The sequence below is a fragment of the Butyricicoccus sp. AM27-36 genome (assembly GCF_003480945.1).
Classification (GTDB): Bacteria; Bacillota; Clostridia; order Oscillospirales; family Butyricicoccaceae; genus Agathobaculum; species Agathobaculum butyriciproducens.
The window spans coordinates 114,341-170,515 of sequence record NZ_QUJR01000006.1 but is presented as its reverse complement, the minus strand read 5'-3'; the positions used below and the strand labels follow the sequence as shown (position 1 = coordinate 170,515).

The 56,175-nt window shown below is 56.0% G+C and carries 61 protein-coding genes, 2 tRNA genes and 2 pseudogenes (2 of these 65 only partly in view); 15 read left to right on the top strand and 50 right to left on the bottom strand.

Annotated features, from left to right (window positions below):
- Together iolD and DW724_RS09970 are read right to left on the bottom strand one after the other, a co-directional pair.
- Positions 1–14 carry the beginning of a 3D-(3,5/4)-trihydroxycyclohexane-1,2-dione acylhydrolase (decyclizing) gene (gene iolD / locus DW724_RS09975; protein WP_118761351.1) on the bottom strand. Its footprint begins 1,939 nt before the window's first position, so only the first 14 of its 1,953 coding nucleotides appear in the window; the start codon lies at positions 12–14; its stop codon lies beyond the left edge, outside the window.
- Between the two features lie 862 nt (positions 15–876).
- Positions 877–1,752 (bottom strand): AraC family transcriptional regulator, encoded by an 876-nt coding sequence (locus DW724_RS09970; RefSeq protein WP_118729048.1) that lies wholly within the window; start codon positions 1,750–1,752, stop codon positions 877–879.
- A 317-nt stretch (positions 1,753–2,069) separates the two neighbouring features.
- Between DW724_RS09970 and iolG the strand changes: the two genes are divergently transcribed.
- The 3 genes from iolG (at position 2,070) to DW724_RS09955 (ending at position 5,430) form a co-directional block, all read left to right on the top strand.
- Positions 2,070–3,089 (top strand): inositol 2-dehydrogenase, encoded by a 1,020-nt coding sequence (gene iolG, locus DW724_RS09965; RefSeq protein ID WP_118761350.1) that lies wholly within the window; start codon positions 2,070–2,072, stop codon positions 3,087–3,089.
- A 108-nt stretch (positions 3,090–3,197) separates the two neighbouring features.
- Positions 3,198–4,583, top strand: coding sequence for an MFS transporter (locus tag DW724_RS09960; RefSeq protein WP_118761349.1), 1,386 nt, complete (start codon positions 3,198–3,200; stop codon positions 4,581–4,583).
- A gap of 13 nt (positions 4,584–4,596) precedes the next feature.
- Positions 4,597–5,430 (top strand): sugar phosphate isomerase/epimerase family protein, encoded by an 834-nt coding sequence (locus DW724_RS09955; RefSeq protein ID WP_243105730.1) that lies wholly within the window; start codon positions 4,597–4,599, stop codon positions 5,428–5,430.
- A 239-nt stretch (positions 5,431–5,669) separates the two neighbouring features.
- Here DW724_RS09955 and DW724_RS09950 read toward each other — a convergent pair whose 3' ends face one another.
- The 7 genes from DW724_RS09950 to DW724_RS09920 all read right to left on the bottom strand — a co-directional run bounded on the left by DW724_RS09950 (position 5,670) and on the right by DW724_RS09920 (position 10,530).
- On the bottom strand, positions 5,670–6,077 hold the full coding sequence (locus tag DW724_RS09950) for a TRASH domain-containing protein (protein WP_118761348.1): 408 nt from the start codon (positions 6,075–6,077) through the stop codon (positions 5,670–5,672).
- 21 nt (positions 6,078–6,098) lie between these two features.
- Entirely contained in the window at positions 6,099–6,743 is a 645-nt protein-coding gene (locus DW724_RS09945; RefSeq protein WP_118479018.1) for an L-fuculose-phosphate aldolase, read from the bottom strand.
- 12 nt (positions 6,744–6,755) lie between these two features.
- Positions 6,756–7,841, bottom strand: a complete 1,086-nt coding sequence (locus tag DW724_RS09940) for a 2-hydroxyacid dehydrogenase (RefSeq protein WP_118761347.1) — start codon at positions 7,839–7,841, stop codon at positions 6,756–6,758.
- 90 nt (positions 7,842–7,931) lie between these two features.
- Positions 7,932–9,344: a PTS galactitol transporter subunit IIC gene (locus tag DW724_RS09935; protein ID WP_118729053.1), complete on the bottom strand. Its 1,413-nt coding sequence runs from the start codon at positions 9,342–9,344 to the stop codon at positions 7,932–7,934.
- A gap of 78 nt (positions 9,345–9,422) precedes the next feature.
- Positions 9,423–9,722, bottom strand: coding sequence for a PTS sugar transporter subunit IIB (locus DW724_RS09930; RefSeq protein ID WP_199667385.1), 300 nt, complete (start codon positions 9,720–9,722; stop codon positions 9,423–9,425).
- Between the two features lie 57 nt (positions 9,723–9,779).
- Positions 9,780–10,238 carry a PTS sugar transporter subunit IIA gene (locus tag DW724_RS09925; protein ID WP_118479014.1) on the bottom strand — a complete coding sequence of 153 codons (459 nt, stop codon included), beginning with the start codon at positions 10,236–10,238 and terminating at the stop codon, positions 9,780–9,782.
- Positions 10,239–10,269: 31 nt separating this feature from the next.
- Positions 10,270–10,530, bottom strand: coding sequence for an HPr family phosphocarrier protein (locus tag DW724_RS09920; protein WP_118479012.1), 261 nt, complete (start codon positions 10,528–10,530; stop codon positions 10,270–10,272).
- A 180-nt stretch (positions 10,531–10,710) separates the two neighbouring features.
- Between DW724_RS09920 and DW724_RS09915 the strand changes: the two genes are divergently transcribed.
- Entirely contained in the window at positions 10,711–11,676 is a 966-nt protein-coding gene (locus DW724_RS09915; RefSeq protein WP_118761346.1) for a sugar-binding transcriptional regulator, read from the top strand.
- Positions 11,677–11,783: 107 nt separating this feature from the next.
- Here the strand turns inward: DW724_RS09915 and DW724_RS09910 are convergent, their stop codons facing one another.
- Complete coding sequence (locus DW724_RS09910; RefSeq protein WP_118729055.1) at positions 11,784–12,830, bottom strand: zinc-binding dehydrogenase; 1,047 nt, start codon at positions 12,828–12,830, stop codon at positions 11,784–11,786.
- A gap of 308 nt (positions 12,831–13,138) precedes the next feature.
- Between DW724_RS09910 and DW724_RS09905 the strand changes: the two genes are divergently transcribed.
- Genes DW724_RS09905 through DW724_RS09890 form a run of 4 tightly spaced genes read left to right on the top strand, consistent with a single transcriptional unit; the run spans position 13,139 to position 16,410 of the window.
- Positions 13,139–14,041 carry a 1-deoxy-D-xylulose-5-phosphate synthase N-terminal domain-containing protein gene (locus DW724_RS09905; protein ID WP_118284910.1) on the top strand — a complete coding sequence of 301 codons (903 nt, stop codon included), beginning with the start codon at positions 13,139–13,141 and terminating at the stop codon, positions 14,039–14,041.
- Between the two features lie 17 nt (positions 14,042–14,058).
- The gene (locus DW724_RS09900; protein WP_118479004.1) at positions 14,059–15,045 is read left to right on the top strand and encodes a transketolase family protein; all 987 of its coding nucleotides are present in this window, start codon (positions 14,059–14,061) and stop codon (positions 15,043–15,045) included.
- On the top strand, positions 15,046–15,705 hold the full coding sequence (locus DW724_RS09895) for an HAD family hydrolase (protein WP_118761345.1): 660 nt from the start codon (positions 15,046–15,048) through the stop codon (positions 15,703–15,705). It abuts the gene before it with no gap.
- 12 nt (positions 15,706–15,717) lie between these two features.
- The gene (locus DW724_RS09890; RefSeq protein WP_110436230.1) at positions 15,718–16,410 is read left to right on the top strand and encodes a class II aldolase/adducin family protein; all 693 of its coding nucleotides are present in this window, start codon (positions 15,718–15,720) and stop codon (positions 16,408–16,410) included.
- Between the two features lie 203 nt (positions 16,411–16,613).
- Here DW724_RS09890 and DW724_RS09885 read toward each other — a convergent pair whose 3' ends face one another.
- Positions 16,614–17,468: a helix-turn-helix domain-containing protein gene (locus DW724_RS09885; RefSeq protein ID WP_158580261.1), complete on the bottom strand. Its 855-nt coding sequence runs from the start codon at positions 17,466–17,468 to the stop codon at positions 16,614–16,616.
- 223 nt (positions 17,469–17,691) lie between these two features.
- Here DW724_RS09885 and DW724_RS09880 point away from each other — a divergent pair, with 223 nt between their 5' ends.
- From DW724_RS09880 to DW724_RS09865, 4 genes are all read left to right on the top strand, one after another.
- A complete protein-coding gene (locus tag DW724_RS09880; RefSeq protein ID WP_118761343.1) occupies positions 17,692–18,624 on the top strand; it encodes a sugar phosphate isomerase/epimerase family protein in 933 nt (310 codons plus the stop codon).
- Between the two features lie 111 nt (positions 18,625–18,735).
- Positions 18,736–19,914: a Gfo/Idh/MocA family protein gene (locus DW724_RS09875; RefSeq protein ID WP_118761342.1), complete on the top strand. Its 1,179-nt coding sequence runs from the start codon at positions 18,736–18,738 to the stop codon at positions 19,912–19,914.
- A gap of 96 nt (positions 19,915–20,010) precedes the next feature.
- Positions 20,011–21,021 carry a sugar ABC transporter substrate-binding protein gene (locus tag DW724_RS09870; RefSeq protein ID WP_118761341.1) on the top strand — a complete coding sequence of 337 codons (1,011 nt, stop codon included), beginning with the start codon at positions 20,011–20,013 and terminating at the stop codon, positions 21,019–21,021.
- Between the two features lie 120 nt (positions 21,022–21,141).
- Positions 21,142–22,773 carry a solute:sodium symporter family transporter gene (locus DW724_RS09865; RefSeq protein WP_118761340.1) on the top strand — a complete coding sequence of 544 codons (1,632 nt, stop codon included), beginning with the start codon at positions 21,142–21,144 and terminating at the stop codon, positions 22,771–22,773.
- Positions 22,774–22,879: 106 nt separating this feature from the next.
- On the opposite strand, the gene DW724_RS09860 is transcribed toward DW724_RS09865, so the two are convergent.
- The 17 genes and pseudogenes from DW724_RS09860 to DW724_RS09785 form a co-directional block, all read right to left on the bottom strand.
- Positions 22,880–23,494 carry an urease accessory protein UreD gene (locus DW724_RS09860; protein ID WP_158580260.1) on the bottom strand — a complete coding sequence of 205 codons (615 nt, stop codon included), beginning with the start codon at positions 23,492–23,494 and terminating at the stop codon, positions 22,880–22,882.
- A 139-nt stretch (positions 23,495–23,633) separates the two neighbouring features.
- Complete coding sequence (gene ureG / locus DW724_RS09855) at positions 23,634–24,179, bottom strand: urease accessory protein UreG (protein ID WP_118761338.1); 546 nt, start codon at positions 24,177–24,179, stop codon at positions 23,634–23,636.
- A gap of 12 nt (positions 24,180–24,191) precedes the next feature.
- On the bottom strand, positions 24,192–24,767 hold the full coding sequence (locus DW724_RS09850) for an urease accessory protein UreE (RefSeq protein ID WP_118761337.1): 576 nt from the start codon (positions 24,765–24,767) through the stop codon (positions 24,192–24,194).
- Between the two features lie 14 nt (positions 24,768–24,781).
- Positions 24,782–26,494, bottom strand: a complete 1,713-nt coding sequence (gene ureC / locus DW724_RS09845) for an urease subunit alpha (RefSeq protein ID WP_118761336.1) — start codon at positions 26,492–26,494, stop codon at positions 24,782–24,784.
- Positions 26,491–27,186, bottom strand: a complete 696-nt coding sequence (gene ureA, locus DW724_RS09840) for an urease subunit gamma (RefSeq protein WP_118761335.1) — start codon at positions 27,184–27,186, stop codon at positions 26,491–26,493. The genes ureC and ureA overlap by 4 nt, the downstream gene beginning before the upstream one ends.
- Positions 27,187–27,204: 18 nt before the next feature.
- Entirely contained in the window at positions 27,205–27,372 is a 168-nt protein-coding gene (locus DW724_RS16430; RefSeq protein WP_442861277.1) for a PDGLE domain-containing protein, read from the bottom strand.
- Positions 27,373–27,410: 38 nt separating this feature from the next.
- A complete protein-coding gene (locus DW724_RS09830; protein ID WP_118761334.1) occupies positions 27,411–28,217 on the bottom strand; it encodes a response regulator in 807 nt (268 codons plus the stop codon).
- Positions 28,214–29,623, bottom strand: a complete 1,410-nt coding sequence (locus DW724_RS16310) for an ATP-binding cassette domain-containing protein (RefSeq protein ID WP_118761333.1) — start codon at positions 29,621–29,623, stop codon at positions 28,214–28,216. Before DW724_RS16310 ends, DW724_RS09830 begins: the two co-directional genes overlap by 4 nt.
- A 3-nt stretch (positions 29,624–29,626) precedes the next feature.
- Positions 29,627–29,752, bottom strand: coding sequence for a hypothetical protein (locus tag DW724_RS16240; protein ID WP_256372141.1), 126 nt, complete (start codon positions 29,750–29,752; stop codon positions 29,627–29,629).
- Positions 29,753–29,813: 61 nt separating this feature from the next.
- A pseudogene (gene urtC / locus DW724_RS16045) lies at positions 29,814–30,659 on the bottom strand (urea ABC transporter permease subunit UrtC).
- Positions 30,660–30,739: 80 nt separating this feature from the next.
- A complete protein-coding gene (locus DW724_RS09810) occupies positions 30,740–31,063 on the bottom strand; it encodes an ABC transporter permease subunit (RefSeq protein ID WP_243105729.1) in 324 nt (107 codons plus the stop codon).
- Positions 31,035–31,982: a transporter substrate-binding protein gene (locus DW724_RS09805; protein ID WP_243105728.1), complete on the bottom strand. Its 948-nt coding sequence runs from the start codon at positions 31,980–31,982 to the stop codon at positions 31,035–31,037. Before DW724_RS09805 ends, DW724_RS09810 begins: the two co-directional genes overlap by 29 nt.
- Before the next feature lie 307 nt (positions 31,983–32,289).
- Positions 32,290–33,486: a cytidylate kinase family protein gene (locus DW724_RS09800; protein ID WP_158580258.1), complete on the bottom strand. Its 1,197-nt coding sequence runs from the start codon at positions 33,484–33,486 to the stop codon at positions 32,290–32,292.
- Positions 33,487–33,490: 4 nt separating this feature from the next.
- Positions 33,491–33,919: a hypothetical protein gene (locus DW724_RS15450; protein ID WP_147358653.1), complete on the bottom strand. Its 429-nt coding sequence runs from the start codon at positions 33,917–33,919 to the stop codon at positions 33,491–33,493.
- Positions 33,864–34,568: an ATP-binding protein gene (locus tag DW724_RS09795; protein WP_147358652.1), complete on the bottom strand. Its 705-nt coding sequence runs from the start codon at positions 34,566–34,568 to the stop codon at positions 33,864–33,866. The genes DW724_RS15450 and DW724_RS09795 overlap by 56 nt, the downstream gene beginning before the upstream one ends.
- A complete protein-coding gene (locus DW724_RS09790) occupies positions 34,454–34,999 on the bottom strand; it encodes a hypothetical protein (protein WP_118761327.1) in 546 nt (181 codons plus the stop codon). The genes DW724_RS09795 and DW724_RS09790 overlap by 115 nt, the downstream gene beginning before the upstream one ends.
- A 67-nt stretch (positions 35,000–35,066) precedes the next feature.
- Positions 35,067–35,327 (bottom strand): hypothetical protein, encoded by a 261-nt coding sequence (locus tag DW724_RS09785; protein WP_147358651.1) that lies wholly within the window; start codon positions 35,325–35,327, stop codon positions 35,067–35,069.
- Positions 35,328–35,609: 282 nt separating this feature from the next.
- On the opposite strand from DW724_RS09785, the gene DW724_RS15620 reads away from it, so the two are divergent.
- On the top strand, positions 35,610–35,759 hold the full coding sequence (locus tag DW724_RS15620; protein ID WP_158574371.1) for a hypothetical protein: 150 nt from the start codon (positions 35,610–35,612) through the stop codon (positions 35,757–35,759).
- Between the two features lie 11 nt (positions 35,760–35,770).
- Positions 35,771–37,468, top strand: a complete 1,698-nt coding sequence (locus tag DW724_RS09780) for a recombinase family protein (protein ID WP_118761325.1) — start codon at positions 35,771–35,773, stop codon at positions 37,466–37,468.
- A gap of 52 nt (positions 37,469–37,520) precedes the next feature.
- Here DW724_RS09780 and ptsP read toward each other — a convergent pair whose 3' ends face one another.
- The 17 genes and pseudogenes from ptsP to DW724_RS09695 all read right to left on the bottom strand — a co-directional run bounded on the left by ptsP (position 37,521) and on the right by DW724_RS09695 (position 52,352).
- Positions 37,521–39,170, bottom strand: coding sequence for a phosphoenolpyruvate--protein phosphotransferase (ptsP, locus tag DW724_RS09775; protein WP_118761324.1), 1,650 nt, complete (start codon positions 39,168–39,170; stop codon positions 37,521–37,523).
- Between the two features lie 12 nt (positions 39,171–39,182).
- Entirely contained in the window at positions 39,183–39,440 is a 258-nt protein-coding gene (locus tag DW724_RS09770) for an HPr family phosphocarrier protein (protein ID WP_117489539.1), read from the bottom strand.
- Positions 39,427–40,074 carry a PHP domain-containing protein gene (locus DW724_RS09765; protein ID WP_118761323.1) on the bottom strand — a complete coding sequence of 216 codons (648 nt, stop codon included), beginning with the start codon at positions 40,072–40,074 and terminating at the stop codon, positions 39,427–39,429. Before DW724_RS09765 ends, DW724_RS09770 begins: the two co-directional genes overlap by 14 nt.
- Before the next feature lie 20 nt (positions 40,075–40,094).
- Positions 40,095–40,262 (bottom strand): DNA-binding protein, encoded by a 168-nt coding sequence (locus DW724_RS09760; protein WP_118761322.1) that lies wholly within the window; start codon positions 40,260–40,262, stop codon positions 40,095–40,097.
- Positions 40,263–40,281: 19 nt separating this feature from the next.
- A complete protein-coding gene (locus tag DW724_RS09755) occupies positions 40,282–41,901 on the bottom strand; it encodes a Cof-type HAD-IIB family hydrolase (RefSeq protein ID WP_158580257.1) in 1,620 nt (539 codons plus the stop codon).
- Positions 41,902–41,914: 13 nt separating this feature from the next.
- Positions 41,915–42,187: a hypothetical protein gene (locus tag DW724_RS09750; RefSeq protein WP_117489531.1), complete on the bottom strand. Its 273-nt coding sequence runs from the start codon at positions 42,185–42,187 to the stop codon at positions 41,915–41,917.
- Positions 42,188–42,279: 92 nt separating this feature from the next.
- On the bottom strand, positions 42,280–43,101 hold the full coding sequence (locus DW724_RS09745; RefSeq protein ID WP_117489529.1) for a PTS system mannose/fructose/sorbose family transporter subunit IID: 822 nt from the start codon (positions 43,099–43,101) through the stop codon (positions 42,280–42,282).
- Between the two features lie 2 nt (positions 43,102–43,103).
- Positions 43,104–43,958 carry a PTS mannose/fructose/sorbose/N-acetylgalactosamine transporter subunit IIC gene (locus DW724_RS09740; protein ID WP_118761320.1) on the bottom strand — a complete coding sequence of 285 codons (855 nt, stop codon included), beginning with the start codon at positions 43,956–43,958 and terminating at the stop codon, positions 43,104–43,106.
- A gap of 40 nt (positions 43,959–43,998) precedes the next feature.
- A complete protein-coding gene (locus DW724_RS09735) occupies positions 43,999–44,493 on the bottom strand; it encodes a PTS system mannose/fructose/N-acetylgalactosamine-transporter subunit IIB (protein WP_117489526.1) in 495 nt (164 codons plus the stop codon).
- Between the two features lie 270 nt (positions 44,494–44,763).
- Complete coding sequence (locus DW724_RS09730) at positions 44,764–45,189, bottom strand: PTS sugar transporter subunit IIA (RefSeq protein ID WP_118761319.1); 426 nt, start codon at positions 45,187–45,189, stop codon at positions 44,764–44,766.
- A gap of 201 nt (positions 45,190–45,390) precedes the next feature.
- The gene (locus DW724_RS09725) at positions 45,391–46,698 is read right to left on the bottom strand and encodes an extracellular solute-binding protein (protein WP_118761318.1); all 1,308 of its coding nucleotides are present in this window, start codon (positions 46,696–46,698) and stop codon (positions 45,391–45,393) included.
- Complete coding sequence (locus DW724_RS09720) at positions 46,695–47,372, bottom strand: response regulator transcription factor (protein WP_118761317.1); 678 nt, start codon at positions 47,370–47,372, stop codon at positions 46,695–46,697. Before DW724_RS09720 ends, DW724_RS09725 begins: the two co-directional genes overlap by 4 nt.
- Positions 47,365–48,657, bottom strand: coding sequence for a sensor histidine kinase (locus tag DW724_RS16040; protein WP_243105727.1), 1,293 nt, complete (start codon positions 48,655–48,657; stop codon positions 47,365–47,367). The genes DW724_RS09720 and DW724_RS16040 overlap by 8 nt, the downstream gene beginning before the upstream one ends.
- A gap of 10 nt (positions 48,658–48,667) precedes the next feature.
- Positions 48,668–49,612, bottom strand: coding sequence for a sugar ABC transporter substrate-binding protein (locus DW724_RS09710; protein WP_243105726.1), 945 nt, complete (start codon positions 49,610–49,612; stop codon positions 48,668–48,670).
- Between the two features lie 449 nt (positions 49,613–50,061).
- A pseudogene (locus DW724_RS09705) lies at positions 50,062–50,739 on the bottom strand (DNA/RNA non-specific endonuclease); the annotation flags it as partial.
- Positions 50,727–51,143: a hypothetical protein gene (locus tag DW724_RS09700; RefSeq protein ID WP_118761314.1), complete on the bottom strand. Its 417-nt coding sequence runs from the start codon at positions 51,141–51,143 to the stop codon at positions 50,727–50,729. The gene DW724_RS09700 and the pseudogene DW724_RS09705, both read right to left, overlap by 13 nt.
- 12 nt (positions 51,144–51,155) lie before the next feature.
- Positions 51,156–52,352 carry a hypothetical protein gene (locus tag DW724_RS09695; RefSeq protein ID WP_118761313.1) on the bottom strand — a complete coding sequence of 399 codons (1,197 nt, stop codon included), beginning with the start codon at positions 52,350–52,352 and terminating at the stop codon, positions 51,156–51,158.
- 146 nt (positions 52,353–52,498) lie between these two features.
- Between DW724_RS09695 and DW724_RS09690 the strand changes: the two genes are divergently transcribed.
- On the top strand, positions 52,499–53,566 hold the full coding sequence (locus tag DW724_RS09690; protein ID WP_118729083.1) for a branched-chain amino acid aminotransferase: 1,068 nt from the start codon (positions 52,499–52,501) through the stop codon (positions 53,564–53,566).
- A 98-nt stretch (positions 53,567–53,664) separates the two neighbouring features.
- Here DW724_RS09690 and yfcE read toward each other — a convergent pair whose 3' ends face one another.
- From yfcE to DW724_RS09665, 5 genes are all read right to left on the bottom strand, one after another.
- Positions 53,665–54,210, bottom strand: coding sequence for a phosphodiesterase (gene yfcE, locus DW724_RS09685; RefSeq protein ID WP_118761312.1), 546 nt, complete (start codon positions 54,208–54,210; stop codon positions 53,665–53,667).
- Between the two features lie 8 nt (positions 54,211–54,218).
- Positions 54,219–55,328, bottom strand: coding sequence for a tRNA 2-thiouridine(34) synthase MnmA (gene mnmA, locus DW724_RS09680; RefSeq protein WP_243105725.1), 1,110 nt, complete (start codon positions 55,326–55,328; stop codon positions 54,219–54,221).
- Positions 55,329–55,423: 95 nt separating this feature from the next.
- A tRNA-Pro gene (locus DW724_RS09675) sits at positions 55,424–55,500 on the bottom strand.
- A gap of 27 nt (positions 55,501–55,527) precedes the next feature.
- Positions 55,528–55,604, bottom strand: a tRNA-Pro gene (locus DW724_RS09670).
- Positions 55,605–55,690: 86 nt separating this feature from the next.
- Positions 55,691–56,175, bottom strand: partial view of a purine-nucleoside phosphorylase gene (locus DW724_RS09665; protein WP_118761311.1) — the 3' portion only. The gene runs 334 nt beyond the window's last position; only the last 485 of its 819 coding nucleotides appear in the window; its start codon lies beyond the right edge, outside the window; the stop codon is at positions 55,691–55,693.

Sequence of the window (56,175 nt, the reverse complement as noted above, 5' to 3'; positions counted from 1 at the left end):
CTGGTTTTGCTCATTGTGTTTTCCTCCTCAAATGCTTTACTCTTTTTCCCTGCCGAGGCTCTTTCTTTTCGCTCCCGGCGGTGTTCTCTTTTGATGATTTAAGTTTAGCATTTGAGCGTTTGCTTTTCTTCTAACATCTTGAGAAATCGCCTTTTTTCTTATATTTTTACGTTACATACGAACATTTTCACATTTTATTATAGAATCCAGAACTTTTCTCTCCCCTACCGCATTGTTTTCCGTGTCTGTCGCTCCCGCCTGCGGCCTGCGTTTTGCACCTGTTTTTTTAATATCTCGCTATCATGCAGAAAACGCGGCATACTGTCATTACAGAATTTCGCATTTTCCGTCCTAAACAACAAGTAAAAAAGCATATATCTCAATATTTTATAAAAATACGCAATCTTTCTCCCGCCTTTATTTTTCACTCACAGGCTGCATTTTCACCACTTTTTATAGGTAGTTGCTGCCGTTTTCCGCGTATGCTGACCGTTTGTGCCGGTCAAATTATAGATTCTTGCGCAACTCTATGAAATACAAGAAGTTAGAAGAAAAACCGCGTCCAAGGGACTACAATAGAATCATCAAAGGAAAGCCGAACGCAAACGGCGAAAGAACGGATAACGGAGGAATAAATATGTTATTCACCATTTTTCTGTAGTAGTTATCCTTGCAAACATGGTCTTTACGCAGACCGTGCTGTATAAATAAGATAATTATGCTCCGGCAAACGATCATCACACACACTCTCTAATTTCACACACATCCCCATTTCACCGGCGCAGCCGCTCTCTCTCGGCTGCGCCATTCTTCTATTTGTAAGTAGATAGAAAAACACCGTGCCAAGCGTTACTGCTCTGCACGGTGTTTTCCGTTTTACGATTCCTCTTCTTCACTTTTTCCTTTTTCGCTGTGCGTGATGCTCTGCTTGAACGACTGCCGGAACTTACCGGGCGGTGTGCCGGTGTACTTCTTAAACATGGTGTTGAAGTGACAGATACTGCTGAAGCCGAGTGTGTCCGCAATCTCGGCGATCGGGATGCCGGTATTCATCAGAAATCCCTGCGCCTCACCAATCCGGCGCTTCATCACATACTGCATAGGCGGCACGCCGAACTCCTGCTTAAACACATGCGCCAGATAATACTCGCTCACGCGCAGTCGCTCCGCCACCATACGCAGCGTGATCGGCTCACAGTGGTGTGCATCCAGATAGCGCCGCACGCGGTGCGCCAGCACAGACGGCATTTCACGCTGCTGCTCCTGCTGGTGGATACGACTGCGGAGCAGGGAATCGGTCAGATTCAGCATTGCCTCTGCCAGACTGCAGCACACGGCATGCAGGTTTCCCGCATCGGCGCTGAGCAGATACAGCAGGTGCATGGTCTCGCCTACCTGCCTGGCAAGCTGTCCGCACGATACGACCGGACACTCCCCTTCTGCGATCAGACAGTTGGGCGGCAGACCTTCTACATTGACATCGGTAATTGCGACGCTGTACGACCGGATCTGCCGCACCTGATCGGGTTCCTCGCCGTGCAGCACACCCTGATTGCAGATAACAATGTCGCCCTCTCCAATCGGATAATACCGGTTATCCACCATGTACTGTCCTTGTCCGCTGCACACATAGAACAGCTCCAGACGGTTGTCGTGCATATGCGGAAGTATAGACTGCTGGTTGTTGTAATTGCGATCGATCGAAATGCAGTTGAAGAATGTTCCGCTCAGTTTACAAGGCTTGTTTCCCATGTATGCTCCCTCCCAAGAATCACAAGATTACGAAATCCTTCCCTCGATTTTCTTTCTTTCCCTCGGAAAATCCTGCTGTTTTTTCCACAAGAACACGATAACGCTCTCACGGACTTTGTTTGTATAATAATCACAAGAAAAGCGCAAATAATTCAAAAACAGCAGTTTATATCGTTGTTATATTCGATATTTTAACATTGTTTTTCTCTGTGCGCAATTATTATATCATAGAAGCACAGAAAAAAACTTCTAACATACTGCTTTTTGAGCAAACGCGTCAATTCAGGTTTCAGAGTAAAAAAGGAGTGCAAGAAAAAATGGCAAACAAGGTAAGAATCGGTCTGCTGGGTGCAGGCAGAATCGGCAAGCTGCACGGCGAAAATCTGGCACATGCAGTGCCGAACGCAGACCTCTACGCAGTGGCTGATCCGTTCATGAACGATGCGACCCGTGCATGGGCAGCGGACATGGGTATCGAGAAGTGCTACGATGATCCCGAGATGATCTTTGGCGATCCGACCATCGAGGCCGTGTTCATCTGCTCCTCCACCGCAACGCATGCAGACTTCATCATGCGCGCTGCGCAGACCGGCAAGCACATCTTCTGCGAGAAGCCGATCGACACCAAGCTGGCAAAGATCGAGGAAGCACTCGCTGCGGTGAAGAAGGCAGGCGTTAAGCTGCAGGTCGGCTTCGTGCGCCGCTTTGACCACAACCACAAGGCCGTCCGCGATACGGTCGCTTCCGGCAAGCTGGGCAAGCCCAATCTCATCAAGGTCACCTCCCGTGATCCCGATCACCAGCCGATGAGCTATATCAAGGTTTCCGGCGGCATCTTCATGGATATGACCATTCACGATTTCGACATGGTCCGCTATCTGGCAGGCAGCGAGGTTACCGAGGTTACCGCTTACGGTGCAGCGCTCTCCGGTGCAGGCTACGAGGAGTACGGCGATGTGGACACCGCCATTGTAATGATGAAGTTCGAGAACGGCGCACTCGGCGTGATCGACAACTCCCGTGCCGCTCACTACGGCTACGACCAGCGCACCGAGGTTCACTGCGACCAGGGCTGCGTGCAGGTTGCAAACGATCTGAACAACACCGCCATGATCTCCTCCGCCGCAGGCGTCGAGGTTGCAAAGCCGACCTGGTTCTTCCTCGAGCGCTACAACAACGCATTCATCGCAGAGGCAAAGGCGTTCACCGATGCCGTTCTGAACGACACCGACACGCTGGTTACCGGCTTTGACGGTCTGCAGCCGGTCAAGATCGCAATGGCAGCAAACCTGTCCATGAAGGAAGGCCGTCCGGTCAAGCTGGGCGAAATCGAGTAATTTATTCCCGCATATCACAGGAAAAGAGAAGAAAAAGAGTTATTCGGCAAGCCGCCGCACTCGGCGGCGGCTTCCGTTTTTTGAGAAAAGAAAGAGGGGTTGCTCCTTATGAGTGAAAAGAACAACACTGCCTCCCTTGGCTGGGGAACCCGTATCTCCTATGGTTTAGGCGATACCGCCTGCAACATTGTGTTCGGTATGATCACCGCGCTGCTCACCCTGTTCTATACGGATTACTGCGGTATTCCGGTCGTTACCGTCGGTCTGGTCATGCTGATCTCGCGTATTTTTGATGGCTCGTCCGACGTTATCATGGGCATCATCGTAAGCAAGACCAAATCCAAATGGGGCAAGGCCCGTCCGTGGATCTTGTGGATGAGCGTACCGTATGTTCTGTGCGCGGTTGCGATGTTCTGTGTGCCGCACAGCAGCAGCACGACCGTTCAATTCTGGTACATTTTTGTTACTTATAACCTGTGCACCACCGTATGCTACACCGCAATCAACGTGCCCTACGGCACCCTGTCCACCATGATGACCCGCTCCTCGCACGAGCGCGACCTGCTGTCCGTTGTGCGTATGTCACTGTCTCCGATTGGCAAGATCATTGCCGTAACCTTCACCATGCCGGTCATCAAGCTGTTCGGCAACGATCAGGCCGCCTGGATCAAGACCATGAGCATCTGGTGCGCCATCGCACTTGCTCTGCTTGTCATCTGCTTTGTTCGCTGCAAGGAAACCGTCAATTTCGAGGCCGCGCAGCAGGAGCAGCCCAAGGTTCCCGCTTCCCGTGCGCTGAAAGCCCTGCTGGGCAACCCGTATTTCTGGGCAACGCTCGTTCTGTGGACCGTCACCTGCGTACATACCACCATCATCGGCACCGATCTGCCGTATTACTGCAAATATGTTCTCGGCAACGATGAATGGTATTACAGCGTCATTTACACCTCTGAGATCGTCGCACTGATCGTTGGCGCGCTGCTGTGTCCAATGCTGCTGCAGAAATTCAACAAGCGCAACCTGTCGCTCGCCGGCTGTATCGTAGTTGTTATCGCCCATGCACTCATTATGGTAAACCCGATGAGCTTCCGGTGGATTCTGGTAATGACCATCATCCGCTCGCTCGGTCAGGCTCCGCTGACCTCTCTGGTATTCGGCATGATGGGCGATGTTGTAGAGTACGGTCAGTGGAAGAGCCATCTGCGTCAGGAAAGCCTGATCTTCGGCGGCGGTTCGCTCGGCTTTAAGATCGGCACCGGTATCACCAGTGCGGTTATGACTGCCATGCTCGAGGGCGCAGGCTTCCTCAGCTCGGTTACCGGCGGTGCTATGCAGCCGACTTCCGCCCAGCAAATGATTTCCTCTATCTTTAAGTTCGGTCCGATTCTGGTCTGGATCGTTGCCATCATCGTCCTGCTGTTCTACAAGCTGGATAAGATTTACCCCACTATTATGAAGGAACTCACCGAGCGTGAAGCACGCGGTGAAATGTAAAGGAGACTGTCTTATGCTGAAACTCGGATATAACGAAGCAACCTGCAAGGAAAATTCCACAGTTGAAAACGACCTGCTGCTGTGTGAAAAGTACGGCTATGACTATATCGAGCTGCGTCTCGATATGCTGCAGGAGTATCTCAAGACCCACACCACAGACGATCTCAAGGCGTTTTTTTCAAAGAGCCATATCAAGCCGTTTGCATTCAACTCCATTGAGAACATCAACTTCTGCACGCCGGAGGAGTGGGAAAAGCTTGTAGAGCTGTTCACCTTCGGCTGCAAGGTGGCTCAGCAGATCGGCAATCCGTACATTATTGTTGTGCCGACTGTTACCAACGAGATCTGCACCAAGAACGAGAAGGAGATCTTCGACGACTCGGTGAAGGTGCTGAACGAACTCGCTGACATTGCTGAACCGTACGGCGTCAAGCTGTCCTTCGAGCCGATCGGTGACAAGAAATGGTGCGTCAACAGCGTTCGTCAGGCGCTCGAGATCGTCAACGCCGTCAACCGCGACAGTGTTGGTCTGACCGTGGACTGCATCAATGTTTACCTGCACGACAAGTGCGCGGACGTTGATTTCATCCGCAAAATTCCCAAGGAGAAGCTGTTCGTGTTCCACATCAACGACTGCGAGGACCTGCCGCTCGGCATCCTCGACCACTGCCACCGTCTGATGCCCGGTCTGGGTGCAATTCCGGTGCAGGAGGTTGCTGATGCGGTACAGGCAGTCGGCTACGACGGCCCTGCGTGCCTCGAACTGTTCCGTCCGGAATACTGGAGAATGCCTGCTGAGGATGTGATCCGCATGGGTGCGGAAACCACCCGTCCGTTCCTCGGCTAATTTTCCCGAATCGCAGATCAAATTCCACATTCAATTTATTCTCTCTTATTTATATTCAAGTCTCCAAACAGAATACAAATATAATTTTCTCCTCAAAAGGACGGAAGGTACTTGGACCCTTCCGTCCTTTTGCTTTCCATCACATCAGACAATCCTGCAAAACCCCAAAGGGCGCTCCTTCGAGCGCCCTTTGGGGTTATGGAAAGACCTGACTTTCGCCAGACCGATCGCACTTGTCTTTACCGCAGCGTGAGCACCACCAGCACAACTGCCGACACGCTCAGCACAAGGCCGATAATGCGCGTTAGCCGCGTTACGCCGCGGAAGCTCATCGCGTGAAAGCTCTCAAACGAGGTGACCGGATACGGAAACGCGATAAACGCCAGTCCCGCAACAAGCTGACCGGCATACGCACCGATCATGCGCAGCGGACTGTCACCGCCGAAAAATGCACTGATAACAAATCCGATGCCGCCCAGAAAGACCAGAAGATACAGTGCGGTCTTGAATCGCTTATCCAGCTTGATATACTGCTCGGTCTTTGCCGCACAATCCGCGCAGCACACATCAAACGAGCGCGTGCGCACCTTTACCTTAGTCGGCTTTTCCGGCAGATCACCGCCGCAGTATACGCATTTTTCCTCCATAATGGTCCCCTCCTGCAAAATTTATTTCTGTCGGTAGGTCTGGAATGCCTCCAGAACCGAGCTGATCTGCTCGTCATTCAACAGTTTCGGCTCCTGACCGGCTGCCTTACAATTATAATAGAGCTGTGCGCAGAATTCGATCTGCTCGGACACATCCAGCGTGTAGCTGATATTGCCGCCGACGCACAGCAGACCGTGATTTCCGAGAATGCAGGCGTAATTATCGCCCATGCCGTCCAGCGCCGCCTGTGCCAGTTCATAGGTGCCAAACGGCACATACGGAATGCACGGCACCTCTCTGCCCGAATACGCCACCAGATAGTGCAGCGGCGGAATGCTCCAGCCGAGACACGCCAGTGTAGTAGCGTAGCGCGGATGCGTGTGCACGACCGACTTGATGCCCGGGCGCTTCTGGTAGAAAATACGGTGCATGTCCACCTCGGAAGATGGCTTGCGGTCGCCGTCCGCCTTTTCGCCGTCGAGCGTCATAACGACCACATCGCTTGCGTCGGTCTTAAAATAGTCCATGCCGCTCGGACTGATGGCAAACAGGTTCTCCTTTTCGTTGTAAATGCTCAGGTTGCCGAAGGTGCCTGCGGTCAGACCGCGCTTGAGCATTTCCTGTCCGTATACAACGATTTTCTCTCTTTCTTCCTGCAAAAGCATTGCGTTTCCTCCTTACTCCAGTGTGATGGACACATGATTTACCACCCGATCGGTCACGCCGTCAGCCAGGAACCGATCGACCTCACGCATAAGCAAAAACGGCGCCCGTGGGATCGCGTCTACCGTGGTGCCCGCAATGTGCGGTGTGAGCAGCACGTTGTCCATCTGCAGCAGCGGATCGTCCACGGCGAGCGGCTCGCTGTCGTACACATCCAGCGCCGCGCCTGCCATGCAGCCCTGCTGCAGCGCCTCGACCAGTGCCGGCTGATCGACCAGACCGCCGCGCGCGGTGTTGATAAAGTACGCCGTTTTTTTCATGCGGGAAAAATACTGCATGCCGATCATATGCTCGGTATCCGGTGTCAGCCGCAGGTGCAGCGATACAATATCGCCCTGTTCAAACAGGGTTTCAAGTGAATCGACCAGCTTGATTGCACCGAGACCGGCCTTTTCCAGCTTTTCCGGACTGGTGTATGCGTCATACGCGATCACCGGCACGCCGAGTGCCAGCAGACGGCGCGCCAGCGCGCTGCCGACGTTGCCGATACCGGCCAGCGCCACCGTATGGCTGGAAAGCGTCATCAAATGGTCCGAGTTGTAAAAGCTCTTCATCCATACGCCTTCGCGCATTTTGCGGTGCGATAGCGCGATATCGCGCGTCAGATCAAGCATCATGCCGAGGGCAAAGTCCGCGACCGGCTCTGCATTGCGGATAACGTTGAGCACCGGAATATTGCGCTCACTTGCAGCTGCAAGGTCAATGTGCTCCATGCCGCCGCGGCAGGTCAGGATGACCTTGAGGTTAGGCGCTTTCTCTATCAGCGCACGCGGCACCGGATTGAAATGCACGAGCAGAACCTCTGCCTCGCCGATCACCTCGTCCAGACCCTCCGCATACGGTACGGCTTCCGGACCGTTCCGCTCGAGTTTGAGCTGCCGCGAGGTGAATTCCTGCTTGTCGGAGCCGCCCCACATCAGCTTGGTGATCCTGCCGCAGCAGAGTGCGCTTTGCCGCACCGCCTGCTCCATCGTGTCCGGCGAAACAAAAGCATCACCGACCAGTACGATATTCTGCGGCTTTTGTGTCAATTCCTTCATCTTTTCCTCCTCTTCGGAATAAAACAACAGCCGGCTGCGCTGCATTTGTTTGCAGCAGCAGCCGGCTGTTTTCAGTTTAGAAGCAATCGCTTAGTATGCCGAGTAAGCAGCAGCAGCGTTCTCCAGATAGCCAACGAAACGCTCCTTGTTCTTCTTGAACAGGAAGTACAGCACGAAGTATGCAATGACAACCGCACCGATGATGATCGGATTCTGAGACCAGAATGCGTAGAACAGACCGGCGATCAGCGGGTGGCACATAATACCGAAGCTGATGATGAATACGCCTTCTTGTGCCAGCTGGAAGCCTGCGTCAACAGCGACCTGCGTAAAGGTCGGCGCGAGAACGGACGCAACAACCAGGCCCAGAGAGAACCAGATCGCACCGGAAACAACGCTCTTTGCGATATTGCCGTTGGATACGCAAACAAATACCTCAACCATGTACGGCAGAGCGCACAGGTCAGCCATCGGCAGGATGGTGTTGCCCGGAAGAACAAATGCTACAACCAGCATGATCGGGATCAGCAGGATGCCGGTAACCAGTGTATTCGGCTCGCCGTAACCGCATGCATCGTTAACAGAAAGATACCACTCACGGCCTTCGCCGGACTTGGCAGCCTTGGACTTGTACGCATCAGTCAGAGTGGTAAATGCGCTTGCGAAGATACCGGCTACCTTCGGGAATACTGCCATGATCGCTGCGGTGGAAACGGCTGCAGAGGATACCGTACCCCAAGCCGTCAGCGCACCCTCGCCGACCAAAGCGTTGAAGTTGCCGATGATGCCGATCAGAGCGCCGACAACCAGACCGATGAACATAGGCTCACCGAGGATGCCGAGCTTCTTCTGCAAGGTCTGTGCATTCAGCTTGATCTTGTCAAAGCCGATCTTGCCGAGGAACCAGTTCATGAATACCGCAAACGGCAGGCTCTCCAGATGATGAGGAGCGGTCATGCAGCAGTTATCGTAATCATAATAGGTAGACCAGCGCTTTGCGCAAGCCTCAGAGAACAGCAGGATGTAAAGCAGCTGAACGACCATCAGAGCCATGGAGAGCATCATGTTGTCGGTCAGAGCATACAGCATGGAGCCCCAAACCATGAAAGAGTAGTTGTTCCACAGATCGGATGCCATAAATACGTTCGTCCACTTGGTGAAGAACAGCACAAGCTGCAGAATGATTGCAACACCGATGAAGATCAGGCCGACCTTGGTCGAATACGCGATAACCGACGTGGACTGCCAGCCGGTATCGAGCGTCGGCAGGTTTACGCCTGCGTTCGTAACCATCTGGTTAACAACCGGTGCGATAATCGCGGAATAGCTGTTGATAACGAGGTTGAAGCCCGTCAAGCCGACTGCACACAGCAGTGCCGTGTTAAATGCCTTCTTACCGGTAACACCCATACACTTTGCAATGATAAACAGAATAACCGGTACGAATACTGCAGCACCGAATGCACTGAATACATCACTTAATGTTTGAAAGAAACTTGCCATGCTTGGAACCACCTTTCTTTTTACCCTTTTGCCTTTACTCTTTGCTATGGATGACTATGAGAAAATGCGCCTTACCCTTTACGCATTTGCCTCCAGGATCTTCAGGCAGTCATCGACTACCTTGTCCTCGGACAGACCGGTCAGCATGCCGACTGCCTTTACCTTCGGGATGCCGAAGTCCTCGTAAACCGGGCTTACACATGCAATCAGATCAAACTTCTTGCCGGTGATCTCGGTCGAAATGCTGTTCGGACTTGCTTCCACCATGGCAGCGTCCCAACCCTTTTCCTTCAGGCGCTCCTTGAGCTTTCCTGCTACCATTGCGGAGCTTACCGTACCCGAACCGCATACACACAGAATGTTACAAGTTTTCATCATTTGACCCTCCAATAAATTAGATTTAACCGTGTTTTGAACAGAACCGCAGTCCTGTAATCAACCAATGTACTTCTGAGCCGCCTCGAACAGCTCGTCCTCATTTTTTGCTGCGCGGAATGCCGCAACGACCTCCGGCTGCTGGAATACGCCGAGCACCTTCTGCAGCAGCTCGACCTGCTCATCCGGATTCTTGATGGCCATCATGAACAGCATTTCCGCCTGCACCTTGGTATCCGGATCGCCCATATGTTCAAACTCGACCGGGTGCTTAAGCTGTGCGATGCACACGCCCGGGCGGTTAACATGCTGCGGATCGGTGTGCGGCATAGCTACCGCGATATCCGCCAGCTGCAGACCGGTCGCGTAATTCTTCTCACGCGCAACAACTGCATCAATATAGGTGTCCTTTACGAAGCCTTCATCGTAAAAACGCTGACCGACCTTGCGGATTGCCTCCTCGGCGTTTGCCGCTTCCACATCCCGCAGGATCAGATTGCGAAAGGTTGCCTGTTCCATCTTTGCTCTCCTTTTCTCTTAGCTGCTGTTCTTAGTCGGTCAAGCCTTCCAGAAACTCCATAATCTTTGCACCGGATTCCTGCTCACTGGCGCCTTCTACCTCGATCTTGATCGCTGAACCTTTTTTCAGACCTGCGGTCAAAATTCCAATTACATTTTTGGGGTTAATCGTGCCTTTTTCGCAGATCAGACGAATATCATCCGGAATATCCTTGCACAGCTTGGCCAGCTGGCTGGCCGGACGTGCGTGCAGACCGGTCGGATTTTTTACAACAAATTCACTGGTGAACATGGATGTTCCTCCTATTTCCTACTATTCCTATGGAATATTATTACAATTCCTATGAGCAATATCATATTGGATTTTTCGCTTTTTGTCAATACGTTTATTGACATTCTATACGAAAAACGCTATACTTTGTGTTGTGAACAAATGTTCATCTAACTTTTCAAATTTTTAAGGAGGCCTATTATGAGCAGCCGTACCGATTTGCTCGTACGAATCTCCGAGCTTTATTATCAGCAGAATCTCAGCCAGCAGGATATCAGCAAAATCACCGGCATTTCCCGTCCCACAATCTCCCGACTTCTCGATGAAGCGAAGGAGATCGGCGTGGTTGAAATCATCGTTCATAGTCCGATCAACAAAAATCCGCAGCTTTCGCACCTTGTTCGTACAACCTTCGGTTTACGCGATGCGGTCATCGTTGCCGGAGATTATGAATTCGACCAGTCCCTGACACGTTGTGCACACTGTGCAGTAGATTTTCTTTCGACCGTACTGGAAAACAACATGTCTATCGGCATTTCGTGGGGCCGTGCACTGGAAGCACTGTGCGATGTCCTCGAACCGACCGATTATTCCGACTACTATAATGTAACTGTTGTGCAGATGGTCGGCTGCCTCGGCACCGGCAATCCGCGTGTGGACGGCCTCGAGCTTGCGCTCCGGCTTTCCAAAAAGGTGCACGGCACCTATTCCAACATCTATGCACCGGTCTATGTGGACAGCGAGCTGGTTTACTCCTATCTCACCGCCGAGCCGCAGATTGAAGCAACACTCAAGAAGGCAGGTTCGGTAGATATCATCCTCACCGGCATCGGTTCGCTGAATGACGCCAACGGCTCACTTTATAAATCCGGCTGCTACAACGCCGAGGAACGCAAGGAGCTGATGCGTCGCGGTGCGGTTTCCAGTCTGCTCGGCCGCATGTTTGACATCAACGGTAACGAGGTTCAGCTGGACAGCCGCTACGTCATCTCCGCTCCGTTGGAGGCAATGCGCACTCCGGCGTGGTCGATCGGCATCAACGCCAGTGCCGAAAAGGCAGAATGCACGCTTGCCGCCGTGCGCGGAAAGTACATCAACGTACTGGTCGCGGACGAGGCACTCGCCCGCCGCATGCTGGAAATGGAAGGCGTTGCCGTTCCCGAATAAGCACCCCTTTTTTAGAATCAACCAATACCGTACAAGCGGTATTGGTTTTTTCTTTTCTCTCATTTCTTTATCATAATCAGTTCATTCTTTATCCGTCGCGGGATTGCTTATTGCAGACTGTCATCGAGCACGATAACACCCTTGGCGCCTTCGCCTCGAATCATCTTGTCAAAGCCGTCGCGCCATTTCTCCAGCGGATCGATTGAGGTGACGATCTTTTCCGGTACAACTGTGCCTGCCGCCAAAAGCTCCAGAGCCTTGACCCACGAGGACGGCTTCTGGCTGCGGGAGCCAACATAGTTGATCTCGTGATGCAGGATCAGGTCGGTCCAGATACTCTCATGCGATTGCGGGAACACGCCCATCTGTACAACTGTGCCCTTGCGGCGTACCAGCTCAAGCGCCTTGTTGGCTGCCGGAACCGCACCCGAGCACTCAAAGCACTTGTCCGCACCGACACCGTTCGTCATCTCCATCACGATATCCTTGATGTTCTCGGTCTGCTGATCAACACAGCGGTCCGCGCCTGCACTCTTTGCAATCTCAAAGCGTTCCGCATCGTGGCTCAGTCCGGCAACGATAACGGTCGCGCCCTGACTCTTTGCCACCTGCATAACCATCTGGCCGATTGCGCCGACACCGAATACCACGCAGATATCGCCAGGCTGTACATTGCCCTTCTCGATAGCAGCATGTACGCCGCACGCAAGCGGTTCAGTGAGCGCGGCACTCAGCAGCGATACGTTATCCGGCAGGACGTGAACGCTTTCCTCTCTGCTGACCAGATACTCAGCCATCGAGCCGTTAATCTGGGTGCCAATGCCCTGCCGGTTGCCGCACAGATTGTAATCCTTGGATTTGCACATCGGGCATACGCCGCAGGTCTTGAAGGTGGTCTCGCTGGTAACGCGATCTCCCACCTTAACATTCTTTACGTCCGGACCGATCTCGGTGACTACACCAGAGAACTCATGGCCGAGTACAACCGGCGGCTTAGTGCTCGCGTAGGTGCCCTTGAACGCATGAAGATCAGTGCCGCAGATACCGGAGTACGCGATCTTGATCTTTACCAGATCTCCGGTCGCTTTGGGTTCCGGAATATCTGTATACTGCATATGATCAAAACCGGTCTCCGTTTTCACAACAGCTTTCATAATTCATCTTCCTTTCATGGAACTCGCGGGAATATTTGAAATTTTGTTCATTGTTGTGAACTGTTTTCTAAATTCCTTTTATCTCATTATAGGCAACATAAACAGTCTCGTCAAGCAATTTCCGCGCTTCAATCGTCGTTTTTCACTATTTTACTAATTTCATCAACTCGTTTTTGGCACAAATGACAAGTTTTCTATCGTTGACATTTGTGCTTGTATGTGAAATAATGTTTTTAAGAGATCGACACCACAACCCACAGCACCGGCTGTTCGTATAGGTATTGGATTCAGAAAGGAGTCATGCTCTTATGAGTGAAAAAAATTATTCCACCGCCGATATTCAGGCGGTCGCTAACGGAATCCGCAAGCAGATTCTCGGCGTTGCACTGAAAACCGGCGGCTGCTATCTGGCACAGGCGTGCTCGTCGGCAGAAATCATTGCCTCCCTGTACACCCGTGTGATGAACCTTGGTCCGTCCGTCGGCAGCTGGGAGCCGATTCCGTTCCCCGGCGTTCCGGGGCCGGATAATATGGATTATCAGCGAGGCTCCTCTTACAACGGCGCTCCCGCACCGGATAAGGACCGTTTCTTTGTATCCTGCTGCCACTATGCTTCGGTTATCTACGCCGCACTGGCAGAGACCGGCCGCATCAGCCCGGACTGCATGGACAAATTCAATGTAGACGGCTGGAACATGGAAATGATCGGTGCGGAGCACTCCCCCGGATTTGAGAATACCGCAGGCTCGCTCGGCCAGACCATCTCGATCGCAGGCGGCACGGCTCATGCCCGCAAGCGCCGCGGCGACACCGGCAAGTGCTATGTTCTGCTCGGTGACGGTGAGCTGCAGGAAGGTCAGACCTGGGAGTGCATTCAGGCTGCCGGCTACTACAAGCTGGATAACTTCATCGTTGTAATCGATGCAAACGACCAGCAGGTTGAGGGCAGGATTGAGGATCAGATGACCGAGGAGCCGCTGATCGACCGCTTCACCTCGTTCGGCGCAGTCTGCGTTGAGGCAAACGGCCACGACATTGAGGACTTCTGCAAGGCATGTGAGACCCCGCATGAGGGCAAGCCGCTCGTTGTTATCGCACGCACGCACGGCTGGACCGGCGTTAAGCCGCTCGAAAAGCCGCGTTCGATGCATTTTATCCGCATCGGCGCTGACGAGCGTGATGAATTCCAGAAGATCTATGACGAGATGTGAGAAGGAAGGAGTTCAAAATGAAGATCGAAGTTAATACACATGAAAAAAATATGATTCGCTTCGCAGCCGAGCATCCGGAGGTTCTGGTTATGTCGGCCGACCTCGGCTCCTCCTGCGAAGTAAAAAAGTTCCGCCAGACCTACCCGGACCGCTATCTGACCATGGGTATCGCTGAGCAGAACATGTGCTCCTGGGCAGCCGGCATGTGCCGTGAAGGCTACCGTCCATTCCTGCACACCTTTGCGGTATTCCTGTATCGCCGCATCCTCGATCAGCTGGAAATGAGTGTTGCTTATCCGAATCTGCCGGTTGTATTCGTCGGCTTTGTGCCGGGCATTACCACGCCGGGCGGTGTTACCCACCAGTCCATCAACGACATCGGCGTACTGCGCACGGTGCCGAACATGGCCATCTTCGACATCGGTGATGCAACCGAAATCGAAGGCGTGCTCGATCTGGCATACAACTACAACGGTCCGGTTTACATCCGCATGCTTCGCAAGGAAGTTCCGCGCCTGTTCCCGGCAAACGAGCCGATGCAGTTCAACCGTGCCCGCGTGCTGAGTGAAGGCGATGACATCGTTCTGCTGTCCTCCTCCATCTGCACTGAGGAAGCAATGCGCGCTACCGCAGTTCTGAAGGAAAAGGGCGTTTCCGTACAGCATATGCACGTTTCCACCCTCAAGCCGTTCACCGACCCGACCATCGTTGAGGCCATCAATAAGAGCAAGTACGGCGTTGTTACCATCGAAAACCATCTGGATATCGGCGGTCTCGGCTCCGCTGTTGCTGATGTTATCGCAGAGAACGGACTGGGCAAGCGTCTGGTCAAGATCGGCCTGCCGGGCTATCCGCACGGTGCGTCCAAGATGTATCTGATGAAGAAGTACGGCATTGATGCCATGCACCTCGTATCCGCTGTCGAGGACCTGACCGGCAAGAAGCTCGGCGTTGCAGAGTCCGATCTGGAAGCCGTTCGCTTTGTAGACTTTCTGGAGGTATAAATGGGCTTTCGCGCCTGTGTCTGGGATTTGGACGGCACGCTGCTCTATACCCTGCCGACCATTCACCATTACTGTAACCAGTCCCTTCGTCATTTCGGCTTTCACGGCATTACGCTCGACGAATGCCGTGACCTGTGCCGCCTTTCTATCGCGGAGTTTTACCATAAGCTGCTGAAGCTCGGCGGCTGCCCGCCCGATCGGGTCGCCGCACTTCAGCCCGCGATACGCGATTACGACTGCGCCGCATACCTCAGCGATTTCACCTATCTCACCCAGCCGTATGCAGGGGTGTGTGAAACGCTTGCAGAGCTGAACCGCCGCGGCATCAAGAACGCCGTTCTGACGAATAAACCCAATGCCGTTGCCTGTGCGCTCATCGACCGATTTTTCGGAGATGCGATGGAGCTGTGCGTCGGACAGACGCCAGAGACCATCTCCAAACCCGATCCGCACTCGATGGACCCTGTGCTTGATCAGCTGGGCATACCACGTGAGCAGATACTCTATGTCGGTGACACCGATGTGGACATGCAGACCGCACGCAACACACAAACGGCAGCCGCTGCTGCCGCATGGGGCTATCAGCCGCTCGAAATGCTGTTGCCCTACCATCCGGAATTCATCGTCCGCAGACCGGAACAGCTGCTCACGATTTTTTAGGAGGAATTCACCATGTTTTCGGAAATGAAAAAAGAAATCATCGAAGCCGGTATCCTGCTCGACCGCTATGAGCTGGTATCGCTGACCTGCGGCAACCTGAGCGTGCGCATGCCGACCGGCGAGATTCTCGTTACGCCGTCCGGTATGATGTACGAGAAGATGGTCGAGGATGATATGATCGTCATGGATATCGACGGCAATGTCATCGAAGGCACCCGCAAGCCTTCGTCCGACACACCGGCTATCCTGCATATCTTCCGCGAGCGTCCGGACATCAACGCCGTTATCCACACCCACCAGCCGTATGCGACTGCGGTTTCGCTCATTCCGGGCCTGACCGAGTTCCGCGTATGCATTACCGCACTGGCCAATGCCGCCGGCGGCAATGTGCCGATCACGCCGTATTCGGCTGCAGGCTCGATCGATATGGGCATTGATACGGTTAAGTACGTCGGCAACGGTCATGCCGTTATCCTGTCTCAGCACGGCGTTATGACGGTCGGCAAGGACCTCAATCAGGCGCTGTACGCTGCGGTCTACCTCGAAGAAGCCGCAAAATGCTATCTGGCTGCCCGCGCAGCCTGCGTCAACGGCGAGATCAAGCAGATGAGCGACGCGCAGATTCAGCAGATGGTTGACGTATTCCAGTATTACGGTCAGGGCACTGCCAAGATTCCGGAGGATCTGGTAAAGCGAATCGACTAAACTCACACAGTCTACCTATTCACTCAGATAGAAATTTCCAAACCAAACCTTAAGACAACACCCCTCTAATAAAATCAGGACGGAAGGTCTCTCGAGCCTTCCGTCCTGATTTTTTAGCGGGCATCGTCCGCACCATTATAAAATTCCTGTAGAATATCTAAAACCTCGTCAGAGAATCCGCTGCATTCTTTGACGAGGTTCTTTTACTGCAGTCTGCTGCCCTGCATATTCTCCAGATACTTCCTGCGATACCGAATCGGCGGCAGACCGACCAGCTTCGCAAAAATGGCGTTGAAGTGGTTTACGTTGGTGTAGCCGACGATGGCGGCAATCTGCGTTGCGCTGTAATCGGTGGAAATGAGCAGGTTCTGCGCCTCACCGACACGACAGCGTATCATATAATGGATGGGCGACATACCCGTGATCTCCTTGAAAATATGCGCCAGATGATACGGCGACATGGACATCGCCTCTCCAATATCCTCGAGTGTCAGCTGCTCGGTGAAATGCGTGCCGATGTACTGCCGGATACGGTTCGCCAGCACCAGATTATGCGGCTGATCGGCGGCGCGCGCATCCGGCGGCAGATTGGCCGACAGCAGCACCAGCGCAGGCAGCAGCTGTGCGACGATTTCATCCGAGTAGGACGTTCTCCGTTCCGCGTGCTCGTAAATCAGTTCGCTGAGCGACTGCATGTGGTCAATCTCGTCCATCGCCGGACGCACAAATCCGTTTTCTGCCTTGGTGAAATGCCCTTCCGGCAGTCCGCACAGCTGCAGACTGGAAATGCCAAAGCAGAACGTGCCGATCTCGTGTTGCAGGGACGAGGTGACTTCATGCAGATCGCCTTGATTATATAGTAAGATATCCCCCGTGCGGATCGGATAGCTGTAGCCGCCCGCGATGTACTGACCCGCCCCCTGATAGACATACAGCATTTCCGTGAACCGCTCATGCCGATGGATGGCGCGTGTGATAGTCGATGCCGCTACGATCTGCTTGGTGGCGTACAGCAGACTCGGCATCTGACCGGATACAAAACGTACTCCTTCTTCCATACTCTCCCCCCTGTGTGAATATAGGTATAGTATATCGTATTTTGGTGCAGACCACAAGAATCCGTATAAACCAAATTGATACCCCTGCTTTTTGTGCAATATTTCGAGAGTTTTCACAAAACAAAACGCAAGAACAAAGAAACACCATATTCGCCGGAATAGTATAATAAAATCATCAAAAAGAACAAAAACTTCACGGAAACAGCGAAAGGAGTTTTCAATTATGAGCATTCAAATCTGCGGTGCACCCTGCTGCTGGGGTGTGGATGACCCCAAGAATCCGTATTTACCGCCCTGGACGCGCGTACTGGAGGAAGCCGGTAAAGCCGGTTACAGCGCCATCGAGCTTGGCCCCTACGGCTACCTGCCGATTGACGCAGAACTGGTAGCCAACGAGCTTCGCAAGAACGGTCTTGCCATCGTGGCAGGCACCATTTTCCATGATCTGCTCGACGCGGACAATCAGGAGAGCGTGCTGCACGCGGTTGACGACATCTGCCGCCTGATCACCGACCCGAAGCTGCCGGTGCTCAAGACCCACGACGGCCAGAAGTTCCCCACGCCGTACATGACCGTTATGGACTGGGGACACGATGAGCGCGACTACGCCGCAGGCCATCCGGACACCGCGCCGCGTCTTTCCGATGAGGAATGGGCGCGATTCATGGGCAACGTCCGCGCCGTATGTGAACGCGCGAACAAATGGGGTGTGCGCCCGGTCATCCATCCTCATGCAGGCGGCTACATCGAGTTTGCAGACGAGATTGCAAAGGTTGTCCGCGATATTCCGTACGAGGTTGCCGGTCTGTGTCTGGATACCGGTCACCTGTACTATTCGCACATGGACCCGGTAGAATACCTCAAAAAGTACGCTGACAAGCTGGATTACGTCCACTTCAAGGACGTAAACGAAACCGTTTACCGTCAAGTGCTCGGTGAGCGCATCCGCTTCTTCGACGGCTGCGGCAAGGGCGCCATGTGCCCCATCGGCTCAGGTTCGCTCGACTATCCGGCCATCAAGCAGGCGCTTGCAGATATCGGTTATTCCGGTTACATCACCATCGAGCAGGAGCGCGACCCGCGCAACTCGGACAACAGCCTGCGCGATGTCAAGGCCAGTGTAGACTATCTGAAGTCGGTCGGCTACGAAATCTAATCACACCCGAGCGAGGAGCACGGCTCTTCTCTCCCGTGCTCCCGCTCCACTCTCTCAATAGTTCAAACACAATATTTTAATATTCATGTAGTTTTTAAGGAGGATTTCTTTATGTATTACGGTGAAAAACGAGTAGACAATCCCATTCGCTGGGGCATGGTAGGCGGCGGCCGCGGCAGCCAGATTGGCTACATCCATCGCTCGGCGGCACTGCGCGACTTCAACTTTGAACTGGTTGCCGGTGCGTTCGACATCGATCCCGAGCGCGGCAAGGACTTCGGCAAGCAGCTGCACGTTGACCCGGACCGCTGCTATCCGGACTACAAGACCATGTTTGCTGAGGAGGCCAAGCGTCCGGACGGCGTGCAGGCGGTTTCCATCGCAACGCCGAACGGCATGCACTACGAGGTCTGCAAGGCTGCTCTCGAAGCCGGTCTGCACGTTGTCTGCGAGAAGCCGCTGTGCTTCACCTCTGAACAGGCAGACGAGCTGGTCAAGCTGGCAGAAGAAAAGCACCGCGTTGTCGGCGTGACCTACGGCTATTCCGGCCATCAGCTGATCCAGCAGGCGCGCCAGATGATCAAAAACGGCGATCTCGGTGAAATCCGCGTTATCAATATGAGTTTCGCGTTCGGCGGCTACAACTTCAAGATCGAGGACAAGGTGCCGTCCGCAAAGTGGCGCTTTGACCCGTCCAAGGCAGGTCCGTCGTTCGCACTCGGTGATGTCGGCACGCACCCGCTGTTCATCATCGAGGCGATGATCCCGGATATGAAAATCGACAACCTGATGTGCACCAAGCGTTCCTTCGTTGAGGGCCGCGAGCTGGAGGACAACGCCTTCGTTATCATGAACCTCAAGGGCAGCGAAAATGTGCAGGCTGGCGCGCAGGTATACTGCTGGGCAAGCTCGATCAACAGCGGCGCACGCCACTACCACAAGATCCGCGTGGTCGGCTCCAAGGCATCCCTCGAGTGGGATGACGAGCGCCCGAACCAGATGCTGTACGAGGTAGAAGGCGAGCCGTCCCGCGTGCTCGAGCGCGGCGCAGGCTACCTGACCGACGAGGCGCGTGTCGAGGATCGTATCGGCGGCGGCCATGCCGAGGGTCTGTTCGAGGCGTGGAGCAACCTGTATGCACGTTTCGCAGTCGCTATGGCTGACGCGGACAAGGGCGCTTACGGCGACTTCTGGTATCCGGATGTCAAGGCCGGCGCACAGGGTATCAAGTGGATTGAAAAGTGCGTAGAATCCGCAAATAACGGCTCTGCTTGGGTCGATTACGAATAAAACCAACGCTGTTTTCTCAGCACCTCTCTCTTCTCTCCGGCAACTCTCTCAAAAGTAAAGAAAAAAGATAAAGAACTGATTTTGGAGGAAAAGATTATGAAAAAGAGATTACTTGCTGTATTGATGTCCAGTGCAATGCTGATGAGCGCACTCGCAGGCTGCGGCGGCAGCACCGCAAAGACAAATAACGGCGGTGACACGGCCGACCAGACCACACAGCAGGATTACCATATCAAGGTCATTCTGAAAACGCTCGCATCCGAGTACTGGCAGTATGTCGGCAACGGCTGCAAGCAGGCCGGCAAGGATTTGGGCGTAACTGTTGATGTTCTGGGTGCAAGCTCGGAGACCGCATATGACGAGCAGCTTTCCATGATCGAAACCACGCTCAGCGCGAATGACTGTGATGCAATGGTGGTTGCGCCGCTTCAGGCGGAAACCGTTGCAACACAAATTGCAAATACCGACCTGCCAATCGTGGCGATTGATACCGCCATCGACTCGGACAAGGTGCTCAGCTTTGTCGGCTTCAACAATGAGGAGCTGGCCGCAATGGGCGGCAAGGCCGCTGTTGAGGCAGCAAAGGATAAGGGCTGGGATAAGATTACCGCCATCGGCATCATGGGTGTGCAGGGCGACTCCACCTCGGAGGCACGCATTGCAGGCTTTAAGCAGGGCATTGCAGAAGCTGGCGGCGAATATCTCTCTGCGGAAACCCAGTACGCAGACGGCGTAGCCGACAAGGCTGTTACCAGCATGGAGGCCATCATTCAGGCACATCCGGAAGGCGTTGCTATCATCGTAGCTAATAACGATGATATGGCAGCCGGTGCCGCCCGTGCCGCAGCCGTATTTCCGGCATACAAGGACACCATCTTTGTCGGCGTCGGCGGCAATCTGGCGGGCATTGATGCTATTCTTGCCGGTCAGGAGACCATGACCGTCGCCGTTGACGGCTACGATGTTGGTTATCTCGGCGTGCAGGCCGCAGTCGATGCGCTCAACGGCAAAAAGCTGGACGAGTTCATTGCGACTGATGCTACCGTTGTAACGGCTGACAACGCCGCAGAACGCCGCGCTGAGGTAGAAAAGCGCCTGGGCCAGTGACCGAATCTCTGTATTCCAACGAAATAGAAATGCGGAAAACCGCCTCTTCAAAAGGGGGAGGCGGTTTTCCGCGCCCAAAAATTAGCCCACACAGTAAAAAAACAAGGGGGAAACAACAAAATGGCATTTACTGTCGCAACCTTTATCGCGTTCACCGTGCTTGTCGCGGTGCTCTCGTGGTGGAAAACACGCGATGACGACCTGTCCACCAAGGAAGGCTACTTCCTCGCAGGCCGCGGACTGCCCGGCATCGTTATCGCCGGTTCTCTGATGATGACCAATCTTTCCGCAGAACAGCTTGTCGGCACGAACGGACAGGCATTTGCGGGCAACATGAGTACGATGGCATGGGAGGCCACCTCGGCGTTCGCGCTGATCGTGCTGGCGTTCGTGTTCCTGCCCAAGCTGCTGCGCGGCGGCATCGCAACCATCCCAGAGTTCTTCGAGATGCGCTACGATACCTTCACCATGCGCCTGTTCTCGCTGCTGTTTCTGATCGCGTATGTCGTTACTATGCTGCCGACCATCTTGTATTCGGGTGCGGTCGCACTGGTTAAGATTTTTGACCTCGAGAGTATGTTCGGCATCAGCTATTTCAGCGCCATCACCATTATCTGCATCGGCACCGGCATCATCGGTATGTGTTATGCGGTATTCGGCGGCTTGAAAGCCGTTGCCTACTCGGACACCATCAATGGCGTCGGTCTGATCATCGGCGGTTTCGCTATCCCGATCCTCGGCATTCTTGCCCTCGGCGAGCTGGACGGCGGCGGCTTCATGGCCGGTCTGGATCACCTCATCTCCGCAACGCCGGAAAAGATGAACGCATGGTCCGCGCCGAATGCACTTCCGCCGGAAGTACCGTGGCCGCTGCTGCTGACCGGTATGTTCGTCAACAACCTGTTCTACTGGGCGACCAACCAGTCCATCATCCAGCGTTCTCTGGGCGGCAAAAACCTCGCTGAGAGCCAGAAGGGCGCAATCTGGGCCGGTTTCTTCAAGTGCCTTGACGTATTTGTCATCGTTCTGCCGGGCATCATCGCGTTCCAGCTGCTGGCTGCGGGCGGCCAGATGGACACCTCGGTCGGCATGGCGGCTGACCAGGCCTACCCGCTTCTCGTTATGGAAGTGCTGCCCAAGCCGCTGATGGGCTTCTTCGCAGCCGTTATGTTCGGCGCGATCCTGTCCTCGTTCAACTCGGTGCTGAATTCCGCATCCACTATCTTCACGCTGAACGTTTGGCAGCCCATCTGGGGCAAGCAGGCCTCCAACAACAAGGTTGTTAAGGTCGGCCAGATCTTCGGTACGATTGTCGGCGTGGTTTCCATCGCCATTGCACCGTTCGTTATGTTCTTCGGCACCGGCATTATGAACTTCATCAATGAGTGCTGGGGCTTCTTCTCCATGCCGCTGCTGACCGCTGTCCTGTTCGGTCTGCTGAGCAAAAAGGCGCCTGCCATCGCTCCAAAGATTGTTATTCCGATCCACATCGTGCTGTACGGTCTGACCAAGGTCATCCCGTTCTTCAGCCGGTTCCACTATCTGTATGTTGTATTCGCACTGTTCGTTCTCGAATGTATCATCTATGCAATCTGCATCAAGGTAAGTCCGCGTCAGCTGGCGTGGGAGATGCCGGATGCCAAGGTCATGGATATGACCCCCTGGAAGAGCGGCAAGGTCTGGGCGATTGCCGGTGCGGCAGTTGTTGCGATCATGTACCTTATCTTTTCGCCTCTCGGCATCGGCGCATAACGTCCGACTCCCCGTGCGCTGCTGCCGTTAGACAGCGCCGCTGTGTCCCTCCACAGTGGCGCAAAAGGCTCCTGTGTCTTATGACGCAGGAGCCTTTTGTTATTGCTCACACCAGCTGTTCAAACCGCTCAAAGAACAGGAACAGCGTATCGCCGCTCATAGCCAGCGCACGGACACATATGCCCTGCACCGCGCGGCTTGCACCGACGATACCGTCCGGCAGGATATCCTTCTGCCGCGCAAAATCAAAGATTTCGTCCTCTTTTCCGGGCGCATAGACATAAAGCACGCCCTGATGGGTAAATCCCTGCCACTGCCCCAGTCCGGTATAGCCGCGTCTCTCAGGCTGCACGAGTGTATGCTCTGCAAACACCGGTCGATTATCCAACGTGACGCGCAGCCGGTTCTCGAACCGCCGCATGGCAAACCGCTCACCGCAGCCGGTGCGTCCGCAGGTGAACACATCCGCGCACAAAAAACGGCTGTTTTTCTGCAGATTGACCGTCATGCTGCCGCGATAATCACTGCCCGCAAACGGAATGACCGGCTGCGGCAGAAAGCACACGCGCCCATTCTCTCCAACCTCGATGGAAATGTGTCTGCGTGCCTGTCTGTCTCCGGTGTTGAATACCTTCTCGAAGCCTTGTGTTCGAGCGGACACATCCGAGCCATCCCCGAACGTGTACTGCGCGTTGATGCTGTCGCCCGCGAGCAGACCCACCGAGGCCGCATCAAAATCAGGTCGGTATGCCCGCCATTGTACAGCGGCCGCATGATCTTGTACGGCGCGGTGAAATACATATCCTCGACCTGTGTGCGGCCGTTTTGCCGCGCTGTCTGTACAAAAATGCGGCTTTCCATCACTTGCCCTCGAACAGCACGTCGGATTTGATCCACGCAATGACTTTATTCAGTCCTTCTCCGCTTACCAAATTGGTAAACAGGAATTTGCGTCCCTCCCGCATGCGTGCGCTGTCGGACGCCATCACTTCCAGACTCGCCCCGACCTTGCGTGGAATTTTCTCGCCCTGCGCCACATCAATGACGTAAATAGACGCATCCGCCAAGTCCGGACTGAACGTTGCAGACAGGTTGTCGCCGCCGGACTCGATGAAGATGATCTGCACATCCGGAAACCGCTCCGCCATCTCATCCACTGCTTCCAGATTCATCGAGCAGTCCTCACGGATGGCGGTGTGCGGGCAACCGCCGGTCTCCACACCAACAATGCGCTCGGGCGGCAGACAGGAGTTCTTGATTAGAAATTCCGCATCCTCACGGGTGTAAATGTCGTTCGTGATGACGCAAATGCTGTATTCCTTGCTCATACGGCGGGTCAAACGCTCAATGCGTGCGGTTTTGCCCGATCCGACCGGACCTCCGATGCCGATTTTTACAAAGCTCATAACTGATTCTCCTCAACTCATGTACAGTCTCGAATAGAGTGTTTCGTGCTGCATGGCGAAAATGTCAAACGCCGGACCGCCTATGCCGAGCTCATCCTCGATGACGGAAAGCGCGGTTCGCACGGCGTCCAGCAGCTGCGGAAAACTCTCGCGCAGAACGCGCTGTGCTTCCAGCTGACGCAGCGGCACGCACTTGGCCGCGTGCGTCTCGTGTGCGTCAAAGCCGAGGTGCTGCAGATACAGCAGCGTCGGCTCGTCATACGGCACGGTCACGCGGTCCGGCTCGATTTTGAGCGACAAGTGCCGGTTGCCCATTTCAAAGCACAGCCGGCCCATCTCCTGCATGGAGGAAACGCGCGTTTCGATCAGCCGTGACGGTGCAATCCGCACCGCATACACCTTGCCGTTCTCCCGTGCAAGAATATCGCCATCGTGCAGCGGCTCACCGACGCACACACCGAATTCCGTACCGTCCTCGGCAGTCTTGGCGATGCGCTTCTTTTCGGTCTCGAACCACTCAAACGGAATATTGACGACGGTTTCGGTCACGCCGTCCCGTACATTGCCTAAAATATGCTCTGCGATCATGTTGCTTTTCCTCCTCAGAACAGAAAATACCGCTGTGCGAGTGCCAGTTCAGAGAACGGCTCACATGTAATCTTTTTGCCGTCCACCGTCACCGTGTAGGTCTCCGGATCGATCCGAACGTCTGCCAGCGTGTCGTTATGGCGCATATCACGCTTGTTGATGTCGCGGCAGTGCGAAACCGGAAGTACCACTCGCTCCAGTCCCAGATGTCCGGCAATGTCGTGGTCGTACGCCCACTTAGAGACGAACGTCACACAGCTTTGCGACAGTGCCTTGCCGTGTCCGCCGAACATATCGGTGTAGACCACCGGCTCAGGCGTCGGAATGGATGCATTCGCGTCTCCCATGCGTGAAGCCGTAATCGTACCGCATTTGAGCACCATTTCCGGCTTCGCGCCGAACAGCGCAGGCTGCCACAGCACCAGATCAGCCAGCTTGCCGACCTCGACCGAACCGACATACTCGGAAATGCCGTGCGTCACCGCCAGATTGATCGTGTACTTGGAGATGTAACGCTTGACGCGGTTGTTGTCGTTGCGGGCACAGTCCGTGTCCAGCGTGCCGCGCTGCTTTTTCATCTTATCTGCTGCCTGCCAGGTGCGCGTGATGACCTCGCCCACACGTCCCATCGCCTGCGAATCGCTCGACATCATGGAGAAAATGCCCATATCGTGCAGCACGTCCTCTGCCGCGATGGTTTCCGGCCGAATACGGCTATCCGCAAAGGCAATATCCTCGGGATTGGATTTGTCGATGTGGTGGCATACCATCAGCATGTCCAGATGCTCGTCGATGGTGTTGCGGGTATACGGCATGGTCGGATTGGTCGAGGACGGCAGAACGTAATCGTACGCCGATGCACGGATAATGTCCGGCGCATGACCGCCGCCTGCGCCTTCCGTTTGATAGGTGTGAATCGTACGCCCGTGAAAGGCGTTTATCGTGTCCTCGACACAGCCGGTTTCGTTGAGCGTGTCCGTGTGAATGGAAACCTGCACATCGTACCGCTCCGCGACCGACAGACAGCAGTCGATGGCGGCAGGTGTGCTTCCCCAGTCCTCGTGCAGCTTGAGACCGGCGGCACCGGCCTCGATCTGCTCGGCGAGCGGACCTGCTGTCGAGCAGTTGCCCTTGCCGAGAAACACCACGTTAATCGGTAAATCTTCCGCGCTCTGCAGCATGCGTGTAATATGAAACGCACCCGGCGTACAGGTGGTGGCGTTCGTGCCGTCTGCCGGACCGGTGCCGCCGCCGATCATGGTCGTGATACCGGAATACAGCGCCGTGCGCACCTGCGTCGGAGAAATGAAATGGATATGGCTGTCAATGCCGCCTGCGGTCAGAATCAGCCCCTCGCCTGCAATGGCCTCGGTAGATGCGCCTACGATCATGCCCGGTGTAACCCCATCCATAATATGCGGATTGCCGGACTTGCCGATGCCGGAGATTTTGCCGTCCTTAATGCCGATATCCGCCTTGTAAATGCCCGTACAGTCCACGATGAGCGCATTCGTGATAACCGTATCCAGACATTCCTTGTCCGTGTGCGTGCATGACTGTCCCATGCCGTCGCGCAGGCTTTTGCCGCCGCAGAACTTGGCCTCGTCGCCATACACGGTCAGGTCCTTTTCCACCTCGATGAGCAGTGAGGTATCGCCCAGACGCACACGGTCCCCCGTCGTTGGGCCGTACATCTGCGCGTAATCTCTGCGGGAAAGCTCGATCATTTGTCCTCGTCCTCCAATCCCAGAAAGCCCTGCCATTTTGCCTGCGCGAATGCGGTGTCGCGCACGGTAAAGTCGTCAAACGAGCCGTTCACCAGTCCGTTCAGGCCATAGCCCTCACGCGTGCCGCCGATTTTAACCAGCCGCACGGTCTTGGTCTCGCCCGGCTCAAAGCGCACGGCCGTGCCGGACGGAATGTCCAGCCGCATACCCCAGGAAACTTTGTGGTCGAACCGCAGACGCTTGTTGACCTCGAAAAAGTGAATGTGTGAGCCAACCTGTATCGGACGTTCTGCCGTACTTGTAACGCTGATTTCAACCGTTGGACGGCCTTCGTTCAGGCAGATGGTGCCGCCCTCGGTCAGCACCTCACCCGGAATGAACGCCTGTTTTGCCGGAATCGGATCGTGCACAGTCACCAGCTTGGTGCCGTCCGGGAAGGTGGCTTCGACCTGGATTTCGTGAATCATTTCAGCCACGTCGTCCATCACGTCGGCGGCGGAGAGCAGCTTTCGGCCTTCCTGCATAAGTTCTGCCACCGTTTTGCCGTCGCGTGCCATCTCGGCAATCTCACTCGAGATGTACGCAATGGTCTCCGGGTAATTCAGCTTTACACCGCGGGAACGGCGTTCCTTTGCCAGATTTCCGGCCAGATGCAGCAATAATTTATCGGTCTCGCGCGGAGTTAATCGCATGATTTTCGCTCCTTTCGGTCAGGCTGCGACTTTCGCCGTGCGCGTTAGGATTGCACCGGTCAGCACCGCAAATACAAACACAGCCGCACAGCCAATGAGACCGGCCGCACCGGAGGTCAGCGCATTTTCTACGGCACGGAATGCGTAGTCCGGCAGCAGTGTCGTTGCGGAATGTGCTTGCGATATGCATAAATAGCCCTCCTGATTTTTGTTGATTCTATGATTTATTCCTGCGGAAAATACAAAAACACAGTCGCACCGTTGTTCACTTCACCGGTCATGCGGATTTTGCCGCCTTGCCGCTCCATAATGCGCTGCGCCATCGCCAGACCGACGTCCGTGCCCTCGAATTCGCTGTTATCGTGCAGACGCTGAAAAATCCGGAACAGCCGGTCGGCGTACTGCATATCAAAGCCTGCGCCGTTGTCGCGGACGGCGATAACCGTGAAATCGTCCTCCTCGCCTGCCGTGACGGTGATCTTCGCGTTTTCACGCCCGCGTGTGAACTTAAACGCATTGCTGATGATGTTTTTCAGCAGCATGCACATAACGCTGAGCGGACTTTTCATATCGTGCGACACAGCCGAACAGAAGCGGTCCAGCTCCTTATACGCCGTGCGAAGCGCCTTGTTCTGCCGCGCAATGCGCAAATGTGCCGAAATACGCGCAAGATACTCTGCGCGTACAAACGGCTTGGGAACATAATCACAGCAGCCTGCGTCAAATCCGGCGGTAATAACCTCGGGTGCGGTCTCTGCGGTGACGAAGATTACCGGAATTTCGCTTGTCTGCCTGTTTTCCTTGATGCGGCGGCACAGCTCCAGTCCATCCATGCCCTCCATGTGGATATCGAGCACGATCAAATCCGGCCGACGCTTTTCGAGGAATGCGAGCGCCGCCCGTCCGCTTGTGGCGGCGTGCACGCGGTAGCCCTGCTGCCGCAGGATCGTGCCCGCAAACGCCAGATGGTCGGGCAGGTCGTCCACGATGAGGATATGCGCCGTGCTTTCCGACAGCTGCTCCCCGCTCATGCGGTCATCAGACGCTGAACGTGAGCGCCGTCTGCCTCAGCGGTCGTACTGCTGTAAATCAGCGCACCCTTTTCCATCGCATGCAGCTGCGTGGTGTTTTCGAGCACGAAATCCAGATACTGCTCGACCAGCAGCACAGTCAGTCCCAGTTCCTTGTTGACGCGCTGAATCGCCGTGCCGATATCCGCGCTGACGGACGGCTGAATGCCCTCGGTCGGCTCATCGAGGATGAGCACCTTCGGGTCCACGACCAACGCACGCGCAATGGCGAGCTGCTGCTGACCGCCCGAAAGATCGCCACCTCGCCGTGCGGCAAACTTCGGCAGAATGGGAAACAGATCGTAAATGTAATCCGGCACCTTGCCGTGCTTTTTCTGCGCATAGAGCGCCAACTCCAGATTTTCCTGCACGGTCATCTGCGGGAAAATATCGCGGCTCTGCGGCACATAACCCAGTCCGGCGGCGGCTCGCTCGTAGGTCGGACGGCGGATAATATCCTCGCCGTCCAGTTCGATCGCGCCGTGCGGCGTTTTCACCAGACCCATGATGCTCTTGAGCGTGGTGGACTTGCCCACGCCGTTTCGCCCGATCAGACCGACGATCTCGCCCTTGGGTACGTCGAGCGTCAGCCCGCTCACGATACAGCTTTCGCCGTAGCAGCTTTCCAGTCCTCGAATTTTCAGCATTGTTTTCACGTCCTTTCGCTCAGCTTGCGGCCTTGCCGCGTCCCAGATAGACGCCTGCACGGTCGCATCGGCCAGCACCTCGTCCACCGTGCCCTCGGTGAGCACCTTGCCCTCGTGCAGCACGGTTACGATGTCCGCCGCCTGCCGCACAAAGTCCATGTCGTGCTCAATGACGATGATGGTGCACCCCTTTTGAATCTCACGCAGGATTTCGCCGGTTTTGAACGTTTCCGGCTTGCCCATGCCTGCCGCCGGTTCATCGAGCATGATGATCTCCGGCTGCTGCACAAGCTGCATGCCAATCTCGAGCCACTGCTTCTGACCGTGCGCCAGAGAACCCGCCCGCGTCTGCGCCTTGTCGAGCAGACCGACCTTATCGAGCACGCGGTCGATCTGCGCCAACTCGTCTGCTGTCGGTCTGCCGAACACGCTCGGCACTTGAAACTTGCGGCCGACACCCTCGCGGACGATTTTATACTCCGGCATACCGGTCAGGCGCACATCCGCGCGGCTCTCCGGATGGAAGATAACGCTGCCTGCGGTCGGCTTGGTCTTGCCGCAGATGATATCGAGCAGCGTGGTCTTGCCTGCGCCGTTCGGTCCGATGAAAAAGTGGATGGAGTGCCGCTTGACGGCGGCATTGACCTCGGTCAGCGCGTAAAAGCCGTCAAAGCAGACCGAAATATCCTTGATATCCAGCACTGTGCTGTTTCCTGCCATGATTTATGCTCCTTTCTGCGCCTTCTGCGTCAAATCGACCTTGGGCTTGCGTTCCTTGTGCAGCAGCACCGGAATCTGCTCGCAGAACAGACCGACCAGACCGCCCTTCATAAACAGGATGGTCAGCACGAACACTGCACCGATGATGTACTGCCATACATCAACCAGTCCGCCGGAGGACAGGTTGTACTCACACAGATTGATGAGAAACGCGCCCGATGATGGTGCCTCGTCCGCCGACAGCGACCCATATAACCATGGTGATGGAGTACGAAATGGTCATCTGCGACGGCGTGATCGAGCCGTTGAAGTTGACGAACACCGCGCCTGCCACAGCCGCCATGATGGCAGAGAGCACATACGCGAAGGTTTTGTAATGGCTGACCTGATAGCCGGAAAAGTAGGTGCGATTCTCACCGTCGCGGATGGCGACAAGCAGCTTGCCGAACTTGCGCGTGGTGAGGAAACGGCAGAGCGCGTAGGTGAGCACCATCAGCAGCAGCGCACCGTAGAACAGCAGGAACATGTTGCCGCGGTTTTTCTCGCCGCGGATGCTGCCGAGCACAGTCTGGATCTCCGTGATGCCGACATTGCCGTTCGTGTACGGCGACAGCGCGATGAAGATGGAGTACGCCGCCCAGGTCAATGCCTGCGAAATGATGGAGAACTACACGCCCTTGACGCGGTTTTTGAAGATAAAGCAGCCGATCAGGCCGGAAACGACAGTCGGCACGATAAACAGCATAACAATCGCACCCGGAAGATTCTGAAACGGCTTCCAGATCATTGGCAGCTCGGTCAGCCCGCCGACATGCATGAAATCCGTGATGCTGCCGCCGGTCGCCTGCAATTTCAGGTACATCGCCATCGCGTAGCCGCCGAGTGCGAAATACAGGCCGTGGCCAAGCGACAGAATGCCGGTGTAGCCCCAGATGAGGTCAAGTCCCATAGCCACAATGGCAAACGCAATGCACTTGCCGAGGTACAGGATGGTCGAGCTTGCCGTCAGCACGCCGCTTTGCAGCAGCAGCGGCATGGCCGCCAGCACGGCAACAATTACGGCAAGGCATAGATTCATGCCCTGCTTTTTGAGCAGTTTCATCGGTTTCTCCCTCCTTAATCATCCAGACTGCGGCTGCGAATGGTGAACAGACCCTGCGGACGCTTCTGCAGGAATACGATCACAAGCAGCAACACGATTGCCTTGGCAATGGTTGCCGAGGTATAGTTTTCTGCAAAAATACTTGCGCCGCCAATAGCCGTCGAGCCTACGACCGTACCAAGCAGGAACGTCGCCGCAAAGGCGAGCGGCAGCGCTGCGATGTAGTACCAGTCGCGCATGGAGCTTGGCAGAAATGCCGCGAACAGCTGCTGGGTGACGTAGGTCATGTATGCGCCGATCATGACGAACTCACCATGCGCCATGTTGATGACGCGCATCAGTCCGAACGTGATGGCAAGTCCGAGCGAGGTCAGCAGGATAGTAGTTCCAGGAAACCATGTGCCCCTTGAGGATGTCTGCGCCGATGGTAGCTACCTCCTCCTCTGCAATGGAGAATGACATGGTCGGATAGGTTTCTGCGGTGTAGTTCTTCTCACTCATCTGCTTGAAGAAGGAAACGTTGCCGGTGCCGTTCAGGGTGTTAATGATAATATCCGGCTTCGCGGCCTCGATCTTGGCGATGATAGCGGCAAAATCGGTCTGATCCATGTCGGCGTATTCCTCACCGACTACATTCGCGCCTGCGGCCTTGACCTGCGCCTCGATGATCATATTCGCGGTGCGCGGGAACACATAGTCCGAGCCGAGCAGGAAGAATTTCTTGTAGCCCTTATCGAGCAGATACTTGATGGCCGGAACGATCTGCTGGTTGGGTGCTGCGCCCGTGTACACAATGTTCGGCGAGGACTCCATGCCCTCATATTGTACCGGATACCACAGCAGTGCGTCGTAGTCCTCAACGATCGGCTTTACCGCCTTACGCGAGGAGGAGGTCCAGCAGCCGAAGATGGTCGCTACGCCATCGCTGTCGATCAGCTTTTCGGCCTTGGCAGCAAAGGTGGAAGGCTGGGATGCGCCGTCCTCCTCGACGTACGCAATCTGGCAGCCGTTGATGCCGCCGGCCTTGTTGATCTCGTCGATGGCAAGCACCTCCGCGTCACGCACGGACATTTCGGAAATCGCCATTGAGCCGGTCAGCGAGTGCAGCAGGCCGACCTTTACAGTGCCACCGTCCGCGGAGGAATCCGCGCTGTCTGCCGCCGGTGCAGAGGAACCGCCGCCGCAGGCGGTCATGGTTGCCAGCAGTGCGGCGCAAACCGCGCCTGCCGAAAGTCTGTGAAGCAGGGAATAATTCATATAAAATCTCTCCTTTACTGGATTGGTTTACGAATTTGAGAATGAAAAAAAGCCGACCCGCACAGCACCTGCCGTCCCGGATCGACCCCATTGTCGAATCTTGTTTACTTAGGGCAATACCGCATAATTGGACAAGAGCGATTTGCGAGTAAATTTTGCGTACTGACGAGGCACGGTTTTGCGGTAATACTTGACGTATTACCGTGAAATCTCGGCAGCGCGGACGGAACTCGCGCAAGGAACCGAAGCCAAAGTCAGGGCACAAAATTTCCGAAAAGCGCCGCAGCTTTAATTGTGCGGTGTTGCCTTAGTATAAAGCGTCCTCACCGAACTTGATGCGCGCCGCCTGAATGATCAGCCGCGCCGCGTCCTCGCGCGACAGCCTGCCGGTGTTCACCGTCAGGTCATACAGCGTGGGATTGGTCCAGTCGTCGCCGCCGGTGTAGTATTTGTAATACTCTGCGCGGTACTGATCGGTTTTGACGATCAATTTGTTTGCCTGTTCTGCGGTTACGCCGGATTTCTGCATGATAGACTCCACGCAGGTCTTGCGCGGCGCTTCCACATACACGCTGAGCACGTTTGCCCGATCCCGCAGGATATGGTTGGCGCACTTGCCGATGATGATGCACGGCTTTGATTTTGCCAGTTCTCTGATGATCCATGCCTGAATGCGAAACAGATTGTCGTCAGAAACAAACTTGCGGTCGCTCGGCGCATACGCGCGGTCGATATCCGGCGCTTTGCGAATGAGCCGCAGCAGACTCGGCCTGCAGCCCGTGATGTCCTGAAAGATGCGCGTGAAGTAGTCCGGCGAGGCAAAACCAAGCCGTTCGCTGATCTCGCCAGCCTTGTCCGTGCTTTCTCGCAGCAGCTGCCTTGCATACGCCACCCGCACCTGATTGTACAGCGCACCGAACGCCATTCCGGTATAACTGCGGCACTGCTTGCCGAAATAGTCCTTGCTCAGCCCGAGATGCTCGGCGGCCTGCTCCATCGTGATCACGCCATTCAGGTGTGCCGCCAGAAACGCTGCCAGCGTGTGCACAAAGCCGTCCTCCTGCACCGGAATGCCGAGAGTCTCGAAGGTTTCGCGCACGAGCGCGTACTGGCTGTCCTCGTCCGTGTGCGCCGAGAGCGACTGCGCCGCGCGGCTCAGTACGGCGTTCAGTTGTTTCTCGCGGAAGGGTTTTACGATGTAGTCGAACGCACCAAGCACCAGTCCTTCCCTTGCGTACTCAAACTCGCCGTAGGAGCTGACCAGAATGACCGGCGTCTGTATCCCGCGTCGGCGCAGCTCGCGCAATAACTCCAGACCGTCGATGAACGGCATACGGATGTCGGTCACAATGAGGTCGAAACGCTCCTTGTCCATCTGCTCGAGCGCCTGCTTGCCGTTGACGGCCTGCGCCGCCAGACAAACCCCATTCTCCTGCCATGCGTGCATGTGCGCATACACATAGCGCAGCGCCTCATCGTCCTCGACCAGTAAAATGCGATACATGTCCTCACTCCTCTTTTTCGTCCAGCAGCTTCGCCGCTCGTTCAAAATCATAGCGCTCGAGCGCTTCCGACAGCCGCGCAAACCGCTCGGGCGGCATGGTATGCCGCAGGCTGCTGCCATGCTGCTCGAACCACTGCACGGCGGAGAAATCGTAGTTTTCCACCAGCTTTTTCAGCTTTCTGGCGGCCTGTTCCATCGGTTTTCCGAGCGGTTCGGTCTGGGTTTCCGCAAACGACCGCAGCTCCTCTATCGTGCGGTCGAACACCTCGGTAAACTGCGGCAGCGTGTTCATTCTGCCGTGGTGCACCTCGTCGAGCAGCACACGGCTGGCACCCGACAGCGCGTCGCACCCAAGGTTGCCCGCAAGTCCGATGAGATCATGCAGCAGCGCACGCGCGTTCGCGGGACGGCCATGCTCCAGATGCAGCCGCACATACTCCGCCGAGCAGCTGTGCGCCCGCAGAAACCGGCTCCGCCAATGCAAAATCCATTGCAAACCGGAATGTCGAACCGAGGCCTTCCCTGCTCTCAAGTGTCAGCTTGTGCGTGCCCCTGCTCGCTGTTTCCACAATGCGCCGCACGATAACCAGTCCCAGACCGGCACCGCCGTACTTGCGTGTCACGCTGCTGTCTGCCTGCTCGAATGGCTCGAAGATACGCGCCTGATCCTCGTCACGGATGCCGATGCCGGTATCTGCGACCGCAAACGCAATGGTGACACCATTTTCATCCTGCTGCACGGTCTTGGCGGCGATGGTGACGCTGCCGTGCTCGGTGAACTTGACCGCGTTGCCTGCCAAATTGACCAGCACCTGCCGCAGACGGGTCGGGTCGCCGCTGACAGCCTGCGGCAGCTTTCCCTGAATATCCAATTTCAGCGTCAACCCCTTTTGACGCGCGCTGTGCTCGAGCATATCGCGCGCGGCGTGCAGCAGCGCCGTCGGGTCGAACACGACCGCCTCAAACGTCAGCGCGCCTGCTTCGATCTTGGAGCTGTCCGGCGGTTTTCCAGTTCGCGTTCCAGTGTCGCCCGCAGACGGTTGAACATCTGTCCGAACCGGTACGGTTCGCTCGCGCCACACGGCATAACGCACACCCGCATCCGATCTGCTGCCGCACCGGAGAGCGCATCCGTGTACCGGCGCAGCGGCACGATATACAGCCGCATCAGCAGCCACAGCACCGCTGCAATCAGCACCAGTGAGCACAGCAGACAGAAAATCTGCACCTCGGAGGCGGTGCGGCGTCCGGCGGTCGCGCGTGCGACTTCGTTTTTTAAACGATCTGAGGTCTGCTGCCGGAACTGCTCGATGGGCGACATAATTTCATACTTGGCCCGCTCATACGCCGCATCGTACAGGATTTGACGGGCGGTTTCGCGCTTTTGCACAGCGGAAAGCACAGTATCTGCACCGGAAAGCGGTGTTTCCGTCACACGGGTGACGTAGCTGTGCAGCGGCTCGTCCGGAAAATCATCTGCATTTTGCTCTGCCGCAGCGAGAATCAGGTGCATGGAACGGGTCTCGGTGTCGATGAGCAGATCCGAGCAGCGCTTGGCCTGCGCCAGAAGCGCGGCTTCTTCATCCGGCAGCTGATCGTTTTTCCAGTGTCTGAATTACCGCGTCTCGCTGTCTGGTGGCAAGAACCTCGGTCCAATAGTTGTTCAAATGGGTGATATCCTCGGTTTCGGCATACGCGCGGACCTCATTTGTCAGCAGGTCGGATGCATCGGCAAGCTGCTGCCCCAGCGCAATGAGAGACACCAGTTCATCCTTCGCCTGCGCCTCCTGCTGCACGCAGTCCACCATGTAGCGATTGCTGCCCAGCAGAATGCAGAGCACCGCCGCAAACGCACAAATAAAAAGAGCAAAGGCACTGTGAAGCACCTTTGCTCGATTGCTGCATATCATAACCATATCTATGTGAAAAAGTCAAGTGCGTGCACAGTCACACAGTCCGCGCCGAAAACGGTTCTGCATAAGCCGAACAAGGTGAAAAACAGTGTCATGAAATACTTTCGAGACGTTTATCCATCGCGCCTTGTATTGATATATTATTTATACATATTTATGGTTAAACCGCCCGCATCACGGCAATCCTAACTACCAGAAGGAGGAATTTCCATGACCAACAACTTTCAGTGTGCACAGATCTACCAGATTCTTGCGCTCAACGACGAAATGCTGAAGAGCGGCTGCATCACCCGCGACGAGCACGATTTTGTCCGCCATGTGCAGACGGACAAGCTGACCCGGCTGCACAGCACGCCGTAAGGAGCCGCCCAATGGACGTCCGCAGACTGGACGAAATGCAGGCACAGGGCCGCAGCATTTTCGATACCGAGCTTGCTGTGGCGTACTACGCCCGCGTTTCGACCGACAAAGACGAGCAGATCAACAGTCTCGGCAACCAGAAACGCTATTTTGAGGACTATATCGCCGCAAATCCGCACTGGACATTCGCCGGAGGCTATGTGGATGAGGGCATCAGCGGCACGTCTGTCGAGGGACGTGAGCAGTTTCTCAAGATGATCGAGGACGCGAAACGCGGCCGCTTTGACCTCATCGTCACCAAGGAAATCAGCCGTTTCGCCAGAAATACACTCGACAGCCTGCGCTACACGCGTGAGCTGCTGCGCTGCGGCGTAGGCGTGTACTTTCAGAACGACAACATCAACACCTTTGACAAGGATGCCGAACTGCGGCTCACCATCATGTCCTCCATCGCGCAGGACGAGGTGCGCAAGCTGTCCGAGCGCACGCGCTTCGGCTTTAAGCGGGCGCAGGAGAACAGCGTGCTGCTCGGACAGAACAATCTGTTCGGGTACAACAAGGTTGACGGGCGATTGGAGATTGTCGAGCCGGAAGCCGCCGTCGTCCGCGAGGTGTTCGAGCGCTATGCCGCCGGGGATCTCGGTCTTCGCGCCATTGCCAACGACCTGGACAGCCGCGGTGTACGCGGACGGCAGGGCAAGCCGCTTACCTACTCCACGCTGTACGGCATGATACGCAACCCGAAATACAAGGGCTGCTATGCCGGTCGGCGGTACGCCTCGCGCGACTACCGCGACAAGCGCAGCTACCGCCTGAGTGCAGACAAATGGCTCGTGCATGAGGACGACCGTGTGCCTGCCATCGTGCCCGAAGCACTGTGGGAGCAGGCTAACCGTCTGCTTGCCTCACGCGGCAAGACCATGAAGGCGCACGCGCAGGCATCCCAGAATCGCTACGCCTACAGCGGCAAGCTGATCTGTGCCAGGCACGGCACAACTTTCCACAGGCATGTGTATAAAAGCAAAAGCCGCGGCGAAATGGAGTGCTGGAACTGCAGGCTGTACCGCGAAAAGGGCAAAACCGGCGGCTGCAATTCCCCGACGGTTTACAGCCACGAGCTGGACCGCATTTTGGAGCGCGTATTCGAGCAGGTGACAGACGAGCGCTCAGCCGCCGTGCAGGAGTACATCGACAATCTCCGCGCCTTTGCCGCACAGCAGGACAACGCACCTGCCCTTGCTCAAGTCGAGCAGGAAATCGAAACCGTCACCAAACGCAAGGACAAGCTGCTCGATCTGGTGCTTGCGGGTGCGCTCTCCAACGACGAGTTCAAGCAGCGCAATGAGACCTGCAACGAGCAGCTTGCCGCCCTCGAGCAGCAGCGAACAGAACTACAGAACGCAGACAAGACACTAGAAGAACGTATCCGGCGAGTGGAAAACCTACGCCGCACCATCGAGGAACGGTGGCAGATGAGCTGCGGGTTCTCGCGCGAGATGTCCAAGGCGCTCGTTGACCATATCGTCGTTGACTCGGACGAGAGCAAAACCCGTATCTCGCTCGATATTTTCCTCACCACCGGTGCAGAGCCGATCGTATCTGAGACGCAAACCTCTAACGCGCAGCTGCAAATGCGCTTTCAGCGGGCGCGGTCCGGTTATCAGGGTGAGTACACGGTGACGTATCTCGTGCGCTGGCATTTGGAATAAAAAGCAGTGATACCTTTCCAATTGGGAAGCATATCACTGCTTTTATCCTTTTTTACAATTCCAGCGGAGCCAGTGTTGTCGTATCAATCGAGCGAATCGCCGACCGCAGCGGCAGCACCGCCGACGGCGAAACCGAAAGCTCGTCGATACCCATCGACAGGAAGGTTTCGGTCAACTCCGCGTCCGCGCCGAGTTCGCCGCAAATGCCGATCCAGATTCCGGCCTTGTGCGCGTTTTCAGCTGCCATGCGGATCATGCGAAGCACCGCCGGATGATGGGCATCAAAAAACCGGTCGAGACCTACACCCTGTCGGTCAACCGCCAGCGTGTACTGCGTCAGATCGTTCGTGCCGACCGAGAAAAAGTCTACCTCATGTGCCAGTTCTGCGCTCATCATGACGGCGGCCGGCGTCTCGATCATAATGCCGAGTTCCACCTTGTCCGCCATCGGCACACCTTCCTCCGCGAGTTCCGCACGAATGTTGCGACAGATGCGCTTGATCTCCTGTACCTCCCAGACCGAGGTGATCATCGGAAACATAATAGCGATTTTGCCGTAAGCCGATGCACGATACAGCGCACGCAGCTGTGTGCGGAACACCTCCGGACGGGTCAGACAGATGCGGATGGCACGCAGACCCATGGCAGGGTTTTCTTCTTTATCGAGGTGGAAATAGTCCGCCTGCTTGTCCGCGCCGATGTCCAGCGTTCGAATGATAACGCGCCTGCCGCCCATGCGCTCCGCGACCGTCTTATAAGCCTTGAACTGCTCGTCCTCGGTTGGATAGTCGCTGCCCTGCAGGTACAGAAATTCCGAGCGGAACAGGCCGATGCCGCCGCCGTCATTCTGCAGAACCGCATCAATATCTGCCGGAGAGCCGATATTGCAGTAGACCATCACATTCCGGCCGTCCTTGGTCACATTCGGCTTGCCCTTGAGTTGATCGAGCAGTTCTTTCAGCGCCTTCTCCTTGGCCTGCTTTTTGAGCAAACGCTCGCGCTCGGCGTCATCCGGTTCCACGACCGCCTCGCCGGTCTGGCCGTCAATGATGGCGTACTTGCCCTCCATTTCCGGCTGCAACGCATCTCCTGCACCGATAATGGCCGGAATGCCCATCGTGCGGGCCAGAATCGCCGTGTGTGAGTTCGCCGAGCCGCCTGCCGTGATGAAGCCCAGAATAAGAGCCTTATCCAGCTGCACGGTCTCGCTCGGCGCAAGATCATCTGCCGCCACGATACACGGCACATCGGACACGATGCCGCTTTCGCCTTTGCCGGTCAGAATACCGATCACCCGCGCGGAAATATCGCGGATATCCGCTGCACGCGCCTGCATGTAGCTGTCGTCCATCGCAGCAAACATTTCCGCGAACTGTACACCGGTGTCGCTGACGGCGGCCTCGGCGTTTACACGGTCGTTCTCAATCATACCCTCGATGCTCTCCACGAAATCCAGATCGTCCAGCATCATCTGGTGCGCCTCGAACAGCATTGCCGCGTCCTCACCGGCCTCAGCAAGTGCCTTGTCATACAGCTTTGCGAGCTGCTCCTTCGCCGTTTCCCGCGCTGCGCGGAATCGCTCCAGCTCTGCCGCAGTGTCGCTCGCCTCATGGCGCGGAATGACGCCGCTTGCTCTGCGGTAAAAGCTGATCGGGCCTGCCGCTACGCCTTTGGATACGCCTTTGCCGAAAATCTGCTCCATCTCGCTCACTCCTTACAGGTTCGCCTTGAAAAATGCCTCGATCTGCGCTGCCGCTTCCGCTTCGTCCTCGCCTTCCACTTCCACGCGAACGGTGTTGCCGTGCTTGATGCCCATGCCCATGATGGCGATCAGGCGGCGTGCATCCGCTTTTTTATCACCGAAATGCAGGAAAACCTTGCTTTTAAATTTCGCGGCCTCCTTCGCCAGCATGCCTGCCGGACGTGCATGAATGCCAATGGAATCCGTAATGGTGTACTCAAATGCTGTCATGATGAAAACTCCTTTTTTCTTCATTCAAATGGTGGATTGCGGCGAGAAATGCCGCTGCAACCTGCGGTTCGTGTCCATAAAAGTCCACTGTACCCGGTCGATACGGCGGCTTGTCCTCGCTGAGAAATCCGCTGCCGCCGGTGACGATCAAACCGTGTCTGCGTGCCAGTGTGTGATACCGCGCGGTATCTGCTTGGCTGTGACTGCCGTATGCTGCAATGCCGTCGAATGCCGCCACCGGAAAGGTGTCGTCCATCTCATTCGGCGGCACGAGCACGGCCAGTCCGCCTGCTTCGTGAATCGTGTGAATCGCCTGCTCGGCTGCAAACGACTGCACCGAATCGTTCCGCGTCCGCTCAATCTCGAGCAGCGCCGGACAGGTGATGTCAATGCCGATGCCGAGCGTGAGAAAATCCCGTTCCCGCCAGCGGCAGTCGAGTTCAATGCCGGGCACAATGCGCACACCGAGCTGTGCGCCGCGCCAGATGCATTCCGGCACACCGCTGACTGCCCGCCGGTCGGTCAAAGCCGCCAGCGTCAGCCGTTCCTCACAGCAGCGTTCGGCCAGTGCACGCGGCGAAAGCTCACCGCCTGCAGTCAGGCTGCTGTGGATTTGCAGATCGGTTTGTGCCATGGAAAGACCTCCGACAAGGTTCAGGATACGGGAAGGATTTCGGAAGGACAGGCCGCGTCCTCCGGGATAAACCAGCGCTGATGCACGCGTATCGCGCCAAGAATCGCATGGTTTTCGCAAAACTGCCGCAGTTCGGCGGCGGAAATGTGCCATAAAACCGCAGCTTCCGGAATGGTCATAAACGGCATGTCTCTTCCCCCTTCTGTGTTATTTGAATAGGTGATAGACCGCCTGTGCCACGCCGTCATGGTCGCAGTCTGCTGTGATGTATTTTGCCAGATCCTTGAGCGCCGCATCCGCGTTGCCCATCGCCACCGGCATCCCGACTGCGCGAAGCATTTCCGCGTCATTGTCGCTGTCACCGATGGCAACCATTTCATCCGGCGTGATGCCGAGCATCTCGCCTAAGCGGGTGAGCGCGCGTCCCTTGTCCGCACCGGCCGGCAGAATCTCAAAGTTGTCCGAGCCGGAGCTTGTGATCGTTAGACCCGGCAGCGGCCGAATCTCCGCAAGCGCCTGCTCGAGCACCTCGCGTTCGCCGAGGGCGTACACCTTGGTGACGTTCAGATGGTTTTTCCGAATCTCACCGGCGATATCCTCCACGACGATTTTGTTCGCATGAAAGCCCTCTACGCGGTAATTTGCGACAAAATCGCGGTTGGAATATTCATTGATATAGATTTTGCTGCCAACATAGATCATCACGCGCACCGGCCGGCTCTGCACCGTCTCGACCACCTTTGCGCCGATTTCGCACGGCATGTCCCAACTTTGCAGAATGCGCTCATCCGATGCAGTGGCAATCGCCGTGCCGCCCGCCGTGACCATCAAATCCTCGCAGGGCAGCTCACGGGCGAACTCCGCCGCTTCGCCGACAATGCGTCCGGTCGAGAGCACAACATGTACGCCGCGCTCCTTGACCCAGCCGAGCGCCCGCTTGACGGCGGGCGTGACCTCCTTGCAGGAGTTCAGCAGCGTGCCGTCCAGATCGAGCGCGAGCAAACGGTATTTCATGCCTGCACCTCCTCCGATATGGCGATAAATAGCATGTGCCACGCCGTCCTCGTCGCACGAAGCGGTCACTTCGTCGGCGGCTGCCCGTGCGATCGGAGAAGCGTTGCCCACTGCAATGCCCAGTCCGGCAGCGCGGAGCAGCGGCGCGTCAATGTCGTGGTCGCCGAGCGCCATCACCTCGTCGGGCGAGATGTGCAGCGAATCACACAGCACATGCATGGCCGTGTCCTTGCCCGCGCCTGCCGGTATGACCTCCAGATATTCGTCCTTGGAGCGCACGAGCGTCATCGGCAGGTGCTTCGCCTCCAGTACCGGAATCATTTCGTCAATCTGCGATTTCTCGCCCATGCAGAGCAGTTTGTGCGCGCCTGCGTCGCCCCAGTCTGCAAACAGAGTCTCCAACGGCGCGACGGTCGGCTGTACGCCGGTTATCTGCGTCTCGGCGCGGCTCCATTCATCCTCGGCGGCAATGAGCCAGTCGAGGTCGCGGTAAACGCTCAAGTGGATACCTCTCGCCTGCGTTTCCTGCAGGACAGCCTGCGCACATGCGCGGGTCAGGTGGCTGTCCGCCAGCCGGTTTTTGCCCGAGAGAATAAGTCCTCCACCGCAGCACACCAGCGGTCCATCCACGCCGAGCGCATCCCGAATCGAGAACACTGCCCGCGGCGGTCGTGCGCTCATCAGGCAGATGGTCACGCCGTTCTTCGCCGCAGACTGCACAGCCTCGCGGTTGGCGAGCGGCAGCTTGTGCGCCGAATTCAGAAGCGTGCCGTCAATATCCATGCACAGCAACCGATATTGTTGTTGATTCATCGCATTTCTTCCTTTATGACTGCTCTGCCGCCGACAAAATATTGGCGACATTGCGGTTTCCGTTGCGGATGCCCAGTCCGATCACAGCCGCGCAGACCGCGCACACCAGCGCGATAATCACGCCGCATACGCCGCCCGCAAAGCGCAATCCGCTGCCCGCGATGCCCCACCAGGCCAGCACCGCCGCGCAGGAGGAGAGCAGCATAGCGATTCGCTTCCAGAGGGAAAGCTGCCGAAGGGCCTGCTGCTGCTGTTTGGCCTCGTGCAGTAATGCGGTCTTGTTCATTGAGAAAACTCCTTTCCTGTACGGCGGCCGCTGAACGATTTCGTTCAGCGGCCAGAGGGGTGAAAGTGTGATATAGTCTGAGTGAAACGATTTTAGTATGCAAGCTGCGGATCAAAGAATCCAACCAGTACGCCGACCAGCGCAATGCCGACCAGCACGAGCATAACGGTCGTGGGCGCCATTTTCTTCTTACTCATCAGCCAGTAACAGAGCATAACGGTAGCCAGCGGCAGCATCTTGGGGAATATGGTATCCAGCACATCCTTTTGGAGAGAAATGTCACCGGGCAGGACGAGCGGCGTTGTGATCGAAATCCAGCTTGCGGCAACCGCGCCGATAACGACCGTACCGAGCATAATAATGCTCTCGCGGATGGCGTTCGCCTTTTCGCCGACGATCATCTCAACGGCCTTGCCGCCGAGCTCATAGCCCTTGAAATACAGCAGGCGCATGCCGAGGGTCAGAATGACGTTGTACGCGATGATGTAGAAGATCGCGCCGAGCGGCGAGCCGCCCGAGGATAAGCCGAGCGCAACGCCCAGCAGAATCGGAATCAGCGTGCCGACCAGCAGGCTGTCACCGATACCGGCAACCGGTCCCATCAGACCGGCGCGAATGCCGTTGATCATCTCGCCGTCGATGTCCTCGCCGTTGGCCTTGGCTTCTTCCAGACCGGCGGTCATGCCGACGATGACGGTGCCCAGCTGCGGCTCGGTGTTGAAGAATGCGGAATAAGTCTTGAGGGCTTCGGTCTGCTCCTCCTTGGTGTCGTACAGCTCCTCTACCAGCGGCAGCATGGCGCACAGGTAGCCGAAGGTCTGCATATGCTCCTGCGAAAAGCAGGTCAGATGGCCGTAAAACCAGTTGCGGAACGATTTGTTCAGCGCTTTCTTGGAAAGTTTCTTTTCTGCCATGATCAAATCTCCTCCTCATCGTCGTCAAATTCCGCTGCAGAGGCTGCAGCTGCGGGAGCGGCCTTCTGCAAAACAAGGATCTTGATGCGGTAGTTGATGACCGCAAAGAAACCGCCGACGATAGATGCCGCAATCAGGTTGAGGCCCATGCAAGCGGCCAGCGTGAAGCCGAATACGAATACCAGAATATCAACCGGCTTGGTCGCGACCTGCTTGAGCAGGATGGCGATACCGACTGCCGGAAGCAGCGAGCCGACGGTGAACAGTGTTTTCATTGCAACGCCGTCCATTGGCAGGTAGGCCTTCATCAGATCTACCATGCTGGTGCCGACCTTGGTGATGATAAACGTCGGAATAAACGAGCACAGGATGTGGGAAATCCACGGGAGACCCATATCGACCACATACAGCTTGCGCAGATCACCCTTTTCCAGAGCGCGCCAGCCCATATGCTGCCAAACGAGGTTTACGGTAGCTGTTCCGTAAAACAGCACGGTGCCGATGGTGCCGACAGCCGAACCGAGCGTTACCGCCATTGCCTGTCCCTCAGCGGATGCCGGGTTCAGACCCATGGAATGCACGGCAACCATGGAAAGCGGAATGCCGATGTAAGAGATCGCGCGAACGTCAGCGGAAACCGTGCCGCCCGGCGTTACCAGTGCGATGTATACGACCTGAATGGCCGCGCCGAGATAAATGCCCGTCTGTACATCGCCCATGATGAGGCCGACGATCAGACCCGCTACCAGCGGACGGCCCAGTGTGTAGTTGCCGAGCACCGTACCGCCCAGACCGGGCATGGATGCCAGACATGCGAGCAATCCGAACAATGCAGCCTGCCAAACTTGAACTTGCATAAGTTCTCCCTCTTTTCTTTTTTATTTTGTGAAATAGAATTTAGTAGCCGAACTGACCGCGGAACTTCTTCCAGTTGCCGATGGCGGCCTCCTTGATGAGCGCGAACTCTACTTCGTAGCCCTTCTGCATAATGGCCTCGAGTGCGTCCGCCTCCGGCTGGGTGATCGCCTGATTGTTGCCCAGCTTGGTCGCGCCCGGGCGGTCGTTGCACGGTCCGATGATAACCGTCTTTACCTCACCGGGATCAAAGCCGTCGTCCACGAGGATGCTCTTCATCGTGATCGGGTCCTTGGTGATGAGGAAGTAGCGATCCTTGCTGGCAAGCACCTTGCCGCACTTTGCGCGCCACTCGTCGAGCGTCCACACGAAAGTTTTCTTGTCGCTTGCGTTCTTGTACGCCGCCTTGAGCACCGGCGTGGTAGCCGCCTTGTCGTTTACGGCAATGAGGCCGTCGCACGGATACTCGAGCGCCCAGCGCGTGCAGGTCTGACCGTGGATCATACGGTCGTCAACACGAATAAAAGAGATTGACATAACTTTTTCCTCCTTAATACTGCTCTTTACTATTTTTATTAAGGCAATACCGCATAATTGAACAAGAGTGATTTGCGAGTAAATTTTGCGTACTGACGAGGCACAGTTTTGCGGTAATACTTGATGTATTACCGTGAAACTTCGGCAGCGCGGATGGAACTCGCGCAAGGAACCGAAGCCAAAGTCAGGACACAAAATTTCCGCAAAGCACCGCGGCAGTGCGACCGGAGCCTGCACAAGGAGCCGCCGCTTTAATTGTGCGGTGTTGCCTTAAATATCGTCGTCTTCATCGCCGCCGAGGTCAAACCGCTTGATCTGGTCCTTGGCCTCGCCGGTCAGTTCCTGTTCCAGCTCATCGAGCGGTGTCTCTGCATCCGCGAAGGCCGCCGTCAGTACGAGCGGCAGGTTCATGCCGCCGATGGCAAGCGTTTTGCCCAGCAGACCCTTTTCGGTGAGCACATCAAGTGCAGTTGTCAGCGGCGAGCCGCCGATGATGTCCGCCGTGAGGATGATTTCGTCCTCTGCGGTAATGTCCTTAACCAGCTCTGCGAAGTTGGCGCGGAAGGTGTCCACATCCATGCCGTCGAGCAGGCTGGTCGAGCGGATGTCCTCGCGGTCGCTACCTGCCATCATGCCGAGCGCGTTGTGCAGACCCGGTGCAAAGGTGCCGTGACTGACCAAAATCAGATATCTCATTTTCCGTTCCCTCTTTCCTGTTTGTTGAGCATAGTATACCGGATTTGGGGGAGCGTGAAATCTGTATTTTGTCATGACCCTCGTGTGATAATCGTCCTGTTTTTTCATGACAAATGTCATGCTGATTATCAAAATATGCAAATAAAATGCGCTCTGTCTGTGCGTGTTGCACAAACAGAGCGCGTATCGCGTTCGATATCGTCAGTTTTTCTGTAAATATTCCTGCACTTCGTGCTGTACTCTTTGCAGCTGGAGTGACAAATTATGCTCATCCTCCATCGCGGTCTGTACCAGTCCTTCGGTCAACAGCAGCGCCTGATCGTAATTGCGGAACCGCGGTGCCGCCACCGCCTGCTCCATGACATCCGACAGCATTTCCACGCCGGACCGGCTTTCGCCTGGTGTGTCCTGCCGGAGAATTTGGCGGGTTTTTTCCGAGTCAGTCACGCTCCGCAACGCGGACACGCTGTGCGAATCCGTAAACAGCATGGACTGATTGTCCGCATTGGCGGTCAGCTCGCGCAGAAACTGCCACGCGAGCGTCGTATGTGCCGAGCGGCTGCTGATGCCGGCCAGCACGGTGCTCAGCTCCGAGCTGTTGCTGCCCGCCGGACCGTGCGGCATCGGAATGCAGTCCCACGAGAAATCCGAGTAGCGCTTGATGCGCCACGGATACGGCTGATACGTCCGGTAATCCGAGAACAGGAACGGCCGGAACGCCACCCTGCCCTCATCAAAGTCCCGCGCAGAAGGCGCGGTCTCTGCGGTGAGCTTGTCCAGCCGCTGTGCAAACGCCACCGCCTGCACGGCTCTCGGCAGAGAGATCAGACAGCTGCTGCCGCCCTCAGTGAACAGCGATGTGCCGTTCGCGATCAGCGCATCCTGCCAGGTATATCCATAGCAGCCAAACTGATCGATTTCGCCGTCACTATCCGTGTCGTGCGTGACCTTGGCGCAGATGTTGTAAAAATCCTCCCACGTCCAGTCACCGGACGGCACAGCAATGCCTTCGCTTTCGAGCAGCGTCTTGTTGACGCACATCAGCGTCGGTACGCACTCATACGGCAGCGCGTACTGCACGCCGTTCTCCGCGCCGCTCTGCAGCGCCGCCGGATAGAAATCCGTGTCGGACACCGCCTCATCCTGCGCAAGATAGCCGTCCAGCGGCGCGAGTGCACCGAGTTCGCACAGCTCACCGAAATCCTCCGGCAGCACGAGGAACACATCCGGCTCACTGCCGAGCAGGTACTGGTCGATAAGCCACTCCGAGTAATCCCGTTTGAGGATGCCGCTTGTGTAGGTGACGTGCACATTCGGGTGTTCCCGCTCGAATCGCTCGATCGCCGCGTCGATGACGGCGTAGCAGTTGCCGTTTGGCGCATCCCAGTAGCTGCCCGCCATAAAGCCGAGTCGCAGTTCGACTGGACGTGTGCGGCTGTAAACGACCATCGTCAGGCACACCGCTGTCAGCACGATGATCGCTGTCAGACGCTTCGCCAGCCCCTTCATTGCGGACCTCCAAACGGACGGCCTGCTACGCCGGTCTGCACCGCCCAGATGGCAAGCTGCGTGCGGTCGCGCAGATCCAGCTTGCTGAGAATGCTGCTCAGATAGTTGCGCACCGTGCCTTCGGACAGGCAGAGCGCAGCCGCGATTTCCTTGTTAGACAGTCCGGCACCGACCTCACGGATGATGCGCCATTCGTTATCCTGCAAATCCTCAGTCTGCTTTTCGTCTACACCGATGGTGAGGTTGCCCTTGGCCATCCGCGCGAACATCTGCAAGGCTTTGCTTGCCACGTCCGGCGCGATAATGGAGCCGCCGCGCACGACCTCGCGCACCGCATTGGTCAAATCTGCAACAGACACACCCTTGAGCAGATATCCGGACGCGCCGAACCGCAGAGCGTTGAACACATACTCGTCATCGTCGAACGTGGTCAGCACAATCACCTTGATATTCGGATGCGCCGACTTGATCAGCCGCGTACACTCTACGCCGTCCACCTCGGGCATGCGGATGTCCATCAGCACAACATCCGGCTTTTCGCTGCGCACCAGTTCGATGGCCTCGCGGCCGTTTTTCGCCATGCCGACAATGGTAATATCGCTCTGTGCGTTCAAAACAAAGCCTAAACTTTCCCGAATCAGCTCCTGATCGTCTGCCAGCAGCACTTTAATCATATACATCACCCCATCTTAACGGAATTTCCGCGTGCAGCTCAAATCCGTTTTCACTCTTCACCTTTAACGTGCCATTTAACAGCTTAAGCCGCTCGCGCATGTGCCGCAGACCAAATCCCGGCTCAATTTTCGTGCAACCGCAGCCGTTGTCCGTTACCGTTATGTCAAGCCGACGCTCCTCCGCTGCAATGCGCACACGCACCGCGGTTGCGTGTCCGTGCCGGATAGCATTCGTGATGCTCTCCTGCACGATGCGGTACACCGCGTCCTCCTCGTCCGGCGACAGCCGCAGATCCTCAGCCTGCAGGTCGAGCATAATCTCCGCCTGCGAAGTCGCCTGCATTTCGGTGCACAGCTTCGCTATCGCATCTGTTAATTGCATGCGCTCAAGTGCATCCGGCCGCAGTGCCCGCACCGAACGGCGCACCTCATTCATGCCCTCACGAGCGGTAGCCGCAATGCGTTCCATCTGCTTTTTCGCCATCTCAGGCGAGATTTCCAGCATTTGCAGACATGCGTCCGCACCGGCGGTAATGCCGGTCAGCGCGTGGCCGAGCGTGTCGTGAATCTCGCGGGCAAGGCGGTTGCGCTCGCGCGTTTCGGCCATGCGTTCACTCTCGGCGGCGTAAGCCTTGAGCTGCTCGTTCATAACCGAAAGCTGATCGTTCGCCTGTTCCAGTTCGCCGTTGAGACGGCGTATTGCCGAATTTTCCTCGGTCCTCTGCCCGATGAGCACCACCATGTACACCACGAACAGGATAAGGTGCAGTGCGCCCAGCAAATCCACCGTGCTCTGCAAAAGCTGCCGCGTGTGCATGTCAAAATACAGCAGATATTCCGAAAACGGAACCGTGTGCAGCGCTCCTTGCAGGGCACCCAAACCGGTCAGCAGGAACAGCGCCGTCATGACGCCGAGAAACCGGCGGCGCGTTCTGCCGTGCAGGCCGTCGATCAAATCCACAACCACATACAGCAGCAGGCCGTTGTAGTCCAGATGCAGCGCAAAAATCACGCACAGCGCGAATAACGGCTCGGTCCAGCCGACGAAATGATAGCTGCGTCTGCGCAGTACACCAACCACAATGAGCGCCGCCATGCTGAGAATCGCTACGGTCAGCGTCCACGGCTTGGCCGGCAGCGCGCTTAAATTCTGCGTGAACGTCACACCGTCCGACTGCCGCGCCGCCAGCACCGGCGTCATGCCGAACACCCATGCGAGGAATACGCACACGGTGATATTCAGCAGCAGCATAATCCGGCGGAAAAACTGCAAACTCTGTGCCATACCGTCCCCCCTACTGCCAGCCGTCCATGTCGTAGCTGTTTACGTTGTCCCTGGTCACCAGTGCTACCGGAACCGTGATTTCCTTTTCGTAGTCCTCACCGTTTAAGATGGCGTAGACCGTCTGTGCGGTAATCTGCCCCAGCCGAATGGGTGACTGGGCCGCTGTCGCCGTCATAGCGCCCTCGCTGATCATGCTTTTCGCTTCGGGAGCACCATCCACGCCGTAAACCGCCGTATCCTGCAGCATGCCATGCTCCTGCAGAGCCGCCATCGCGCCGAGTGCGCTCGGGTCGTTAAGTGACATCACGGCGTCCGGCACAATGCCCTGTTCAAGCAGCTTGTCCATCTCCGGCATGGCGACTTCAAGCTGACCGGCGCTGTCCGCGCGACCGATGATTTGATAGTTGACGTCGGATGCCAGCGTATCGCAAAAGCCCTGGATACGGTCTCGGCCGGACTTGGTAGATGCGTGCTCAAGCAGCACGACCTTCGCGGAATCACGCGTGTTCATCAGGTGCTCCGCGCAGAGCACACCCGCACCGTAGTTGTCGGACGCGATCGTGCACGCTACCAAATCCGGGTTGCTGACCTGCGAGTCGATAACCACGACCGGTACGCCCGCCTTCTGTGCCTCCCGCAGTGCCGGCTCGATCTCACGATAGTCCACCGGATTGAGCACCAGCAGGTCGATATTTTCGTGCAGCAGATCGCGTATCTCCTCGTTCTGCCGCTCCTGATCGAGCGCCGGATCACGCGTCAGCAGAATATCGCCGCGGCTTTCGATCACCAACCGCAGTTCCTCGTCAATGACGCTGTAAAACGGGTTGTTCATCGTCATGTACGTTGTGCCGATGCGGAGCGGCTCGTCCGCCTGCGATACAGCCTGATGCGTCACGGCGGCAAGTCCGGCCACCAGCAGCAACGCCGCTGCCGCAAGGATTGGTCTTGTGCGCAACGGTATCCCGCCTTTCCCCTTAGTAGTTGATACCATTATAGCATAAATTTTTCCGGTGAAAAAGACGGATGTGATGGGTTTCTTGCGGCTTTGCTTCTCTATTGGTCAATCACTTGATTTTCCCTGTCCATCTTGACAAATCCGCACTTTTACCGTACGATAAGCGCAGAAATCATCCTGCAAATCACATCCTTTCGTTTGATGAGATACACATCTCACAGGCGCAGGTATCCCGATTGGAGAAGGGCGCACTGGAGCATATCCGCAAGCAAATTTAACAAATTGAGAATGGATCATGGAGGATGGAGAATAAAAGAAGCCGCCCGAAGGGCGGTTATTGAATAAACGCGCTTTGCGCGTTACCGAAATTCTCAATTTTCAATTCTCCATTCTCAATGAAAAAAAACAGCAAGTCCGACTGAACTTGCTGTTTTTCTTTACGCTGCCTGACTTTCGCCGGAGGCATAATCAATTTCCACGCCTGGCTGGACGTTATAGCAGTACACATTAAAGCAAATGCCTTCGCCGTCATCCTCGATCGACCACGCCTCCATCTGCACGCCCGAGGCAACAAGATTGCTGCCCTCAAACACCGGCGTGACCCGATAGAGCACATGGTTGCCGGTTTCCTTCACATAGTCAGCGACCATATTCTCAAACGGCAGCATACCCTCAATATTGAGGTATCGCGTGCCGGTGATCAGATTCTGCTTGTTGGCATTCTCGGCTGTAAGCTGCCAGCCGATCAGGTGACAGCGGTTATACAGGTATTTGCCGTCCACACAGTCATACTTGACGGTATGCCATCCGGTTGGCTTGACCTGACCGATCGAACCGCGTTTTTCTCCATCTGCGGGCATCAGATCCTGTCCGACATTGGCGTATGCCGTGCCGCACCGTCCGAGATAATCCAAATCCGAATATTCCTCAAACGATCCGGTCTCCTGTTTGTCTGCGTCGGTGAAGAATGGCTGATTGCCGTCGATCTCGACATAAGCAGAATCCGAGTAGGCGGGCAGATCGTCCATCGAAACCATACTGCTCGACGGCATGGGCAGTGCACAACCGGAAAGCAGCAGGCTGAGCACGAATACAATCGGCGCAAACGCGCGGGTCAATTTTCGCATTTAACAAATACTTCCTCTGTTATTTTCTCATGCGAGGAACCGGCAAATTCGGTCTCGCTTTGCTTCGTCCATCCGGTTTCCGGCAGGGTGAAATACCGGTCGGCGGGATAGACACGATTCCAGTGATATAATATCACCTGCTGCACCCTGTTTAAGTATGGTGCAGGATCGTGCACCTCAGCGAAGCAGTAATCGTCCTCTGCCGCCCGCTCGAGGCAATCCTCGGCGATGCAAAGCCGTACTGCCGTATCCGCTCCGAACAGCTTTGCGGTGTACGGACTTATCCACAGCCTGTGCATACCGCAGTGCATAAGAATGTGCTCATTCAGCACACGATCGCGGCTCTGGCGGCGATGGTTAAAGGCCAGGCCGCCTTTATCATCCACACATAAGATCAGCTTCATAGAGTCCTCCCTTCATCGGGTATCGGATGCACTGTTGACCGGCGCAACGCTGTATGTGATGCGTCCTGCCGAAATACCCTGCCGTCCGATATACGAGCACAGCGCTTCGGTCAGTCTCGGGGTTGCCTTGCTGTGGTGCAGCCGCACGACTACCACGCCGGACGTGGAGGCGAAATACTGTACGGTCTGCGTATACGCTTCCGCCGCATTTTTCTCGGCATCGCCGCTGTCCAGACCGGCATCCCACAGGCGGTAGCCTGCGCCGATGAGCACGCTGCGCTGTGCTTCGGTGAGTGCGTCGCTGCCGCTCTGGTTGGCGGCTATGCGGGCTGCAACACCGGTCAGCAGTGTCAGGCGCTCGTTCGCAGCGGCAAGGTCGGTCAGCATGTCTGCTCCTGTGGTTTTGCTGTCCGCCTGTAGCAGAAAGGCTGCCGTATGTCCTTCCGCTGCGATTCGGCGAACCAGATCATCGTCCCATTCGGAGGTATCCGTCGGCAGGAAAAACGCCGCCTGCCTGCCTGCGTCATGCAGATTGTCCAGAACAGCCGCCGTGTTTTCGTTCGGCGCGCCGTAATAGGCAAGATACACGCGGACCGGCTTCTTCGCCGGCTTTTCCTCTACCTTCGGTATTTCGATGGTATCGTTGTCCACCGGCTTTGCCGGTGCCGGATTGGTATTCGTGTTATTGCTGCGGTCCGACCCGGAAGTGCTGCCCTTGTAGTTGTCGATCGTGTTCTCAATCACCTTGGTATGCGCCGCAATAAACGCCGAATCGCTCTGTGCCGAGCCGTCCGCGACACGCAGCACATTTTCCCCCTGCAGGGTCAGTGAAGAATAGGTAAAGCCAAACTTCGCACAACACAGCTTGACCGGCACATAAACCGTTCCGTTCATCTCATACGCGGGTGTGGAATAGCTGTTCAGATTCTGATCGTACACATAGCCTTCCGCAGTCGAAAAGCTGAGCGTTTCGTCGTTTGCGGAAAGATCGAGCACGCCGTCATTCTCCGAGGCAGACACACCGAGCGTGGTAAACACACTGTACGGCACATAGGTTTCGCCGCCGAGACGTGCAGGCATGGTGCTCTCGTCGAGCGGCAGGATGGAGTCGTTTACCGCTGTCAGCGTCACCGCATGCGCCGGTGCAGGCAGAAACGTCAGCAGCAGCGCGGCACACAGCACACAGCTGATGATTTTTTTGATACGCACTCACTCCTTTCAGCAATTCGTACGAACATATTATACCAAAGCACAGCGGGTTTGTCACCCTTTCTGCCGAAAAACACCTTGCGTTGTGAGAATCGAGTGCTATAATAAAAGAGTACAAATTCTTATAAAGAAAGAGTGAATCAACCATGCTGCAGATCACAACACAGCGCACTACTACTCCTAAAGCAAAGCCGGACGAAAGCAGCCTCGGCTTTGGTGTTCATTATACCGATCATATGCTGATCATTGATCACGATGAGGAACAGGGCTGGCACGATGCCCGCATCGTACCGTATCAGCCGCTTGAGCTTGATCCGGCAGCGATGGTTTTCCATTATGCAATGGAGTCCTTTGAGGGTCTGAAGGCTTACCGCACCCCGGACGGCTCCATTCAGCTGTTCCGCCCGGACAAGAATGCACAGCGCATGATCAACACCAACCATCGTATGTGCCTGCCGAGCCTGCCGGTAGAGGATTTTGTTCAGGCTGTCAAGGCCATTGTTTCCTTCGATCAGGACTGGGTTCCGCACGCTGAGGGCACCAGCCTGTACATCCGTCCGTTTGTAATCGCTACCGAGCCGCATCTGGGCGTTCGTACCTCCCGCACTCACAAGTTCATCATCGTATGCTCTCCGGTCGGCGCATACTACTCCACCGGCATCAATCCGGTTAAGATCTTCGTCGAGGATGAGTACACCCGTGCCTGCCCGGGCGGCACCGGCTTCACCAAGTGCGGCGGCAACTACGCTGCATCCCTGATCTCTCAGGTAAAGGCACACGAGCTGGGCTACGAGCAGACCCTGTGGCTGGACGGCGTTGAGCACAAGTACGTTGAGGAAGTCGGCTCCATGAACTGCTTCTTCAAGATCGACGGCACCGTTTACACTGCTCCGACTGTTGGCACCGTTCTGCCGGGCGTTACCCGTATGAGCTGCATCGAGCTGCTCAAGCACTGGGGCATTCCGGTATCCGAGGAGCGCCTGCCGATCGCTGACGTTATGAAGGCTTCCCACGACGGCAAGCTGGAAGAGGTATTCGGCACCGGTACTGCTGCTGTTATCTCTCCGGTTGGCGAGCTGCGCTATGAGGGCGATGTTGCTCACATCAACAACGGTGAGATCGGTGAAGTTACCCACAAGCTGTACAACACCCTGACCGGCATCCAGTGGGGCAAGCTGCCGGATGAGCTGGGCTGGACCGTGAAGGTAGACTAATTTCGATTAAAAGGCGAAGCCTTTTAGCGGACGCGGTTTGCAAGCAAACCGACATTCAATAAAAAAGAGGCTGACAGCTGTGAACTGTCAGCCTCTTTTTACAATGCAAGCGTGTGATATGGTTCGCCGCTCAGCGTTTTCCATGTAAAAACGCCGTTTTCGAGTGTCATATAGCCATGTGCGGTATCATTTTTCGGGATGGACACTGAACCCGGGTTCAGATACAGGTTTTCCCTGCCAAACGGCTCCCATGCCGGAATATGCGTATGTCCGTGCAGCAGCACATCGCCCTGACGCAACGGAGGCGGTGTTTTCGTGTTGAATTGATGTCCGTGCGTGACATACACCAGCCGCTCCCCTGCCGGCAGGACGGCATAGTCCGCGAGGATTGGAAACTCGAGTACCATCTGATCCACCTCGGTGTCGCAGTTGCCGCGCACACATAGGATTATATCCGCCATGCCGTTCAGCATGGCAATCACCTTCTTCGGCGCGTAATCGCGCGGCAGATCGTTTCTCGGACCGTGGTAAAGAATATCGCCGAGCAGCAGCAGACGCGCAGCCTGCTCGCGCTCGAACGCCTGCAGCAGCTGTTCGCAGTAGTATGCTGAGCCGTGAATATCGGATGCAATGAGAAATTTCATGCCGCGCCTCACCTGCCCGCCTGCTTTGGCACATCCACGATGGTGCCGCCGCCTACAACTACATCGCCGTCATACAGCACCGCCGCCTGACCAATTGCTGCGGCTCTCTGCGGCTCGTCAAACACCAGCTTGACGCGGCCGTCCTCCATTGGCGAAACCGTCACCGGCTGCTCCGGATGGCGGTAGCGAATCTTCGCCTTGATATGAATCGGCTCGGTCAGCTCCGGAATCGCAATCCAGTTCATGTCATCTACGATCACAGTGTCCGAGAACAGCGCTGCCTCCGGTCCGACCGAAACCGTGTTCTTCTCCATATCCTTGCCGCAGACGTACACCGGCTCACCCATCGCAAGACCGAGGCCGCGTCTCTGGCCGACGGTATAGCGGACAGCACCCTTGTGCTTTCCCACCGGCTTGCCGTCCAAATCGAGGAAATCGCCTGCCGGATAGTGCTTGCCCGTGTACTGCTCCATGAACTTGACGTAATCGCCGTCCGGCACAAAGCAAATATCCTGGCTGTCGTGCTTGCGTGCATTGCAGAAGCTGAGCTGCTCCGCCAGCTCGCGGATCTCCGGCTTGTTGCGGTCGCCCAGAGGAAATTTGGTGTGCGCAAGCTGCCGCTGCGTCATTGTGTACAGCACATAGCTCTGGTCCTTGCCCGCGTCCACACCCTTTTTGAGCAGCCAGCGACCGGTCTGTTCGTCCTGCTCAATGCGGGCGTAGTGACCGGTGACAACGTAATACAGGCCGTGCTGCTCGGCAAAATCCAGCAGCTTGTCGAACTTCATAAAGCGGTTGCAGTCAATGCATGGATTGGGCGTGCCGCCTGCCTCATAAGTGCGGACAAACTTGCCGATGATCTTCTCCTGAAAATCCAGTGTAAAATCCAGTACCTCATACGGAATATCCAGCTGAAATGCAACCTCACTTGCGTCCTCGATATCCTTTTCCGAACAGCAGGTGCGGAAATTACATGCACCGAGATCCTCGTTGCGGTACAGCCGCATGGTCGTGCCCATGCAGCGGAAGTCCGCCTGCCGCATCAGGTAAGCCGCGATCGAGCTGTCTACGCCGCCGCTCATCGCAATGAGTGCGGTCTTCTGTTCTGCGTTCTGCATCAATGCCGTCCTCTCTTTCGATATAGTAAGTGGTAAGTAAAATTTTCATCAGATAGCAAAAAACTCCGAAAACCATGTGGTTTCCAGAGTTTTTGTGGTCGAGGTGACAGGATTTGAACCTGCGGCCTCTTCGTCCCGAACGAAGCGCTCTACCAAGCTGAGCCACACCTCGAAATATTGTTATTTGATTTGAAAAAAGTGGTCGAGGTGACAGGATTTGAACCTGCGGCCTCTTCGTCCCGAACGAAGCGCTCTACCAAGCTGAGCCACACCTCGAAATCAAGCTGCCAACGCTTTTCCGTGACAGCTTTATTAGTATATCGCAGAAATCGCTTTCTGTCAACACTTTTTTGAAATTTTCCTTAAATTTTCTCGAGCAGCTTTGCCACCAGACGGCGCAGCTCTGCGCCGCGGCGCTCGGCAGTCTCGTTGACCTCAGCGCCCGAGAGCGGCTGCATAAGCACGCCCGCCGCCATATTGGTGATCATGGCAATACCGACGAGCGGCAGACCGCAGTGCGCGGCCGCAATGACCTCGAACACGGTGGACATGCCGACCGCATCCGCACCGAGCGTACGGAACATGCGAATCTCCGCCGGTGTCTCAAACTGCGGGCCGTTTACGCCGCAGTATATGCCCTGATGCAGCTTAAGACCGCAGTCCGCAGCGGCCTGCAGGGCTTTTTCTCCCAGTTCGCGGCTGTAGGCGAACGTCATATCCGGAAAACGAGTACCGAGTTCAGGATCGTTTTTACCGGTCAGCGGACTTTTGCCGGTCATGTTGATGTGGTCGGTGATCAGCATAAAATCGCCCGCATGATAGCCGGTGTTGATGCCGCCGGAGGCAT

Excerpts from the sequence above, each read along its gene's own strand:
- DW724_RS09765 (WP_118761323.1), bottom strand. The coding sequence starts at position 40,074 with ATGGCACAAACCGATCTGCAAATCCACAGCAGCCTGACTGCAGGCGGT.
- ureA (WP_118761335.1), bottom strand. The coding sequence starts at position 27,186 with ATGCGATTAACTCCGCGCGAGACCGATAAATTATTGCTGCATCTGGCC.
- DW724_RS16040 (WP_243105727.1), bottom strand. The coding sequence starts at position 48,657 with ATGGCACAGAGTTTGCAGTTTTTCCGCCGGATTATGCTGCTGCTGAAT.
- DW724_RS09790 (WP_118761327.1), bottom strand. The coding sequence starts at position 34,999 with ATGCACCTGATTCTCGCTGCGGCAGAGCAAAATGCAGATGATTTTCCG.
- DW724_RS09830 (WP_118761334.1), bottom strand. The coding sequence starts at position 28,217 with ATGAGCGGGGAGCAGCTGTCGGAAAGCACGGCGCATATCCTCATCGTG.
- DW724_RS09905 (WP_118284910.1), top strand. The coding sequence starts at position 13,139 with ATGAGTGAAAAAAATTATTCCACCGCCGATATTCAGGCGGTCGCTAAC.
- DW724_RS09740 (WP_118761320.1), bottom strand. The coding sequence starts at position 43,958 with ATGCAAGTTCAAGTTTGGCAGGCTGCATTGTTCGGATTGCTCGCATGT.
- DW724_RS09955 (WP_243105730.1), top strand. The coding sequence starts at position 4,597 with ATGCTGAAACTCGGATATAACGAAGCAACCTGCAAGGAAAATTCCACA.
- DW724_RS09690 (WP_118729083.1), top strand. The coding sequence starts at position 52,499 with ATGCTGCAGATCACAACACAGCGCACTACTACTCCTAAAGCAAAGCCG.
- DW724_RS09910 (WP_118729055.1), bottom strand. The coding sequence starts at position 12,830 with ATGAAAGCTGTTGTGAAAACGGAGACCGGTTTTGATCATATGCAGTAT.
- DW724_RS09945 (WP_118479018.1), bottom strand. The coding sequence starts at position 6,743 with ATGCTTTTGCAGGAAGAAAGAGAGAAAATCGTTGTATACGGACAGGAA.
- DW724_RS09930 (WP_199667385.1), bottom strand. The coding sequence starts at position 9,722 with ATGATGAAAACTTGTAACATTCTGTGTGTATGCGGTTCGGGTACGGTA.
- DW724_RS09885 (WP_158580261.1), bottom strand. The coding sequence starts at position 17,468 with ATGGAAGAAGGAGTACGTTTTGTATCCGGTCAGATGCCGAGTCTGCTG.
- DW724_RS09735 (WP_117489526.1), bottom strand. The coding sequence starts at position 44,493 with ATGTCAATCTCTTTTATTCGTGTTGACGACCGTATGATCCACGGTCAG.
- DW724_RS09730 (WP_118761319.1), bottom strand. The coding sequence starts at position 45,189 with ATGAGATATCTGATTTTGGTCAGTCACGGCACCTTTGCACCGGGTCTG.
- DW724_RS09805 (WP_243105728.1), bottom strand. The coding sequence starts at position 31,982 with ATGAATTATTCCCTGCTTCACAGACTTTCGGCAGGCGCGGTTTGCGCC.
- DW724_RS09895 (WP_118761345.1), top strand. The coding sequence starts at position 15,046 with ATGGGCTTTCGCGCCTGTGTCTGGGATTTGGACGGCACGCTGCTCTAT.
- DW724_RS09960 (WP_118761349.1), top strand. The coding sequence starts at position 3,198 with ATGAGTGAAAAGAACAACACTGCCTCCCTTGGCTGGGGAACCCGTATC.
- DW724_RS09950 (WP_118761348.1), bottom strand. The coding sequence starts at position 6,077 with ATGGAGGAAAAATGCGTATACTGCGGCGGTGATCTGCCGGAAAAGCCG.
- DW724_RS09780 (WP_118761325.1), top strand. The coding sequence starts at position 35,771 with ATGGACGTCCGCAGACTGGACGAAATGCAGGCACAGGGCCGCAGCATT.
- DW724_RS09850 (WP_118761337.1), bottom strand. The coding sequence starts at position 24,767 with ATGATCGCAGAGCATATTTTAGGCAATGTACGGGACGGCGTGACCGAA.
- DW724_RS09915 (WP_118761346.1), top strand. The coding sequence starts at position 10,711 with ATGAGCAGCCGTACCGATTTGCTCGTACGAATCTCCGAGCTTTATTAT.
- DW724_RS09900 (WP_118479004.1), top strand. The coding sequence starts at position 14,059 with ATGAAGATCGAAGTTAATACACATGAAAAAAATATGATTCGCTTCGCA.
- ureG (WP_118761338.1), bottom strand. The coding sequence starts at position 24,179 with ATGAGCTTTGTAAAAATCGGCATCGGAGGTCCGGTCGGATCGGGCAAA.
- DW724_RS09935 (WP_118729053.1), bottom strand. The coding sequence starts at position 9,344 with ATGGCAAGTTTCTTTCAAACATTAAGTGATGTATTCAGTGCATTCGGT.
- DW724_RS09970 (WP_118729048.1), bottom strand. The coding sequence starts at position 1,752 with ATGGGAAACAAGCCTTGTAAACTGAGCGGAACATTCTTCAACTGCATT.
- DW724_RS09810 (WP_243105729.1), bottom strand. The coding sequence starts at position 31,063 with ATGCGCGTCATCAACATGGCGCATGGTGAGTTCGTCATGATCGGCGCA.
- yfcE (WP_118761312.1), bottom strand. The coding sequence starts at position 54,210 with ATGAAATTTCTCATTGCATCCGATATTCACGGCTCAGCATACTACTGC.
- DW724_RS09870 (WP_118761341.1), top strand. The coding sequence starts at position 20,011 with ATGAAAAAGAGATTACTTGCTGTATTGATGTCCAGTGCAATGCTGATG.
- DW724_RS09925 (WP_118479014.1), bottom strand. The coding sequence starts at position 10,238 with ATGGAACAGGCAACCTTTCGCAATCTGATCCTGCGGGATGTGGAAGCG.
- DW724_RS16310 (WP_118761333.1), bottom strand. The coding sequence starts at position 29,623 with ATGGCAGGAAACAGCACAGTGCTGGATATCAAGGATATTTCGGTCTGC.
- DW724_RS15620 (WP_158574371.1), top strand. The coding sequence starts at position 35,610 with ATGACCAACAACTTTCAGTGTGCACAGATCTACCAGATTCTTGCGCTC.
- DW724_RS09920 (WP_118479012.1), bottom strand. The coding sequence starts at position 10,530 with ATGTTCACCAGTGAATTTGTTGTAAAAAATCCGACCGGTCTGCACGCA.
- mnmA (WP_243105725.1), bottom strand. The coding sequence starts at position 55,328 with ATGCAGAACGCAGAACAGAAGACCGCACTCATTGCGATGAGCGGCGGC.
- DW724_RS09745 (WP_117489529.1), bottom strand. The coding sequence starts at position 43,101 with ATGGCAGAAAAGAAACTTTCCAAGAAAGCGCTGAACAAATCGTTCCGC.
- DW724_RS09760 (WP_118761322.1), bottom strand. The coding sequence starts at position 40,262 with ATGCCGTTTATGACCATTCCGGAAGCTGCGGTTTTATGGCACATTTCC.
- DW724_RS09750 (WP_117489531.1), bottom strand. The coding sequence starts at position 42,187 with ATGAACAAGACCGCATTACTGCACGAGGCCAAACAGCAGCAGCAGGCC.
- DW724_RS09755 (WP_158580257.1), bottom strand. The coding sequence starts at position 41,901 with ATGAATCAACAACAATATCGGTTGCTGTGCATGGATATTGACGGCACG.
- DW724_RS09700 (WP_118761314.1), bottom strand. The coding sequence starts at position 51,143 with ATGAAGCTGATCTTATGTGTGGATGATAAAGGCGGCCTGGCCTTTAAC.
- DW724_RS09725 (WP_118761318.1), bottom strand. The coding sequence starts at position 46,698 with ATGAAGGGGCTGGCGAAGCGTCTGACAGCGATCATCGTGCTGACAGCG.
- DW724_RS09720 (WP_118761317.1), bottom strand. The coding sequence starts at position 47,372 with ATGATTAAAGTGCTGCTGGCAGACGATCAGGAGCTGATTCGGGAAAGT.
- DW724_RS09880 (WP_118761343.1), top strand. The coding sequence starts at position 17,692 with ATGAGCATTCAAATCTGCGGTGCACCCTGCTGCTGGGGTGTGGATGAC.
- ureC (WP_118761336.1), bottom strand. The coding sequence starts at position 26,494 with ATGATCGAGCTTTCCCGCAGAGATTACGCGCAGATGTACGGCCCAACG.
- DW724_RS09800 (WP_158580258.1), bottom strand. The coding sequence starts at position 33,486 with ATGTATCGCATTTTACTGGTCGAGGACGATGAGGCGCTGCGCTATGTG.
- DW724_RS09875 (WP_118761342.1), top strand. The coding sequence starts at position 18,736 with ATGTATTACGGTGAAAAACGAGTAGACAATCCCATTCGCTGGGGCATG.
- DW724_RS09890 (WP_110436230.1), top strand. The coding sequence starts at position 15,718 with ATGTTTTCGGAAATGAAAAAAGAAATCATCGAAGCCGGTATCCTGCTC.
- DW724_RS09865 (WP_118761340.1), top strand. The coding sequence starts at position 21,142 with ATGGCATTTACTGTCGCAACCTTTATCGCGTTCACCGTGCTTGTCGCG.
- ptsP (WP_118761324.1), bottom strand. The coding sequence starts at position 39,170 with ATGGAGCAGATTTTCGGCAAAGGCGTATCCAAAGGCGTAGCGGCAGGC.
- DW724_RS09940 (WP_118761347.1), bottom strand. The coding sequence starts at position 7,841 with ATGAAGGAATTGACACAAAAGCCGCAGAATATCGTACTGGTCGGTGAT.
- DW724_RS09770 (WP_117489539.1), bottom strand. The coding sequence starts at position 39,440 with ATGACAGCATTTGAGTACACCATTACGGATTCCATTGGCATTCATGCA.
- iolG (WP_118761350.1), top strand. The coding sequence starts at position 2,070 with ATGGCAAACAAGGTAAGAATCGGTCTGCTGGGTGCAGGCAGAATCGGC.